Raw genomic sequence first — 57,671 nt, 5'->3', positions numbered from 1 at the left:
AGGCGCTCGGCGCGATGGCGCTGTTCGGCGAGAAGTACGGCGAGACCGTGCGCGTCGTCGACATCGGCGGCCCGTGGTCGCGCGAGCTCTGCGCGGGCACGCACGTGATGTCGAGTGCGGAGATCGGGATGATCAACCTGGTCAGCGAGTCGTCCGTCGGTTCGACGAACCGTCGCGTCGAGTCGCTCGTCGGGCTGGAGGCGTTCCGCGACCTCGCGGTCGAGCGCACGATCGTGTCCCAGCTGTCCGGGTCGCTCAAGACGCCGCGCGAGCAGCTGCCGGAGAAGATCGCCGACCTCCTCGCCAACCTGAAGGCCGCGGAGAAGCGCATCGCGGCGTTCGAGGCGCGCGCCGTGCTCGACAAGGTTCCCGCTCTGCTGGAGTCCGCATCCCGTCACGGGTCCGTCACGGTCGTCGCGAGCGACGCAGGCACGCTGAACTCGGCGGACGACCTGCGACTGCTCGCCACCACCGTGCGCGAGCGCCTGGGCTCCGACCCCGCCGTCGTCGCGCTCGCGGCGCGGGCGGCGGACAAGCCGGTCGTGATCGTCGCCACCAACCAGGGCGCGCGCGACGCCGGCGTCAACGCCGGTGCTCTCGCGAAGACCGCATCCGGGGTGCTCGGCGGCGGGGGAGGCGGCAAGCCCGACCTCGCCCAGGGCGGAGGCACGGACGTCGACGCGATCCCTGCCGCGCTCAGCGCGGTGACCTCGGCGATCGGCGGCTAGGGCGTCGTGCGCTCGGGAGTGCGCCTCGGCATCGACGTCGGGAAGGTCAGGATCGGCGTCAGCCGGTCCGACCTGCACGGGATGCTCGCCACCCCGGTCGAGACGGTGCAACGCTCCAAAGATGCTGCGGATCGCCGCAGGATCTCGGAGATTGTGACGGAACTCGGAGTTTTCGAGATTATCGTCGGGTTGCCTTTGGCGCTCTCGGGCGCGCACACCGCATCCACGGCCGACGCCGTCGGATTCGCTGAAGCGCTCGTCACGGAGGTGGGTGTGCCGGTGCGGCTGGTCGACGAACGATTGACGACCGTTTCGGCCCATTCGGCACTCCGGGCGTCGGGAAAGAACTCGAAAAGCGCGCGTCCGGTGGTGGATCAGGTGGCTGCCACGATAATTTTGCAGCACGCCCTCGACGCGGAGCGCGCTTCAGACCGTCCGCCGGGCACACCCGTTGAACCGAACATTGGACCCTAGTTTGTCGCAGAACCCTCCTACCCCGGGGCACGGCGAAACCAGCCAGCCGGACGGCCAGCCAGCACCCCCGCTGTTCCCGTCGGTCAACCGTCAGCCTCTGACGCGGCGCGAGGCGAAGGCCAGAGAAGCGGCAGCGGCGAAAGCGGCGGCGGGACCCGACGCGGACGCAGCGCGGAGTGGCGCGGCTGACCCGTCGGGCCAGCAGGCTCCTGCACCCGCGGCACCCGCCACGCCCGCGCGCTCGGTCGCTCCGCTCGACTTCGACGCCGTGATCACCGGCCCGATCGCCGCCCAGCGCGACGGCAGCATCCCGGAGCAGGCGGAGGAACGCGAGCGGGAGACCGTCGGCGCCCGTCGCTCCAACTTCATCAGCGCGCGAGGACCGGCCGCGGACGCCGCCCAGGAGCCGGTGACCTCCGACCCGTTCGCCACCTTCGAAGAGCTCGCGGCCCAGCACGACGAGCACGCACCGGATGCGCAGCAGGACTCCCCGCTGGTCTGGCGGCAGCAGCACTACCTCTCGCACACCGAACCGCCCAAGAAGAAGCGCAGCCTCAAGCCGCTCTGGGTGACCCTGATCATCGTCGCGATTTTCGGCGGCCTGATCGGCGGAGCGTACGCGGTGTTCCAGCCCCAGATCGCGAAGCTCGTGCAGGCCATCACGCCGGTCGACAACGACTACACCGGCAACGGCACCGGCCAGGTGCTGTTCACGATCAACTCGGGCGACAGCGGCTCGGACATCGCGAACAACCTGGCGAAGAAAGGCGTGACGAAGAGCTACGAAGCGTTCTACACGCTGCTCCTCCGGCAGAAGCCGGAGCCGAACTTCCAGCCAGGACTGTTCAAGCTGGCCAAGCAGATGAGCGCCCAGGCGGCACTCATCGCGCTGCAGGATCCGGCGTCGAAGATGGAGAACACGGCGGTCATCCCCGAGGGCACGGCCGAGAAGGACATCCTGCCGATCGTGGCAGAGGCGACCAAGCTGCCGGTGGCCGACCTGCAGGCGGCAGCGGCGAATCCCGCGCAGTTCGGGGTCCCCGCCGAGGCGAAGACGCTCGAAGGATTCCTGTTCCCCGCGACGTACACGTTCACCCCGGGGATCACCGCGCACGACGCGATCAAGACGATGGTCGATCGCAGCTTCCAGGCGCTGGATGAGGCGGGCGTCGCTCCCGCCGACCGCTGGAAGACCGTGGTGCTCGCCTCCATCGTGCAGCGCGAGGCCGGGCTGGCCCCCGACTACCCGAAGGTGTCCAGGGTCTTCCTCAACCGGCTGGCGCAGGGCTGGGACCTGCAGTCGGATGCGACGGTCGCGTACGGCACAGGCAACACGCACACGGTGACGACGACCGACGCCGAGCGCGCCGACGCGGGCAACCCGTACAACACCTACGTGCATCCCGGGCTGCCTGTCGGGCCGATCTCGAACCCGGGCGACCTCGCCATCGGAGCGGCGATCCACCCGGCGGACGGACCGTGGATGTTCTTCGTGACCTGGAATCTGAAGACCGGCGAGACCATCTTCTCGACGACCGTGGAAGAGCACGACGCCGCGGTGGCGAAGTGGCAACAGTGGATGAGGGACAACCCCGGCTATGAGTGACGAACGCGGCGTGAACGGCAGCGAAGGAGCAGCGGAGGAAGACGGCGTCTCCGAGGCGGAGGCGGAGGCGACGATCGCCGCCATCGTGGAGGCGGAGCGCGCGGCGGAGGCCGAGGAGGCCGCCGTCGCCGAAGCGGAAGAAGCGGCGGAGCTGGAAGAGCCGGAGGACGAGGCTGAAGTGGAGGCTGAGGCTGAGGCTGAGGCTGAGGCCGCGCCTGTCGCCGCCAAGAAGCCGGCCGCCACGTCCAGCAAGCCGCGCGCTGCCTCGTCGAAGGCGGCCAAGCCCGTCACCCGCAAACTCGCGGTTCTCGGCTCGCCGATCGAGCACTCCAAGTCGCCTGCCCTGCATCGCGCGGCGTACGACGTGCTCGGACTCGACTGGGAGTACGACGCCGTCGATGTCACCGCCGACGACCTCACCGGTTTCATCGACGGCCTCGGACCGGAGTGGCGCGGGCTGTCGCTGACCATGCCGCTGAAGAAGTCGGTCGTCCCGGTGCTCGGTGAGACCGACAGGATCGCCGAGCAGACCGGTGCGGCGAACACCGTCCTCCTCGACGACGGTGTCGTGCGCGGCTTCAACACCGACGTTCCCGGGTTCGTGCGCGCGCTGTCCGCCGCAGGGCTCGAGAGTGCGCACTTCGTGCACATCCTGGGCGGGGGAGCGACGGCGGCGTCCGCGCTCGTCGCCGCCGCGGAGCTCGGGGCGGAGAAGGTCGACATCTACGTGCGGTCGCTGGAGCGGAGCGTGTGGCTCGAACCGCTCGCGCACCAGCTGGGCCTCATGGTGCGCATCCGGCCGCTCAGCCAGGCCGACCGGTCGCTCGACGTGCCCGACCTGGTGATCAGCACCCTGCCGGGCGGCGCGACGACGGATGCGCTCTACACCGACTCCACGCGTCGCAAGGCCGTGCTCTTCGACGTGTCGTACGACCCGTGGCCGAGCGCGCTCGGCCGGTCGTGGAACGCCGTCGGCGGCCACGTCGTCTCCGGACTGGCGCTGCTCGCGCACCAGGCCCTGCTGCAGGTGCGGATCTTCGTCTCCGGCGACCCTCTGCAGCCGCTGGACGGCGAGGAGACGGTGCTGGCGGCGATGCTCGACGCGGTCGGGATCGACGCTGCGGGAGCACTGCTGGAGGACTGAGCCCTCTGTCCGCTGTGCCAGAATCGAATCATGCTTCGTTGGCTCACGGCCGGGGAATCCCACGGTCCCGAACTCATCGCCCTCCTGGAGGGGCTCCCCGCAGGGGTGCCCGTCTCCCTCGACGCCGTCCGCGCCGATCTCGCGCGCCGGAAACTCGGCTATGGGCGTGGTGCGCGCATGAAGTTCGAGCAGGACGCGCTCGACATCTCGGGCGGCGTCCGCCACGGGTACAGCCTCGGCAGCCCCATCGCGCTGCGCATCGGGAACACCGAGTGGCCCAAGTGGGTCGACGTGATGAGCGCCGAGCCGGTCGACGAGCAGAAGCTCGCGAGCGGCCGCGGAGCACCGCTCACCCGCCCGCGCCCCGGTCACGCCGATCTGGTCGGGATGCAGAAGTACGGCTTCGACGAGGCGCGCCCCATCCTGGAACGGGCGAGTGCCCGTGAGACCGCCGCCAGGGTCGCGCTCGGCGCCATCGCCCGGTCGTTCCTGGCCGAGCTGGGCATCACGCTCGTCAGCCACACCCTGTCGATCGGTCCGGTGCGCGTTCCGGAGGGTTCGCCCCTTCCGCTGCCGAGCGACGTCGACGTGCTCGACGCCGATCCGCTGCGCTGCTTCGACCCGGCGACCAGCGCGCTGATGGTCGAGGAGGTGGATGCCGCACACAAGGATGGTGACACCCTCGGCGGCGTCGTCGAGGTGCTCGCATACGGACTTCCGCCCGGACTGGGTTCGCACGTGCACTGGGACCGCAGGCTCGACGCGCAGCTGGCGGCAGCCCTCATGGGCATCCAGGCGATCAAGGGCGTGGAGGTCGGCGACGGCTTCCTGACCACGACGCGCCGCGGCTCAGAGGCCCACGACGAACTGGTGGCGGAAGACGGCGAGATCGTCCGCACCAGCGACAAGGCCGGTGGAACCGAGGGCGGCATGAGCACGGGAACCGTGTTGCGCGTGCGCGCAGGCATGAAGCCGATCGCGACGGTGCCGCACGCCCTCCGCACCATCGACATCGCCACCAGCGAGGCGGCGGCCGCCCACCACCAGCGCTCCGACGTCTGCGCCGTCCCCGCGGCCGGTGTGGTCGCGGAGGCGATGGTCGCGCTGGTGCTCGCCAACGCGGTCGTCGAGAAGTTCGGCGGAGACTCCATCGCGGAGACGGCGAGGAACCTGCGCGGCTACCTCGACGCCATTCCGCAGAACCTCGCGACGGAGCGCCTGTCGGCGCCATACGCCTGAGCACCGCACCCGTGACCATCGTCCTGATCGGTCCGCCGGCGGCGGGCAAGTCGCGCATCGGCAAACGGCTCGCCGCGCGCCTGAAGGTCCCGTTCGTCGACACGGACTCGCTGATCGTCGCCGAGCACGGGCCCATCTCCGCGATCTTCGCCGAGCGCGGGGAGCCGCACTTCCGCGCGCTGGAACGCGCGATCGTGGCCAGGGCGCTCGGAGAGCACGGCGTGGTCTCGCTCGGCGGGGGCGCCGTCATCGACCAGGGCACGCAGGCCGACCTGGCCGACGCCCGAGTCGTGCTCCTCACCGTGAGCCCCGAGGCCATCGCGGCCAGGATCGGCAACGGCAAGCGACCGCTGGTCACCGACGTGGAATCGTGGAAACGACTCGTCGCCGCCCGCACCGACATCTACACAGCACTCGCCGACTACACGGCAGACACATCGACCAGACCGATCGACACCATTGTGGAAGAGATCGCGGCCTGGGTCGAGGAAGGACAGCGATGACCCCCATCGAGAACGACCAGCCCACCGGGAACGACCAGCCGACCGGCAACGACCGGCCGACCGAGATCCTGGTCCCCGGCGCAGACCAGTACCCGGTGGTGGTCGGCCGCGGGCTGCGCACGCAGCTGGCCGACCACCTCGGCGGCGGCGTCGCCAAGGTGCTGATCGTCCACCCGCCGACACTGGGCGCGGCCGCTGCCGAGTTGCGCGAGTCGCTGGTCGGGCAGTTCGAGGTGCTGCTGGCCGAGGTCCCGGATGCGGAGGCGGCCAAGCGGGTCGAGGTCGCCGCGTTCTGCTGGCAGGTGATGGGGCAGGCCGACTTCACCCGCTCCGACGCCGTCATCGGCTTCGGTGGTGGCGCGGTGACCGACCTCGCCGGCTTCGTCGCGGCCACCTGGCTGCGCGGCGTCCGGCTCGTGCAGGTGCCGACGACACTGCTCGGGATGGTCGACGCGGCCGTCGGGGGCAAGACCGGCATCAACACGGCGGAGGGTAAGAACCTCGTCGGCGCCTTCTACGCGCCGGCCGCGGTGATCTGCGACCTGGACACGCTCACCTCGCTCCCGCGCAACGAGATCCTGGCCGGGTTCGGCGAGGTCGTGAAGTACGGCTTCATCGCCGAACCGGAGATCCTCGACATCATCGAGCGCGACGTCGACCGGGCCACCGATCCGTTGTCCGACGAGTTCCGCCGCCTGGTCGAGCTGTCCATCGGCATCAAGGCGCGCGTCGTCGGGGAGGACTTCACCGAGCAGGGACTCCGCGAGATCCTCAACTACGGCCACACGCTCGGGCACGCCATCGAGCACGCCGAGCGCTACCAGTGGCGCCACGGCGCCGCCGTCTCCGTCGGCATGATGTTCGCGGCGGAGCTCGCCCGGCTGAGCGGACGGCTGAGCGACGAGGTCGTGGACCGGCACCGTCGCATCCTGGAGTCCCTGACGCTGCCGGTGAGCTACCCGCTCGGCCGGTGGCAGACGCTGCTCGCGTCGATGCAGCGCGACAAGAAGGCGCGGGGGAGTCTGCTGCGCTTCATCGTGCTCGACGACATCGCCCGGCCGACCGTGCTCGCCGGTCCCGACCAGAGCCTGCTGTTCGCCGCGTACCAGGAGATCGGTTCGTGACGACCGCGACGACCGTGACCGAGCTGGCGGCTGCGCGTCCGCTATCCGCCGCCGCTGCGCCGGTAGGCTGATCCGCTATGAGCAGTGTTCTCGTCCTCAACGGCCCGAACCTCGGGCGTCTCGGCACCCGCGAGCCCGACGTCTACGGTGCGGAGACCCTGGACGACCTCCGGGTCGTCCTGCAGTCCGACGCGCCGGAGACGACCATCGACCTCCGCCAGACGGACGACGAAGGCCAGCTCCTGCGCTGGCTGCACGAGGCGGCGGACAGCGGAGCTCCCGTCATCCTCAACGCGGGCGCGTGGACCCACTACTCCTACGCGCTCCGGGATGCGGTCTCGCTCGTGACCAAGGCCGGCGGCACCGTCATCGAGGTGCACCTGTCCAACCCGCACGCGCGCGAGGAGTTCCGGCACACCAGCGTCATCTCCGCCGTCGCGAGCGGGGTGATCGCCGGATTCGGGTTCGATTCCTACCGCCTGGCGCTCGCCCACATTCGCCGAAACGCCGACTGACAACTAGAATCTCTTGAGGCTGCCGCCGCGTCCTTCGTGCGTGGCCGGCCACCGTGGACCGCTCCGGCGCGCATCCACCCGGATCTTCTCCCACAATCGAACGGAACTCACGCATGGCAACAACCGCTGACATCAAGAACGGCATCGTCCTCAACATGGACGGCCAGCTCTGGACCGTGATCGAGTTCCAGCACGTCAAGCCGGGCAAGGGCGGCGCGTTCGTCCGCACCAAGCTGAAGAACGTCACCAGCGGCAAGACCGTCGACCGCACCTTCAACGCCGGATCGAAGATCGAGACGTCGAACGTCGACCGTCGCGACTACCAGTACCTGTACCAGGACGGCGAGAACTTCGTCTTCATGGACACCAGCGACTACGACCAGATCAGCATCTCCGGCACCGTCGTCGGCGACGCAGCCAACTTCATGCTCGAGAACCAGAACGTCACCGTCGCGCTGCACGAGGGCGAGCCGCTCTACGTCGAGCTCCCCGCCTCCGTCGTGCTGGAGATCACCTACACCGAGCCGGGCCTGCAGGGCGACCGCTCCACCGGCGGCACCAAGCCGGCGACCGTGGAGACCGGCTACCAGATCCAGGTCCCGCTGTTCCTCGAGACCGGCACCAAGGTCAAGGTCGACACCCGCACCGGTGACTACCTCGGTCGCGTCAACGACTAGATGAGCGCCAGGACCAAAGCCCGCAAGCGTGCTCTGGACGTGCTCTACGGAGCGGACGTCCGGCAGGTCGCGCTGAACCAGGCACTCGCGACCGAGGCGGAGCGCGCGGCCAGCGAGCCGCAGCGCGAAGCCTCGTGGCTGTACGCCCGCGAGATCGTCGACGGGATCATCGACAACCAGGACGAGATCGACGAGCAGATCGAGACGTACGCGCAGGGCTGGACCCTCGCGCGCATGCCGATCGTCGACCGCGCCATCCTGCGCATCGGCGTCTGGGAGCTGCTCTTCAACGAGCAGGTGCCGGACGGCGTCGCCATCTCCGAAGCCGTCGAGGCGGCGACCGTGCTGTCCACGGACGACTCGGCCGGCTTCATCAACGGTCTTCTCGCGAAGATCGCGCAGAACAAACCGAAGTAAGACCAGCGCCCGGCCGCCGGGGAGCGCCCGACCAGGGCGCATCCCGGCGGGGGATCGCCAGACCAGCGGAACGAGAGCCATGCGCAGCACCACCTCCCTTCGACGCTCATCCGGACGGCGAGCGGGGGTGCGCGCACTCGGCGCAGCGCTCATCGCCATCGCCCTCGTGGCCGGCACGGCCGCGTGCTCGCTGGTCGGGGGCAACGGCTCGGTCCCTGTCGCCACGGCGAAGGCTCCGACCGGCACGGACGGCGCGGTCAACTTCGACGACGGCTACATCAAGGCGGGCACGGGAACCAAGCACGTCGACATCTGGTTCGACCCGATGTGCCCGGTCTGCGGCGCGTTCGAGAAGGCCAACGGAGACACACTGGCGAAGGCGGTCTCGGACGGCACGATCACGCTCCGCCTGCACCCGCTGACGTTCCTCGACCGGGCATCGAACGGCACCGGATACTCCACCCGCGCTTCCGCGGCGCTCACCTGCGTGGCGGTGAAGGAGCCGAACAGCGCTCTGGACTACTACACGGCGCTGTTCGCCAACCAGCCGGAGGAGAACTCCAACGGGCTGACCAACGAGCAGCTGGCGAAGCTCGCCACGGACGGCGGCATGACCGACATCACCGACTGCCTCGGCCGCAGCGGCCCGTATCAGGCGTGGGCGCAGGCGAACACTGCGCACTCGCAGACCGGTCCCATCACCGTGGACGGCACGAAGGTGCTGGACACCATCCAGGGCACGCCGACCGTGCTCGTGGACGGCAAGCAGTTCACCGGCAAGGTCGATGACAGCGCCGCGTTCACCTCGTTCCTCGCGAAGAACTGAGCATCGCGGGCTCCTGCTATGCTCGTTCGCGGTAGACATCCTTTAACAGCCGTCCTGTGAGGCGGGGAAGGAGGTCGGCATGACAGTGCGAACAGTGCTGCAACACGCTGACATCACCCGGGCGTTGACTCGGATCTCCCACGAGATCCTGGAGTCCAACCGGGGTACGAACGATCTCATCATCCTGGGGATCCCCACACGCGGGGTCGTCCTCGCGCGGAGGATCGCGGAGAACATCCAGCGGATCGAGCCACAGGCGGTCGCATCGCCGGCCGACCTCGTCGGCGCGCTCGACGTGACGATGTACCGCGACGACCTCTCCCGCAACCCCACCCGCACCCCGGCGCCCACCTCGCTGCCGGGCAGCATCGACGGCAAGACCGTCGTGCTGGTCGACGACGTGCTGTACTCGGGGCGCACCATCCGGGCGGCACTGGATGCGCTGAGCGACCTGGGCAGGCCGCGCGCGGTCCGGCTCGCCGTGCTGGTCGACCGCGGCCACCGCGAGCTGCCGATCCGGGCGGACTTCGTCGGCAAGAACCTGCCGTCCGCCGCCTCGGAGCGCATCAACGTGCTGCTCACCGAGATCGACGGGGACGAGGCAGTGACCATCGAGGACGGCCTGACGGACGCCGCGGATGCCGAGGGCAGTGCGGAGGCCGGCGCATGAGGCACCTCCTCTCCACCCGCACCCTCGGGCGCGACGACGCCATCCGCATCCTGGACGTGGCCGAGGACATGGCCGACGTGCAGGAGCGCGAGGTCAAGAAGCTTCCGACGCTGCGCGGCAAGACCGTCGTCAACCTCTTCTTCGAGGACTCGACCCGCACCCGCATCTCGTTCGAGGCTGCGGCCAAGCGGCTCTCCGCCGACGTGATCAACTTCAGCGCGAAGGGCTCCAGCGTCTCCAAGGGCGAGAGCCTGAAGGACACCGCGCAGACGCTCGCCGCGATGGGCGCGGACGCCGTCGTCATCCGGCACAGCGCATCGGGAGCCCCGCAGACGCTCGCCGCCAGCGGCTGGATCGACGCCGGCATCGTCAACGCCGGAGACGGGATGCACGAGCACCCCACCCAGGCGCTGCTCGACGCGTTCACCATGCGGCGCAGGCTGCACGGTGCTGCATCCAGGGGCCGCGACCTCGACGGCGTAACGGTGACCATCGTCGGCGACATCCTGCACTCGCGGGTGGCGCGCTCGAACGTCTGGCTGCTGGAGACCCTCGGCGCCGACGTCACGCTGGTGGCGCCGCCCACCCTGCTGCCGGTGGATGCGTCCGGCTGGCCGGCGAGGATCGGCTACGACCTCGACGCCGCGATCGACGCAGGACCGGACGTGGTGATGATGCTCCGCATCCAGGGCGAGAGGATGAACGCGGCGTTCTTCCCGAACACCAGGGAGTATTCGCGCCGTTGGGGGCTGGACGACGAACGTCTCGCCCGGCTCGGCGACGGTAGCATTGTGATGCACCCCGGTCCGATGAATCGGGGTCTGGAGATTTCGGCGGCGGCGGCGGACTCGCCCCGCTCGACGGTCAGGGAACAAGTGGCCAACGGGGTTTCCGTTCGAATGGCCGCTCTGTACCTCCTGCTGTCCGGTGGAGATCGGGAGGACTTGGCATGAACGAGAAGTATCTGATCGCGGGAGCGACGCTCGCAGGCGGCACGCGTGCCGACCTGCTGGTGAGCGGCGGCAGGATCGCGGAGCTGGGCACCGGGCTGTCCGCTGCCGGCGCGACGGTGGTCGATGCGGACGGGCTGCTCGCGCTCCCCGGCCTGGTCGACCTGCACACGCACCTGCGCGAGCCGGGCTACGAGCAGAGTGAGACGGTCCTGACCGGCACCCGCGCTGCGGCGGCCGGCGGCTTCACCTCGGTGTTCGCGATGGCAAACACCTCCCCGGTGGCCGACACGGCCGGTGTGGTCGAGCAGGTGCTGAGCCTGGGCGACGCCGCAGGCTACGCCACGGTGCGCCCGATCGGCGCCGTCACCGTCGGCCTGGAGGGCGAGCGGCTGGCCGAGCTCGGCGCGATGGCAGACTCCCGTGCACGCGTGCGGGTGTTCTCGGACGACGGCAAGTGCGTCTCCGACCCGCTGCTGATGCGCAGGGCGCTCGAATACGTCAAGGCGTTCGACGGCGTCATCGCCCAGCACGCCCAGGAGCCGCGGCTGACCGTCGGCGCGCAGATGAACGAGGGTGCGCTGTCCGGCGAGCTGGGGCTGGCGGGCTGGCCCGCCGTGGCCGAGGAGTCGATCATCGCGCGGGATGTGCTCCTCGCCGAGCACGTCGGCTCCCGCCTGCACGTCTGCCACGTCTCGACCGCCGGTTCCGTCGACGTGATCCGCTGGGCGAAGGCCCGCGGCATCGACGTGACGGCCGAGGTCACCCCGCACCACCTGATCCTCACCGAAGACCTGGCGAGCGGCTACGACGCCCGATACAAGGTGAACCCGCCGCTGCGCCGGTCGGAGGACGTCGAGGCGCTGCGGGCAGGGCTCGCGGACGGCACCATCGACATCGTCGCCACCGACCACGCCCCGCATCCCGTCGAGTCGAAGGACTGCGAGTGGGATGCCGCCGCGTTCGGCATGGTCGGCCTGGAATCCGCGCTCTCGGTGGTGCACGCCTCCGTGGTGCAGAACGGGATGCTCGGCTGGGCAGACGTCGCCCGCGTGCTCTCGCACACCCCGGCGCGCATCGGCAGGCTGGCCGGTCACGGCCAGGCGATCGAGCAGGGGGCTCCCGCGGAGTTCACCCTCTACGACCCCGCTGCCTCCCGGTCGTTCTCCACCGGAGACCTCGCCGGAAAGGGCATCAACTCTCCCTATCTGTCGATGACGCTCCCCGGCCGCGTCATCGCGACCTTCCACCACGGGTACCCGACCGTCTTCGACGGCGCGGTCTCCGACGCGGAGGAGGTCGCCGCCCGCGCGAGGGCGGTCGCCGGACACTACGAGGAGGCACTGCGTGGATAAGCTCGTCCCCGTCCTGGTCGTCGCGGCCGTCCTGGTCGTCGCTGTCCTGCTGATCGTCTGGGGCTGGCGACGACGCGTGCGACGCGACCGATCGGCGGGCGGCGGATACGCTGCCCCGGCTGCGGCCCCCGCCGCAGCCCAGCCGCTCGCGCGCGTCGCGACCTTCTACGTCGCCACCACCAAGGGCGGGGAGCACCTGGAGCGCCTCGCGCTCCCCGGGCTCTCGTTCCGCGGCAAGGCCGAACTGAGCGTGACGGAGGACGGCGTCAGCGTCGCCATCCCCGGCGAGCAGCCCGTCTACATCCCGTCGTCGGCGATCACCGGCCTCGGGGCGGCGACCACCGCCATCGACCGCGTGGTCGAGAAGGACGGACTTCTCCGTCTCTCCTGGACCACCAGCGGCGGCGTGGCGGCAGACAGTTTCTTCCGGGTCGTCGACCCGGCCGACCGGGCGCCGGTGATCGCCGCGGTCGAATCCATTCTCCCCGCCGGCCATCAGGCGGGAACCAGCACGGAAAGTGAGGTGTGACGTGGCGCAGGCAACCCCCGCCGTCCTCGTCCTCGAAGACGGAACCCGCTATGTCGGACGGGCGTACGGCGCTGTCGGCCGCACGTTCGGCGAAGCGGTGTTCTCCACCGGCATGACCGGATACCAGGAGACGCTGACCGACCCGAGCTACGCGGGCCAGATCGTCCTGATGACGGCTCCGCACATCGGCAACACGGGCACGAACGACGAAGACATGGAGTCCCGCCAGATCTGGGTCGCCGGCTACGTCGTGCGCGAGCCCAGCCGCATCGTGTCCAACTTCCGCGCCCAGCGCAGCCTCGACGACGACCTGGTCGCCCAGGGCGTCGTCGGCATCAGCGGGATCGACACGCGCGCGGTGACCAGGCACATCCGGTCGGCGGGCGCGATGCGTTCCGGCATCTTCTCCGGCGAGGACTTCGACCTCACCGACGGGGAGCAGCTGGAACTCGTGCGGTCCACCTCGACGATGGCGGGAACCAACCTGTCCGCCGAGGTGTCGACGCCCGAGCCGTTCACGGTCCCCGCGGTCGGCGAGAAGGTCGGCTCCGTCGCCGTTCTCGACCTCGGTGTGAAGAAGTCGACGCTCGAGAACCTCGCAGCGCGCGGCCTCGACGTGCACGTGCTCCCGCAGATGGTGTCGGCCAGGGATGTGCTGGAACTGCAGCCGTCCGCCCTGTTCTTCTCGAACGGGCCAGGTGACCCCCAGGCGTCCGGCAAGCACGTCGCGCTGCTGCAGGAGGTGCTGAGGGCCGGCGTCCCGTACTTCGGCATCTGCTTCGGCAACCAGCTGCTCGGCCGCGCGCTCGGCCTCGGCACGTACAAGCTGCCGTTCGGCCACCGCGGCATCAACCAGCCGGTGCTCGACAAGCGCACCGGCCGGGTGGAGATCACCGCGCAGAACCACGGGTTCGCCGTGGATGCGCCGATCGACGGTGTGTTCGACTCCCCGGCGGGCTTCGGCCGCGTCGAGGTCAGCCACTTCAGCCTCAACGACAACGTGGTGGAGGGGCTCAATTGCCTCGACCTCAACGCGTTCAGCGTGCAGTACCACCCCGAGGCGGCCGCAGGGCCCCACGACGCCAACTACCTCTTCGACCGCTTCCTCGACATGATCACTGCTCGGGAGAACGGCGCAACCGCATCGCAGGGAGACTCCGAGTAATGCCGAAGCGTTCCGACATCAATTCCGTCCTGGTCATCGGCTCCGGCCCGATCGTCATCGGGCAGGCCTGTGAGTTCGACTACTCCGGCACCCAGGCGTGCCGCGTGCTCCGCGAGGAGGGCGTGCGCGTCATCCTGGTGAACTCGAACCCGGCGACCATCATGACCGACCCCGACTTCGCCGACGCCACGTACGTGGAGCCGATCACGTGGGAGGTCATCGAGACCATCATCGCCAAGGAGAAGCCGGATGCGATCCTGCCGACCCTGGGCGGCCAGACCGCTCTCAACGCCGCCATCCAGCTGCACGAGCACGGCATCCTGGAGAAGTACAACGTCGAGCTGATCGGCGCCAAGTTCGAGGCCATCCAGAAGGGCGAGGACCGCCAGATCTTCAAGGAGCTGGTGATCGAGGCCGGCGCGGAGGTCGCGCGCTCGCACATCGCGCACACCGTCGAGGAGGCCGTCGAGTTCGCCGAGGACCTCGGCTACCCGCTGGTCGTCCGTCCGTCGTTCACGATGGGCGGCCTCGGGTCCGGCTTCGCGTACACCGAGCAGGAGCTGCGCCGCATCGTCGGCGACGGCATCCACCAGAGCCCGACCAGCGAGGTGCTGCTGGAGGAGTCCATCCTGGGCTGGAAGGAGTACGAGCTCGAGCTGATGCGCGACACCGCGGACAACACGGTGGTCGTCTGCTCGATCGAGAACGTCGACCCCGTCGGCGTGCACACCGGTGACTCGATCACCGTCGCCCCGGCCCTCACGCTGACCGACCGCGAGTACCAGCGGATGCGCGACATCGGCATCGACATCATCCGCGCCGTCGGCGTCGACACCGGCGGCTGCAACATCCAGTTCGCCGTCGACCCGGCGAACGGCCGCATCATCGTCATCGAGATGAACCCGCGCGTCTCCCGCTCGTCGGCGCTCGCGTCGAAGGCGACCGGCTTCCCGATCGCGAAGATCGCCGCGAAGCTCGCCATCGGCTACCGCCTGGACGAGATCCCGAACGACATCACCAAGGTCACCCCGGCGAGCTTCGAGCCGACGCTCGACTACGTGGTCGTGAAGGTGCCGCGGTTCGCGTTCGAGAAGTTCCCCGCCGCCGACCCGACCCTCACCACGACCATGAAGTCGGTCGGAGAGGCGATGGCCATCGGCCGCAGCTTCAGCAGCGCGCTGCAGAAGGCGCTCCGCTCGCTGGAGAAGCGCGGGTCGTCCTTCCACTGGGGTGCGGAGAGCCGCACCGTCGAGGAGCTGCTGACGAGCATCCAGACCCCGACGGACGGCCGGATCGTGGATGTGCAGCAGGCGCTCCGCCTCGGAGCGACGCCCGAGCAGGTGTTCGAGGCCACGAAGATCGACCCGTGGTTCCTCGACCAGATCGTGCTCATCAACGAGGTCGCGGAGCAGATCCGCACCGCGGAGACTCTCGACACCGACACGCTGCGGGATGCGAAGGACCACGGCTTCTCCGACGCGCAGATCGGTCAGCTGCGCGGCTTCGGCGAGGCGGACGTGCGCGAGATCCGCCACATCCTGGGGGTGCGTCCCGTCTACAAGACGGTGGACACCTGCGCGGGCGAGTTCCCGGCCCTCACGCCGTACCACTACTCCAGCTACGACCTGGAGACCGAGGTGGAGCCGAGCGACAGGCGCAAGGTGGTCATCCTGGGCTCCGGCCCGAACCGCATCGGTCAGGGCGTCGAGTTCGACTACTCCTGCGTGCACGCGTCGTTCGCACTGAGCGACGCCGGGTACGAGACGGTCATGATCAACTGCAACCCGGAGACGGTCTCGACCGACTACGACACCAGCGACCGGCTCTACTTCGAGCCGCTCACGCTGGAGGACGTGCTGGAGGTCATCCACGCGGAGAGCCAGAGCGGCGAGCTCGTGGGCGTCGTCGTGCAGCTCGGCGGCCAGACGGCGCTCGGGCTGGCGAAGGGCCTGGAGGCCGCAGGCGTCCCGATCCTCGGCACCACGCCCGAGGCGATCGACCTGGCGGAGGAGCGCGGCCTGTTCGCCGAGATCCTCGAGAACGCCGGACTCCTCGCGCCGCGCAACGGCACCGCGTTCGACTTCCCCGGCGCCGTGCAGGTGGCGGAGCAGATCGGCTACCCGGTGCTCGTGCGCCCGAGCTACGTGCTCGGCGGCCGCGGCATGGAGATCGTCTACGACAGCCCGTCGCTGGCCGACTACTTCGAGCGCGTGGCCGGTCAGGGCATCGTCGGGCCGGCGCATCCACTGCTGGTGGACCGCTTCCTCGACGACGCCATCGAGATCGACGTGGACGCGCTCTACGACGGAGAGACGCTCTACATCGGCGGCGTGATGGAGCACATCGAGGAGGCGGGCATCCACTCGGGTGACTCGAGCTGCACGCTTCCCCCGATCACGCTCGGTCGTCGCGAGATCGACAGGGTGCGCGAGGCGACGCTGAAGATCGCGGAGGGCATCGGCGTGCGCGGCCTGCTGAACGTGCAGTTCGCCATCGGCGCCGGCGTGCTCTACGTGCTCGAAGCGAACCCGCGTGCGTCCCGCACGGTGCCGTTCGTGTCGAAGGCGCTGGGCATCCCGTTGGCGAAGGCCGCATCCAGGATCATGGTCGGCGCGACCGTCGCCGGGCTGATCGAGGAGGGTCTGCTTCCGCAGCAGGACGGCTCGATCATCCCGATGGACTCGCCGGTCGCCGTCAAGGAGGCCGTGCTGCCGTTCAAGCGCTTCCGCACCAAGGAGGGCAACGTCGTCGACTCGGTCCTCGGCCCGGAGATGCGCTCGACCGGTGAGGTCATGGGCATCGACAAGGACTTCCCGCGCGCGTTCGCCAAGAGCCAGTCGGCCGCGTACGGCGGCATGCCGCTCGGCGGCACGGCGTTCGTGTCGGTCTCCGACCGCGACAAGCGCTCGATCGTGCTTCCGGTGCTTCGCCTGCAGGAGCTCGGCTTCTCGATCCTCGCGACAGAGGGAACGGCGGAGGTCCTGAACCGCAACGGTATCGCCGCCAGCGTCGTGCGCAAGTTCAGCGAGACGGAGAACGTGGATGCGCCATCCATCGTCGACCTGATCAACCGCAACGAGGTGGATGTGGTCATCAACACCCCGAGCGGCCGCTCCGCCCGCGCGGACGGCTACGAGATCCGCGCCGCTGCGGTGGCCGGAGACAAGCCGCTGTTCACCACGATCGCCGAGCTGAGCGCTGCGGTGGCATCGGTGGATGCGATCCGCGAGGGCTTCGACGTCAAGTCGCTGCAGCAGTACGCGATCGAGAGGGCCGCACGCGCGTGAGCTTCGGTGACCGGCTCGCCGGAGTCTTCGCGGCCAGCGGGCGCCTCTGCGTCGGCATCGACCCGCACGCGCACCTGCTGGAGAGCTGGGGCCTTGCGGCCTCGGCCTCCGGCGCGCGCGAGTTCGGGCTCGCGGTGGTCGAGGCGACGAAGGGACGGGCGGGCATCGTCAAGCCGCAGGTCGCGTTCTTCGAGCGCTACGGCTCCGCGGGGTACGCGGCGCTCGAAGAGGTGATCGGGGCCGCCCGCTCGGCCGGGCTGCTGGTGATCGCCGACGCGAAGCGCGGGGACATCGGCACCAGCGTCACGGCGTACGCGGAGGCGTGGCTCACCCCCGGCGCCCCGCTGGAAGCGGACGCGATGACCATCGCGGCGTTCCAGGGCGTCGGGTCGATCGAGGAGCCGATGCGGCTGGCGGAGGCGAACGGCAAGGGCCTGTTCGTGCTCGCCGCGACCTCCAATCCGGAGGCGGCGGCCATCCAGCGCGCGGTCGTCCAGGACGGCCGGCGTGCGGGGAGCACCGTCGCTCGTGCGATCATCGAAGACGTGCAATCGTTCAACCAGGCGCAGACCCCCAGCGCATTCGGGTCCGTCGGGCTCGTGCTCGGCGCGACCCTCGACCTCACCGGCTTCGGCATCGACATCGCGGGGGAGCCCGGCGTCAACCGTGCTCCCGTGCTCGCCCCGGGCTTCGGCCACCAGGGCGCGAAGGTGGAGGACGCGTCCCGGCTGTACGGCTCGTTCGCGGGCGGCGTGATCGTGAGCGAGTCGCGCGGGCTGCTCGGCGCCGGTCCGTCCGGCCTGGCCGACGCCATCGCGCGCCGGGCGGAGGAGGTGCGTGCGAGCCATGTCTGACCAGACGACAGCAGAGGGAACGACAGCGGCGGGCACGGCAACATCCCACCGGCCGGCCCCGCCGGAGGTCGACCGTGCCGCCGCATCGCAGGCCGCCGTCGCCGCCCGCCGGGCACGCGCGGCCGTCAAGGCCGCTATCGCGCACCAGGAGATCTCGCCGCTGACCGTCCTGGACAAGGCGACGGCCGACCCGGAGGGCGTCGAGGGGCGGCTGCGGGTCACCGAGTTCCTGCTCAGTGTGCCCGCGATCGGCACCACCAAGATGCAGGATGCCCTGCGCACGCTCGCGATCTCGCCCGCCAAACGGCTGGGCGGCCTGGGCAGGCACCAGCGCCTGCGCCTCCGCGACTACCTGATCGACCGCGAGGCGAAGGCCGGGCGCCTGAAGAACCACCTCGTGGTGCTGGCAGGACCCACCGCCGTCGGCAAGGGGACGGTCTCGACGTACATCCGCGAGAACTATCCGGATGTGCTGCTCTCGGTCTCCGCGACCACCCGCGCCCCGCGGCCCGGCGAGGTCGACGGCGTCAACTACTACTTCGTCGACGACGCGGAGTTCGACAGGATGATCGCGGACGGCGAGCTCCTCGAATACGCCACGGTGCACAACGCGTACCGTTATGGCACGCCGCGCAAGCCGATCGAGCGCGCGCTGGACGAGGGCAAGAGCGTGCTGCTCGAGATCGACCTGCAGGGCGCGCGCAGCGTGCGGAAGGCGATGCCGGAGGCGCGGCTGATCTTCCTGCTGCCTCCGACCTGGGAAGAACTCGTCCGCAGGCTCATCGGCCGCGGCACGGAGGAACCGGCGGAACAGCAGCGCAGACTCGAGACGGCGAAGGTCGAATTGGCCGCTCAGGACGAGTTCGATCACCGCGTCGTGAACACCGACGTGGCCGAGGCGGCGCGCGAGGTCGTAGACTTGATGAAGATCCGCGCGGCGCCGTCGCGCCCGTAGACCGTTTTCGTCGCGTCATTCAGACGCCGTCGCAGCCTGCGACCACCCACGATCCGTTCAACCTGCAAGGAGCAATACACGCATGGCACTCAGCAACAAGGGCATCATCGACCCGCCCATCGACGACGTTCTCGCCAAGGTCGAGTCCAAGTACGCTCTGGTCATCTTCGCCTCCAAGCGCGCACGCCAGATCAACGACTACTACGCCGACCTGCACGAGGGCAGCCTGTTCGACAACGTCGGACCGCTGGTCGACTCGTCGGTCGACGACAAGCCGCTGTCCGTCGCGCTGCACGAGATCAACGAGGACAAGCTCACCATCAAGCCGATCGCCGAATAGCGACGCCCCCGGGCCCTGCGCCCGGTCAGGAGCAGTGCCGTGGGAGAGCCGCGTCGTCAAGGCGATGGCGTCGTTGAAGGGGAGGGCGTCGTGAGCGCACGATTGACCATCGTCGTCGGGGTCACCGGCGGCATCGCCGCGTACAAGGCCGTCGGCGTGATCCGTTCGCTGGTGCTCGAAGGGCACTCGGTGCACGTGGTCGCCACCGAGGCGGCCCTGCGCTTCGTCGGACGCCCGACGCTGGAGGCGATCAGCCGCAACCCGGTGGCGACCGACCTCTACGAGGGCGTCGCCGAGGTGCGGCACGTCGCCATCGGCCAGTCGGCCGACCTGATCGTCATCGCTCCCGCAACGGCCAACACCATCGCCAAGCTCGCGGCGGGTCTCGCCGACGACCTGCTCGGCAACACCGTGCTCGCGAGCACGGCCCCACTCGTCATCGCCCCCGCGATGCACACGGAGATGTGGCGCAACGCCGCCACCGTCGCCAACATCGCCACCCTGCGCTCGCGCGGCGTGACCGTCGTCGGACCGGCGAGCGGTCAGCTCACCGGAGCAGACTCCGGCCCCGGCCGGATGGAGGAGCCCTCCGTGATCGTGCGGGAGGCGCTGGCCGCGGTCGGCGCGCATCCCGAGCGTGCAGCGGCAGGGGATGCAGCGCAGGCAGCAGTGGATGCGTCGGCGCCCGCCACCGAGGCCCCGACAGCCCCCGCTACTCCCGTCGCGGCGTCCGCCTCCGGCGCGGACATCGTCGTGCTCTCCGAGCGCCGCAGGGCCAACGAGGCCGCGCGCCGCCCGCGCGGAGGAGACGACCTCGCCGGAAAGCGCGTCGTCGTCACCGCCGGGGGCACGCGCGAGCCGCTCGACCCCGTGCGCTTCCTCGGCAACCGGTCGAGCGGGCGCCAGGGCGTCGCCGTCGCCAGCGCGGCGCTCGCCCGCGGAGCGGAGGTCGTGCTGATCGCCGCCCACCTCGAGGTCGAGCCGCCGGAGGGCGTGGAGCTGATCGAGGTGCAGACGGCACTCGAACTGCAGGAGGCCGCGACCGAGGCAGCGCGCGCCGCCGACATCGTCGTGATGACCGCCGCCGTCGCCGACTACCGGCCGGCCGAGGTCCGCGACACCAAGATCAAGAAGGCGGTCGCGGGGGAGACCCTCACGCTCGAACTGGTCGCCAACCCGGACATCCTGGCCGGTCTCTCGGCTGCACGGCGCGACGGTCAGGTCATCGTCGGCTTCGCGGCGGAGACGGAGCCCGACCCGTCGGCGCTGATCGAACTCGGCCGCAGCAAGCTCGCGTCGAAGGGCAGCGACTTCCTGGTGATCAATCAGGTGGGCTGGTCGCAGGGCTTCGCAACGGACAGCAATGAAGTCGTGGTCCTCCGCCGGGGCGGGGATATAGTGATGGAGGCCTCGGGGACCAAGTTGTCGGTGGCCGATCGTATTCTCGACGTCATCGCCTGACGAGCATCTCGGGCACCGTCCGAGCAGCCACAATCCGGCTAAGGAGAACAATGGCAGATCTGCGCCTCTTCACGTCCGAATCGGTCACGGAAGGCCACCCGGACAAGATCTGTGACCAGATCTCCGACAGCATCCTGGATGCGCTCCTCACGGTCGACCCGCACAGCCGCGTCGCCGTCGAGACCCTGGTGACCACCGGCCTCGTGCACGTCGCCGGCGAGGTGACCACCAAGGGCTACGTGGAGATCCCCGCCCTGGTGCGCGCCAAGCTCGTGGAGATCGGCTACGACTCCTCCGACGTGAGCTTCGACGGCACCCAGTGCGGCGTGTCCGTGTCGATCGGCGCGCAGTCTCCCGATATCGCCCAGGGTGTCGACGACGCGCTGGAGACGCGCGCGGAGCAGAGCAACGACGACCTCGACCGGCAGGGCGCGGGCGACCAGGGCATCATGTTCGGCTACGCCACCACGGAGACGCCGCAGTACATGCCGCTGCCGATCTGGCTCGCGCACCGCCTCTCCGAGCGTCTCGCGACCGTGCGCAAGGACGGAACGCTCGACTACCTGCGGCCGGACGGCAAGACCCAGGTGACCATCGGCTACGAGGGCATCGTCCCGAAGTCGGTGCAGACCGTCGTGCTCTCCACCCAGCACGCGCCGAGCGTGTCCAACGAGCAGCTGCAGGCCGAGGTGATCGAGGAGATCATCGCCCCCGTGCTGCACGAGGCCGGGCTGGAGTCCGCGCACGTGCGCACCCTCATCAACCCGACCGGCCGGTTCGAGATCGGCGGCCCGAAGGGCGACGCGGGGCTCACCGGCCGCAAGATCATCGTCGACACCTACGGCGGCGCGAGCCGTCACGGCGGAGGCGCGTTCTCCGGCAAGGACCCGTCGAAGGTCGACCGCTCCGCGGCGTACGCCATGCGCTGGGCGGCGAAGAACGCGGTCGCCGCCGGTTTCGCCGACCGGCTCGAACTGCAGATCGCCTACGCGATCGGCAAGGCGGCGCCCGTCGGGCTTTACGTCGAGACGTTCGGCACCGGCCACGTGCCGGAGGACCGCATCATCTCCGCGATCCGCGAGGTGTTCGACCTGCGCCCGGCCGCGATCATCCGCGACCTCGACCTGCTGCGCCCGATCTACGCGAAGACCGCGACGTACGGCCACTTCGGCCGTGAGCTGCCGGACTTCACCTGGGAGCGTCTGGACCGCGTCGACGACCTCCGGTCGGCCGCAGGCCTCTGACGATGGCGGCGGCCGGCCGGGTCGCCCGCATCGTGATCGACTCGGCGCTTCCCCAACTCGATCACCTGTTCGACTACGGCGTGCAGGATGCGCTCGACGCTGACGTGCATCCGGGGGTGCGAGTCAAGGTGCCGCTGCGCACCGGCGCCAGGATGGTGTCCGGGTTCGTGGTGGAGGTGCTGCCGCGCGACCAGATCGACTACGAGGGCGAGCTGACGCCGATCGACCAGGTGGTGTCGACGGCGCGCGTGCTGACACCCGCAGTGTGGGCGCTGGCCAGGAAGCTGGCCGACCGCAGCGCGGGGACGGCGAACGACATCCTGCGCTTCGCGGTGCCCCCGCGGTCGGTGCGCGTGGAGAAGGCGTGGCTGGCTGCCCAGGCGGCGGTGGCCGCGGGCGACCAGCCGGATGCGCCAGGTAGCGCGAGCACTCAGGAGGCGGCGCACCCGCACCCCGCACCCATCGGCGGCTACGGCGACGGCGTGCTGGAGGCGGCCGTCGCTGCGGGGGAGCGGATCGCGCTCCGCACCATCCCCGGCGTCGTCCGCACGCCGGAGGGCGAGTGGGTCGGCCAGTGGGCCGTGACGCTCGCCGGTGCGGCCGTGGCCTGCTGGGCGGCGGGGAAGACCGCGATCATCGCCGTCCCCGACTACCGCGACCTCGACCAGCTCGCCGCGACGCTGCTCGCGCTGGCTCCCGCCGAGGCCGTCGTGCGCGTGGACGGCCGGCAGACAGACTCCGAGCGGTACAAGGCGTTCCTCGGCGCGCTGTCCGGTCCCCGCATCGTGATCGGCAGCCAGTCCGCCGTGTACGCGCCCGCCGACGACCTCGGCCTGCTGATCGTCTGGAACGACGGCGACCCGTTGCACGCGGCCAGGCAGGCTCCGTACATCCACACGCGGGATGCGGCACTCGTGCGGCAGGAGCAGCAGGGCGGCGCGCTCATCCTGGCCGGGCGCATCCGGAGCGTCGAGGCGCAGCGGCTGGTGGAGCTGGGCTGGCTGCGGGCGGTCGACCCGGAGCGCATGGTGTGGCCGAAGGTGATCCTGAGCGCGAACCAGACGGCGGAGGAGCCGGTGGCGCGGGCGGCGCGCATCCCGTCCGTGGCGTGGAAGACCGCGCGCGCGGCGCTCGACGGCGACGAGAAGACGCCGGCGGGGCCGGTGCTGATCCAGGTGGCGAGGCCCGGGTACGCGCCGCAGATCGCCTGCGCGAAGTGTGGGCAGGCCGCGCGCTGCAACCGCTGCACGGGCCCGCTCGGGCAGCGGAGGGCCGGAAGCGTTCCGTCCTGCGGCTGGTGCGGGGCGCTCGCGACCAACTGGCACTGCGACCACTGCGAGCACGACCGGTTCCGGCTGGTCACGCTGGGGTCCGGCCGCACGGCGGAGGAGCTGGGGCGTGCGTTCCCCGGGGTGCGCGTGATCGTGGCGGACGGCGAGCATCCCGTGCAGTCCGTGCCGGATGCGCGCGCCATCGTCGTGGCGACCCGCGGTGCTGAGCCGATCGCCGCGGGCGGGTACCGTGCCGTGCTCCTGCTCGACGGCGAGCGGATGCTGGCGAGGGAGACTCTGGGTGTCGCCGAGGACTGCCTGCGCTGGTGGACGAACGCGGCCGGGCTCGCCGCGCCGGGAGCGCCGACCGTGCTGGTGGGGGTCTCGGGCGGTCTCGCGCGCGACTTCGCCACCGGTCGGGTCGCGGAGTTCGCGCACGCCGAGCTGGTGGACCGCCGCGCCCTGCACTTCCCTCCCGCTGTGCGGCTCGCGTCGATCGCGGGGGCGCCGGACGTGGTGGAGGCGGCGGTCGCCGCCGTCGATCCAGCGCTGCTGATCGACGTGCTCGGCCCGGCGACGGTCGACGACGCCACCGTGCGCGCGATCCTGCGCTTCGAGTACGCGAAAGGGCAGGAGGTCGCGACGGCGGTGCGCGGCGCGATCGTCCGCAACGCGAGCAAGCGGCGCAAGGCTCCGGCGGGCAAGACCGGGTTCCGCCCGGCGCCGACGCTGCGCGTGCAGTTCGACGACCCGGAGATCATCTGACCCCTGTGCCTCCGATCCCTGGCCGTCCGACCCCGGCCGGTAGGATCGACGGTGGCCGCGGAGCTCGCGGCCGACGTTCCCGACCGAAAGAACCCGCTATGCCCCGATTCCCGTCTACGCCGCACCGCACGGAGAACGAGGGATGAGGCTGGTCTTCGCCGGCACCCCGGCGGTCGCCGTCCCCGCGCTGCGGCTCCTGGCCGAGCGGCACGAGGTGGTGGCCGTGCTCACCAGGCGCGACGCGGAGCTGGGGCGCAAGCGCGTGCTCACGCCGTCCCCGGTCGCCGCTGCGGCGGACGAGCTGGGCATCGAGACGATCAAGGCCAACCGGCTCGACGAGACGGTGACGGAGCGCATCCGGAGCCTGGCGCCCGACCTCGGCGTGATCGTGGCGTACGGCGGTCTGGTGCGCGAGCCGCTGCTGTCGACGCCGCGGCTCGGCTGGGTGAACCTGCACTTCTCGCTGCTTCCCGCCTGGCGCGGCGCCGCTCCCGTGCAGCACGCCGTGATCGCCGGAGACGAGGTGACGGGGGCTGCGGTGTTCCAGCTGGTGCCGGAACTGGACGCGGGCGACGTCTTCTCCGAGCTGACCCGCGCGATCGGGGCCGACGAGACGGCGGGCGACGTGCTCGGTGCGCTCTCGCTCTCCGGTGCCGAGCTGCTGGCGGACACGGTGGATGCGCTGGCCGACGGCACGGCAGCCTCCGCGTCGCAGACCGGCGCCGTCACGCTCGCGCCGAAGCTGTCGCTGGCCGACGCGCACCTCGACTTCCACCAGCCGGCGGCCGCGGTCTACGCCAGGCAGCGCGGCGTGACGCCGGAGCCCGGAGCGTTCGCGCTGCTCGGCGACGACCGGTTCAAGGTTCTCGCCGCCCGCCCGGCCCCGGACGCGGACGAATTGGCCCCCGGCGCGGTCGCGCTGCAGGGCAAGCGGGTCGTGGTCGGGACGGGCACGCATCCGCTGGAGCTGGTGACGGTGCAGCCGGCCGGGAAGAAGGCGATGGCTGCCGCCGACTGGTGGCGCGGCCTCTCCGCGGCGAACGGGGTGGTGCTGCGATGAGCGAGCGGAACTGGAACCAGAGCGGCCAGGGCGGTCGCGGCGCGCAGGGTGGCCGCGGAGCGCAGGGTGGCCACGTGCAGCCGGCCCGCAGGGTCGCGTACGACGTGATCGCCGCCGTGCGCGACTCCGACGCGTACGCCAACCTGCTGCTGCCGACGCGCATCGCACGCGCGGGCCTCAACCCGGGCGACGCCGCCCTCGCCACCGAGCTGACGTACGGCACGCTCCGGATGCAGGGATACTACGACCTCGTGATCGCCCGGGCGGCCGGGCGTCCGGTCGACCGCATCGATCCGCCCATCCTGGATGTGCTGCGGCTCGGCGCCCACCAGCTGCTGTCCACGCGGGTGGCGCCGCACGCGGCCGTCAACGAGTCCGTCGCGCTCGCCCGCAGCGTCGGTTCGCGTTCGGCGACCGGGTTCACGAACGGGGTGCTGCGCGAGATCGGCCGGCACAGTCCGGAGGAGTGGCGGCAGCGCATCCTGGCCGACGCGAAAGGCCAGGACCAGGAGCTCTCCGCGCTGACCTCGCATCCGGTGTGGATCGTGCGCGCCTTCCGTCGCGCTCTCGAAGCGGAGGGCAGGGAGACGGAACTCGCCGACCTGCTGAACGCCGACAACGCGGCGCCCAGGGTCAACATGGTCGCGCTTCCCGGGCTCGCAGACCTGCCGGACGACGCGACGGAGGACAGGTTCTCTCCCGTCGGCTTCACCGCGGGCGGCGGGGATCCGCAGGCCAGGGTCGAGGAGGCGGGCGGACGTCTGCGGGTGCAGGACGAGGGATCGCAGCTCGCCGCACTCGCGCTCAGCAGGGCGCGCCCGATCGTGCCGGGTGAGCAGTGGCTCGACCTGTGCGCCGGTCCGGGCGGCAAGGCGGCACTGCTGGCCGCCGAGGCGCGGCTGGGTGGTGCGACGCTCACCGCCAACGAGGTCGTTCCCGCGCGTGCAGAGCTGGTCCGGCGTGCGCTGGCCGCGCTGCCGGAGCCCGTCGAGGTGCTCGAACTGGACGGCACGACCGTCGGAGAGTCCCACCCGGAACAGTTCGACCGCATCCTGCTGGACGCCCCGTGCACCGGGCTCGGTGCGCTGCGCCGCCGGCCGGAGGCGCGGTGGCGCAAGACCCCGCGTGACGTCGCAGAGCTCACCGGGCTCCAGGCGCGGCTGCTCGACGCGGCCATCGCCGCCGCGAAGCCCGGCGGGCTCATCGCCTACGTGACCTGCTCCCCGCACATCGCGGAGACGCGGGGCATCGTCGCGGCGGCGCTGGACGCGCACGACGACGTCGAAGCCGTCGACACGCCGTTCGTGCTGCAGGAGCTCGCGCTGGAGCGCCTCGACCTCGCCGGCGACGGCCTGGCCGCCCAGCTGTGGCCGCACCGCCACGGCACGGACGCGATGTTCATCGCGCTGCTCGCCAAGCGCTGAGCCGGCAGGGGTCGCCGGTTTTGTAGGCTGGAGGCATGCCAGTCCGGATCAACCCCAGCATCCTCGCCGCCGACTTCGTCAACCTGGAGCGTGACCTCGGTCGCATCGCCACTGCCGACCTCGTGCACGTGGATGTGATGGACAACCATTTCGTGCCGAACCTGACGTTCGGTCCGCAGATGGTGGGGCGCATCCAGGATGTGTCCGCGATCCCGCTCGACGTGCACCTGATGATCGACGACCCGGAGCGCTGGGCGCCGGGATACGCGGAGCTCGGCGCGTTCTCCGTCACCTTCCACGCCGAGGCGGCCACCGAGCCGGTCACGCTCGCCAGGCGCCTGCGCGAGATCGGCGCGCGGGCGGGGATCGCGCTCAAGCCGGGAACGCCGGTCGACGACTACCTCGACCTGCTGCCCGAGTTCGACCAGGTGCTGGTGATGACCGTCGAGCCCGGCTTCGGCGGCCAGTCGTTCATGCCGGAGACCATGCCCAAGCTCGCCAGGCTGCGCGCGGCGGTGGATGCGACGGGCGCCGACGTGTGGCTGCAGGTCGACGGCGGGATCACCGAGGAGACCATCGCCGTCGCCGCCGAGAACGGTGCGGACACCTTCGTGGCGGGATCGAGCGTGTTCAAGGCGGAGAACACCGAGCGGCAGATCGCGCTGCTCCGTGAGACGGCCGCGCGCCACAGTCACCCGGTCAGCCGCTGACGACGACCGGCGCCCCCTCCCGTCGGCGGATCACGGCCGGCACGGTCGCGATGCTCGCCACCGAGATCAGCGCGGCGACGGCGAACACGTAGAAGCCGCCCGGATACGCCAGGTCGAGCGTCACGAGCACCCCGGTGATGGCCGGTCCGGCGATGGCGCCGATGCGCCCGATGCCCGCGGCGAAGCCGAGCGCCGTGCCGCGCACCTCCGGAGGGTAGAGCTGGCTGACGAACGCGTAGACGAGCACCTGCGCGGAGAACACGAAGACGCCGGTGACGAAGATCGCCGCGTACAGCAGCACGACCTCGTCCATCCGGATGCTCAGCAGCGCGAGGAACACCGCGGCGAGGAAGAACCAGACCAGGGTGACGCGCTTGGTGCCGTTGCGGTCGGCGAGCGTTCCGGCGAGCACGAGCCCGGCGACGGCGCCCAGGTTGAGGACGAGCAGCAGGCCGAGCGCGTCCCCGGTGTCGTAGCCGGCGACCTTCATGAGCTGCGGAAGCCAGGTGTTGAGGCCGTAGACCAGCAGCAGCCCCATGAACGACGCCGTCCAGATGCCGATGCTGGCGAGCAGGTACGGCCGCCGGACGAGGACACCGACGGTCCCCGCCGGCCGGGCTGCTCCGTCCGCACGACGGGCGAGGACGGCTGCCGACTCCGGCAGCGTGAACCAGAGCAGGGGAAGCACCACGAGCCCGGCGAGGCCGCCGACCAGGAACATCAGCTGCCAGTTCGGCACGATCGCGAGGGCGAGCAGCGCGGTGAGGACGGCGCCCGCGTGGTAGCCGGTCATCGTCAGCGTCGTCGAGCGCCCGGTGCGGGTGGACCCGGCGAACTCGCCCACGTAGGCGAGCACGGTCGGGATGCACGCCCCGAGCCCCAGCCCGGCGAGCAGTCGCAGGGCGCCGAAGACGAACACGTTCGGCGCGGCGACGACCGCGATCGTGAACACCGAGAACAGGGCGACGCAGGTGATCAGCGTCGCGCGCCTGCCGTAGCGGTCGGTGAGCGGGCCCACGGCGAGCGCGCCGATCCCGACCCCGACGAGCCCCGCTGTGGCCACGGCCGTCGCGCCGCCGGGGTCGAACCCGAGCGCGCCCGTACTGATCAGGGTCGGGATGACCGTGCCGAGGACGACGAGGTCGAAGCCGTCGAGCGCCACCACGATCCAGCAGAGGATGACGGGCCAGACGCGGGCGGTGGACGGGGGTGAGCTCGTCATCGGAGCCTCCTTGCTGTGATGCGGGGTGGTACTGGTGGTGCGTGGTGCTGCGGTTCGTGCGTCACGGCGACGCGATGGCCAAACAGATGTTCGCCAGGCGCACGCTCGTGCGCCACCAGAACGCACCGTAGCATGGTGGGACGCGCAGGAAGGAGTCGACGTGGCCAATTCGCCGTCGGGGGAGTCGCTGATCACGCGGCTCGTCCGCATCCTGAGCACGCTCGACTCCGGGCACCCGCCGATGAACGCGACCGCCATCGCCCGGCTCGCCGACCTCCCGGTGGCGACCGTGCACCGGCTGGTCGCCGAGCTGAGCGCGATCGGCTGGCTGGTGAAGGACGAGCAGGGCAGGATCGGCCTGGGCCTCGACCTCTGGGAGCTCGCCCACCGTGCCCGCTCGCCGTACACGCACCTGCTCACGATCGCGCGCCCCGCCATGCAGGAGGTGCAGCGGGTGGTCGGGCAGAACACCCAGCTCGGCGTGCTCACCGCGGACGGCGACGAGGTGCTCTACCTCGAGTGCTACGCGGGCGAGGGGTCGGTGGAGAACGCGGCGACGACGGCGACCCGGCTTCCCGCATACCGGTCGTCGGCCGGGCACGCGATCGTCGCGTTCGCCGACCGCGCGGTGCGGGAGGGCTTCATCGCGGACTGGGAGCAGAGTCTGCCCGGCCTCCGGCACCGGCTGGCCGGGGTGCGCACGAGCGGCCACGCCGTCGTGGAGGGGATGATGCATCCGGACACCGCCGGGGTCTCCGTGCCGGTGCGCGAGCCAGGGCTCGAGGTGGTGGCGGCGCTCAGCGTGGTCGTGCCGCGGGACCTCGCCGTGATCGCCGCGGTGATCGGGCCGCTGACCGAGGGTGCTGAGCGGATCACCGCAGCGCTGCGGGTCGACGCGCTCGCCGTTCTCAATGAACGAGAAGGGCGCTCCGCCGCTCGGCCGTCCTGACAAACTGACCGCACTCGTCAGAACCATCAGGAGGAGTGCAGCTATGGCAGCGCGCAAAGAATCGACCAGGGTCGCGATCGTCGGCGGTGGCCCGGCCGGTCTGATGCTCTCGCACCTCCTCGCGAGAGACGGCATCGACAGCGTCGTCGTCGAGCGGCGCACACGGGCCGAGATTCACGCGACGGTGCGTGCGGGCATCCTGGAACCCGGCAGCGTCCGGATGCTGGTGGAGTCCGGCGCCTCCCGACGCGTGCTGGAGAAGGGCGACAGGCACGACGGCATCGAACTGCGCATCGACGGCGACGGCCACCGGATCGACTTCCAGGACCTCGTCGGCCAGTCGGCGTGGCTCTACCCGCAGACCGACGTGTTCGCCGACCTCGCCGACGCCCGCGAACGCGACGGCGGCGACGTGCGCTACGCGGTGCAGGACGTGACGGTGGTAGGGGTGACGGACGCGCATCCGCTCGTCGTGTTCACCGAGGACGACGGTTCTGCCGTCGAGCTGAGCTGCGACGTGGTGATCGGCGCCGACGGCTCGCGCAGCGCCTGCCGCAAGCTGATCCCGGATGCGCAGCGCCGCAGCTACTTCCGTGAGTACCCATTCGCGTGGTTCGGCATCCTCACTGAGGCGCCGCACAGCGCGGAGGAGCTCATCTACGCCGCATCGGACCGCGGCTTCGCGCTCATCAGCCAGCGCAGCGAGACCGTTCAGCGCATGTACTTCCAGTGCGACCCCGGCGAGGACGCCGACCAGTGGAGTGACGCACGCATCTGGGACGAGCTGCAGAGCCGCGTCGCAGGCAACGGCTTCTCCCTCGCCGAGGGACCGATCACCGACCGCGTCGTACTCCCATTCCGCAGCTTCGTCTGCGAACCACTCAGGCACGGTTCGCTGTTCCTCGCGGGCGACGCCGGACACACCGTGCCTCCGACGGGCGCCAAGGGGCTGAACCTGGCGCTCGCCGACGTGGGAGTGCTGCACGAGGCGCTGGCCGAACTGCTGCTCGGCGGGAGCGCGTCCGGCGTGGACAGCTACAGCGACCGTGCTCTGGCCAGGGTGTGGAAGAGCCAGCACTTCTCGTACTGGATGACGACGCTCCTGCACGAGCAGCCGGGCGCGAGCGATTTCGACAGGCGCAGGCAACGCGGCGAGCTGGAGTCCATCGCCTCCTCCCGCGCAGGCTCGGCGTTCCTCGCGGAAGGCTACACCGGCTGGCAGCATGCCGCCGTCGCGCAGCCCGTCGCCTGACCAGCAACACCCTCCTCCACGAAAGGACGCCGATGTCACCCACGACCCCACCCACGACGCCACCCACCCCACCGAACCCGCTCCGGCCGCAGTCGGAGCTGAGCGCGGAGATCCAGGCCATCCACGCCGCATACGCGGACGGGCGGGCGGCAGGCACGCCCGAGGAGCGCGGCACGCGGCGTGACTTCCCGCCGTACCGCAGCTCCCTGCTGCGCCATCCGACCAAAGACCTCCGGCACACCGACCCGGAGACCATCGAGCTGTGGTCGCCCGCGTTCGGCCACCGGGATGTGCACCCGCTCGAGGCCGACCTCACCATCCAGCACAACGGGGAGCCCCTCGGCGAGCGGATGGTCGTGACCGGCCGGGTGCTCGACGGGGACGGCAGACCGGTGCGCGGCCAGCTGGTGGAGATCTGGCAGGCCAACTCCGCCGGGCGATACATCCACAAGCGCGACCAGCACCCCGCCCCGCTCGACCCCAACTTCACCGGGGTGGGACGCTGCATCACGGGGGCGGACGGCAGCTACCGCTTCACGACGATCAAGCCGGGCCCGTACCCCTGGAAGAACCACCACAACGCGTGGCGTCCGGCCCACATCCACTTCTCCCTGTTCGGCACGGACTTCACCCAGCGGATGATCACGCAGATGTACTTCCCCGGCGATCCGCTGTTCGCCCTCGACCCGATCTACCAGTCGATCGTCGACCAGGGGGCGCGCGACCGGCTCGTCGCCCGGTACGACCACGCCGTCACGACGCACGAGTGGGCGACCGGGTACAGCTGGGACATCGTGCTCAGCGGCTCGGGGCGTACCTGGATGGAACCAGAAGGAGACGACGAATGAGCACAGCGCTCGCCCCCACGCCCGGCCAGACCGTCGGCCCGTTCTACGGCTACGCCCTCCCGTTCGCCGGCGATTCCGAGCTCACCCCGCCGGGGGCGGCAGGCACCATCCGGCTGCACGGCACGGTCACCGACGGAGCGGGCGTGCCCGTGCAGGACGCCATCCTCGAACTCTGGCAGGCCGACGAGCACGGAGCAGTGCCCCGCGCCACCGGCTCCCTCCGCCGGGACGGCCACACCTTCACCGGATGGGGGCGAGCGGCCACCGACGACGACGGCCACTACACCTTCAGCACCCGCACACCCGGACCGACCGAGCAGGGCGCGCCCGCCTTCTTCGCCGTGCTGGTATTCGCCAGAGGACTCCTCGACAAGCTGCACACCCGCGCATACCTCCCCGACGACGAGACGGCGCTCGCCGCAGACGCCTTCCTCGCCGCGCTGCCGGAGGACAGGCGAGGCACGCTGATCGCCGAGCGGGAGCCGGACGGCTCGCTGCTGTTCGACATCCGGTTGCAGGGCGACGACGAGACCGTGTTCATCGACTTCGGCGGCGACCGGCGATGACCGACGGAGACGTCGGCATCCTCGATCCGGCGGTAGCGGCATCCGGTGGCGCGGCGCTCTGCACGGACCTGGCCGTGGTGCAGGCCATGCTGGACACCGAGTTCGCCTGGGCGCAGGTGCTGGTCGAGCACGGCATCGGCGACGCGGCCTGGCTGCCGGTCATCGAGGATGCCTGCGCCGTCGAGCGGTATGACCTGGCCGCCATCGCCGCGGACGCGGCGGGCGGGGGCAACGCGCTCATCCCGCTGCTCGCGCGGCTCAGGGCGACGACGGCCGAGCGGTCGCCGGAGGCCGCGGCGTTCCTGCACCTCGGGGCGACCAGTCAGGACATCGTCGACACGGCGCTGCTGCTGGTCGCCACTCGGACGCTCACTGCGACCGCGTCCGCTCTGGATGCGACGGCCGACGCCCTGGTGACCTTGGTGGGCGAGCACCGGTCGACGCTGATGGTCGCGCGGACGCTCGCGCAGCACTCGCTGCCGTCCACCTTCGCCCTCAAGGCGGCGCACTGGCTGGCCGGGATCACGGCAGCGCGGAGCCGGCTGAGCGCGCTGCTTCCGACGCTCCCGCTGCAGTGGGGTGGCGCGGCGGGCACGCTGGCGTCGCTCGACACCCTGCGCGGCGTGGACACGCTCGCCCTGGTGGATGCTCTGGCCGCACGCCTCGGGCTGGCCGCGCCGGTCGCGCCCTGGCAGACGAACCGGTGGCCGGTGCTGCGCGCCGGAGGAGCGGCGGCCGAGGCGGTGGCGGCGTGCGCGGTGATCGGCGCGGACGTCGCACTCCTCAGCCGTCCGGAGTTCGGAGAACTGTCCGAGCCGCGCGCCGACGGCCGCGGGGTGTCGTCCGCGATGCCGCAGAAACAGAACCCGGTGCTCTCCGTCCTGCTCAAGCGGGAGGGGCTGCGGGTCGGGCTCGACCTCGGCGCGCTGACCGCCGCCGCCGCCGCGACCGTGGACGAACGCTCGGACGGCGGCTGGCACGCCGAGTGGACGCCGCTGCGGTCGCTCGTGCGCTCGGCGGCGGTGTCTGCGGAACTCGCGGCCGAACTGGCCGGCGGACTGGGCGTGCATCCGGAGCGGATGCGGCAGAACCTCGGGCTGGCCGGTCCCGTGCTGTTGAGCGAGCGGGTCGTGGCCGTGCTCGGCCGGGCTCTCGCCGACCGGGGCGACCACGACGGTCCGCGTGACGTGCGGGCGGCGATGACCGCAGCACGGGATGCGGCCACCGGCGACACCGGCGACACCGGCGCCATCGAGCGTTCCCTGCTCGCTACGCTCGGGGCGGACCGGCTCGCCGCCGCGCTCGGCGGCACGACGCTGAGCGACCTGCTCGATCCGGCGGGCTACCTCGGCAGGGCCGACGACTTCTGCGTCAGGATCGTGGCGGAGGCGACCACACGGACACCCCTCGGCAAGGAGCCACGCGCATGAGCGTTCCCACCATCGTCCTCACCGCCCTCGCACAGCGGGCAGGTGACCCCGCCACGCCCGTGCTGGTGCTCGGGCCGTCGCTCGGAACGTCGGTCAGCGCCGTCTGGGCGCCGGCCGTGCCGTACCTGGCCGAACGCTACACCGTGATCGGCTGGGATCTGCCCGGTCACGGGCGCAGTCCCCGGCCGGATGCGCCGTTCACGCTGGCCGAACTCGCCTTCGGTGTGCGGGCGACGCTCGACGCGGCGCGTGCCGCCGGCGACCTCGGTGACGGCGCGCTGTTCGCCGCGGGGGTGTCGCTCGGCGGCATCACGACGCTGCGCCTGGCCCTGGATGCGCCCGCCCTGTTCTCCGGGATCGGACTCGTCTGCTCCGGCGCGAGGATCGGCGAACCGGGCGCGTGGCGGGCGCGGGCGGAGACGGTGCGTGCGCAGGGCACGCCGACCATGCTGGCCGGGTCGGCACAACGCTGGTTCGCGCCCGGCTTCCTGGAACGGGAGCCCGAGGTGTCCAGCCGCCTGCTGCACTCGCTGTCCGATGCGGACAAGGACGGATACGCTGCGTGCTGCGACGCGCTGGCGGAAGCCGACCTGGTGGACGAGCTGCCGCGCATCCCGGTGCCGGTGGTGGCGATCGCGGGGGAGCACGACGGGGTCGTGACCGGTGAGGACGCGTGGATCGTGGCCAGCGGTGTCGCTGCGGGCTCCGCCGAGTGGGTGCCGGGTGCCGGGCATCTCGCGTCGGCCGAGCGGCCCGAGCGCGTGGCCGAGATCCTGATGCGGCACTTCGCGCGGGCTGCCGACAGCGCGGTCAGCGACAGCTACGGGGCCGGGATGCGCGTGCGCCGCCAGGTGCTCGGCGCCGAGCACGTCGACCGGGCCACCGCGCGCAGCGCCGGAGCGGTGGACGAGGACTTCCAGGAGCTGATCACCCGGTACGCCTGGGGTTCGATCTGGACCAGGCCCGGCCTGCCGCGCACGATGCGCAGCGCCATCACCCTCACGGCGCTGATCGCGGGCGGGCACTGGGAGGAGTTCGAGCTGCACCTGCACGCTGCGCTGCGGAACGGGCTGACCGTCGCCGAGATCCGCGAGGTGATCATGCAGAGCGCCGTGTACTGCGGCGTCCCCGCGGCCAATCACGCGTTCTCCATCGCCCGCGGCATCCTGGCGTCCGACAGCGCGCGGTAGGATGTTCACCAGACGCACGCCTGTACGCACAGCGAACATGGCGCGCAGCAACACGCAGTGAAGGAGACCCCGGTGCAGCACGCATACCTCTACGACGCGGTGCGGACGCCGTTCGGCCGGTTCGGCGGCGGGCTCGCCGCGATCAGGCCGGACGACCTGGCCGCGGCGGTGGTCTCCGGGATCGTCGAGCGGAGCCCGGCTCTCGACCCGGAGCGGATCGACGGCGTCGTGTTCGGCAACGCGAACGGCGCCGGCGAGGAGAACCGCAACGTGGCGAGGATGGCGACCCTGCTCGCCGGGCTGCCCACGAGCATCCCCGGCACGACGGTCAACCGGCTCTGCGGCTCGTCGCTCGACGCGGCGATGATGGCGAGCAGGGAGATCGAGGTGGGCGACGTCGACCTGCTCGTCGTCGGCGGCGTCGAGTCGATGACGCGTGCGCCGTGGGTGCTGCCGAAGACCGAGCGCCCGTATCCCGCGGGCGACCTGGGCCTCGCCTCCACCACGCTCGGCTGGCGGCTGGTGAACCCGGCCATGCCGGCGGAGTGGACGGTTTCGCTCGGCGAGGCCACGGAGATCCTGCGCGAGAAGTGCGGTGTGACGCGCGAGCGGCAGGACGCGTTCGCCGCGCGCTCGCACCGGCTTGCGGACGCCGCCTGGCGCGCAGGACGATACGACGACCAGGTGCTCGGGATGGACGGGATCGCGCTGGAACGCGACGAGAGCATCCGGCCGGGGAGCACGGTCGAGGTGCTCGCCGGGCTGAAGACGGTGTTCCGGCCGGCGGGGGACACCGCGGAGGGCGGCACGGTGACGGCGGGCAACGCGTCTCCGCTCACCGACGGAGCAGGCGCACTGCTCGTCGGCTCGGAGGCCGCGGCCGACCGGCTCGGCCGGGCACCGCTCGCGCGCGTCGCCGGGCGAGGAGCGTGGGCGAACGAACCGCAGCTGTTCGGCTTCGCTCCCGTCGAGGCGGCGAACCGTGCGTTGAAGCGCGCGGGCATCACCTGGGCGGAGGTGGGCGCCGTCGAGCTGAACGAGGCGTTCGCCGCGCAGTCGCTCGCCTGCCTGGACGCGTGGCCCATCGAACTCGCCATCGTCAACGCCTGGGGCGGCGCCATCGCCATCGGCCACCCGCTCGGCGCGACGGGCACCCGTCTGCTCGGGACGCTCGCCGCGCGGCTGGTCGCCGAGAACCAGCGCTGGGGCGTCGCGGCCCTGTGCATCGGCGTCGGCCAGGGACTCGCGATCGTGCTCGAGAACGTGAGCGGAACAGCCGTCAGCACCACCGCAGTCAGCACCACCGCCGTCAGCACCACGCCGGGAGACGCAGCATGACCACCATCACCGACAGCGCGCTGGAGGCCGTGTCGTGCATCCAGGACGGCGCGACGGTGCTCATCGGCGGCTTCGGCAAGGCCGGGCAGCCGGTCGAGCTGATCGACGCGCTCCTCGAACACGGTGCGACCGACCTGACGGTCGTCAACAACAACGCGGGTAACGGCGACGAAGGTCTCGCCGCGCTGATCGGGGCGCGCCGGGTGCGGAAGATCATCTGCTCCTTCCCCCGCCAGTCCGACTCGCACCGCTTCGACGAGGAGTACCGCGCGGGCAGGATCGAGCTGGAACTCGTCCCACAGGGCAACCTCGCCGAGCGCATCCGGGCGGCGGGTGCGGGCATCGGCGGCTTCTTCACACCGACCGGCTACGGCACCAGCCTCGCCGACGGCAAGGAGACCAGGATGCTCGGCGGCGTCGGCCAGGTGTTCGAGCTGCCCATCCACGGCGACGTCGCGCTCATCACCGCGCGCACGGCCGATCGGCAGGGCAACCTCGTCTACCGCAAGACGGCCAGGAACTTCGGCCCGATCATGGCGACCGCGGCGGCGACCACGATCGCCCAGGTCGGCGGCGTCGTGCCGACCGGCGCCATCGATCCGGAGACCGTGGTCACCCCGAGCATCTTCGTCAACATCGTGGTCGACCTGAAGGAGTCGCTGTGAACGCACCACTGACCAGGGCTGAGCTGGCCGAGCGCGTGGCCGCCGACATCCCGCCCGGATCGTTCGTGAACCTCGGGATCGGCCAGCCCACGCTCGTCTCTGACTACTTCGCACCAGGCCAGGACGTGATCCTGCACACCGAGAATGGGATGCTCGGCATGGGCCGCCAGGCGGTCGGCGAGGAGATCGACGACGACCTGATCAACGCCGGCAAGATCCCGGTGACCGAGCTGCCCGGCGCGTCGTATTTCCACCACGCGGACTCGTTCGCGATCATGCGCGGCGGCCACCTCGACGTGTGCGTGCTCGGCGCGTTCCAGGTGTCCGCCTCGGGCGACCTGGCCAACTGGCACACCGGGGAGCCGGACGCGATCCCGGCCGTCGGAGGGGCGATGGACCTGGCGACCGGCGCCAAGCAGATCTTCATCATGATGAACCTGTTCGGCAAAGACGGCAGGAGCAAGCTGGTTCCCGTCTGCGACTACCCGGTCACGGGCATCGGATGCGTCAGCCGGGTGTACACCGACGTCGCCGTGTTCGAGCTGGCGGACGGGCGGGTCACGGTGACCGACACCTTCGGCGTGACCGTCACTGAACTACAATCGAGGCTCGATGTCCCGCTCGACGTCGCGCCCGGACTCGCCGGGACCTGAGCAGGGGCGTCGCAGGGCACGGAAGGGGAGCCAGTGGCGCAGGCGGAGAAGTCAGTGGACGATCCGTCCGCGAAGCCGGCGGAGGTCGGCGACGACCACTTCGTGCAGTCGCTCGCGCGCGGGCTCGCGGCCATCCGCGCCTTCGACGCCGACGACCCGGCCATGACGCTCAGCGAGGTGGCCAGGAAGACCGGGATGAGCCGCGCGGCGGCCCGGCGCTTCCTGCTGACCCTGATCGACCTCGGCTACCTGCGCACGGACGGCCGCGAGTTCCAGCTCACGGCCAAGGTCCTGGAACTCGGATACGCGTACCTCTCCGGCCAGTCCCTCCCTCGGCTCGCCACTCCGGTGCTGGAGGAGCTCTCCGCCGAACTGGGGGAGAGCGTCTCGATGGCCGTGCTCGACGGCACGGACATCGTCTACGTCGCCCGGGTGCACACGCGCAGGATCATGTCGGTCTCCATCGCGGTCGGCACCCGGTTCCCCGCGTACGCGACCTCGATGGGACGCGTGCTACTCGCCGGGCTCACCGAGACACAGATCGGCGCCGTGCTCGCCCGCAGCGACCTCCGGAAGCTGACCCCCAGGACCACGACGGATCCGGCGGCGCTCCTGGATGCGATCCTGGCCGTCGCGCGGGACGGCTGGGCGTCCGTCGACCAGGAGCTGGAACCCGGCCTGCGGTCCATCGCGGTGCCGGTGCGCAACCCCGCGGGCGCCGTCGTGGCCGCGATCAACGTGTCGCTCTCAGCCGGGCTGCTGCCCCCGGAGGACGACGTGGAGCGCACCACGCGCATCCGGAGTGCACTGCTGTCCGCGGCCGATCGGCTGCTCGACATCCAGCGGACCGTCGCCGTTCCGCCGCCGATGTCCGGCGGGCCGTTCGCAAGCTAGTAGCCTGTAGTGGTGAAAACCTTCGACGACCTCTTCGCCGAGCTCAGCGAGAAGGCCGCGACCCGCCCGGAGGGTTCCGGCACGGTTCGTGAGCTGGATGCTGGCGTGCACGCCATCGGAAAGAAGATCGTGGAGGAGGCGGCCGAGGTCTGGATGGCCGCCGAATACCAGTCGGACGAAGAGACGGCCGAGGAGATCTCGCAGCTGCTCTACCACCTCCAGGTGCTGCTCATCGCGAAGGGCCTCAGCCCCGCGGACGTGTACCGACATCTGTGACCGGTACACCCGCGTCCTGATCGTCCCCCTGTACACGAAAGACCACCCATGCTGAAGATCGCCGTTCCCAACAAAGGCTCCCTCTCCGAGACCGCGGCGCAGATGCTGCACGAGGCCGGATACGTCGGCCGCCGCGACCCCAAAGAGCTGATCGTCACCGACGCCCGCAACGACGTCGAGTTCTTCTACCTGCGCCCGCGCGACATCGCGACGTACGTCGGCTCCGGCGCGCTCGACGTCGGCATCACCGGCCGTGACCTGCTGCTCGACTCGGGCTCCACGGCCGGCGAGATCGCCTCGCTCGACTTCGCAGCGTCCACCTTCCGGTTCGCGGGCCCCACCGGCTCGTTCTCCGCGCTGGCCGACCTCGACGGCAAGCGCGTCGCCACCAGCTATCCGGGACTCGTCGGGGCGTTCCTCGCCGAGAACGGGATCGCCTCCACCCTCATCAAGCTCGACGGCGCCGTGGAGTCCGCCGTGCGTCTCGGCGTCGCTGACGCGGTGGCCGACGTGGTCGAGACCGGCACGACGCTGCGCAAGCAGGGCCTGGAGATCTTCGGCCCGGTCATCCTCGAGTCGGAGGCCGTGCTGATCTCCTCCGCGTCGCCCGCGGCCGGCGTCGACACGCTGCTGCGCAGGCTGCAGGGCGTCATGGTCGCCCGCCAGTACGTGCTCATCGACTACAACCTGCCCGCCGTGCTGCTCGACAGGGCGGTCGCCCTCACGCCCGGCGTCGAGTCGCCGACCGTGTCCCCGCTCGGGGAGCCGGACTGGCTGGCCGTGCGCGTGATGATCAAGCGCGACCAGGTCAACCACATCATGGATGCGCTCTACGAGCTGGGAGCGCGTGCCATCCTCGTCACGTCGATCCACGCTGCGCGGATCTGATGTCCGTCGCCGTCCGGGTCATCCCGTGCCTCGATGTGGCAGACGGCCGCGTCGTCAAGGGCGTCAACTTCCAGAACCTGCGTGACGCGGGCGATCCTGTCGCGCTCGCGCGCCGGTACTACGAGCAGGGGGCGGACGAGCTGACCTTCCTCGACGTCACGGCGACGGTCGACAACCGTTCGACCACCTACGACGTGGTGCGCGCGACGGCCGAGCAGGTCTTCATCCCGCTCACCGTCGGCGGCGGCGTGCGCAGCCCGGAGGACGTCTCCCGCCTGCTCGCCAGCGGGGCGGACAAGGTGGGCGTGAACTCCGCCGCCATCGCCCGGCCCGAGCTGGTGGCCGAGATCGCCGACCGGTTCGGCGCGCAGGTGCTCGTGCTCTCGCTCGACGTCAAGCGGTCGGCGGCGACCGCATCCGGATTCGTGGTCACCACGCACGGCGGCCGGACGGAGACCGACCTCGACGCCCTGGAGTGGGCCGAGCGCGCGATCGGGCTGGGGGCCGGCGAGCTGCTGGTCAACTCGATCGACGCCGACGGCACCAAGGAGGGCTTCGACACCGAACTCATCCGGTTGATGCGCGGCATCAGCAGTGTTCCCGTCATCGCCTCCGGCGGTGCTGGGAAGGTCGCAGACTTCGTTCCAGCCATCGAGGCGGGGGCGGATGCGGTACTCGCCGCGAGCGTGTTCCACTCCGGTGAGATGACGATCGGCGATGTGAAGGACGAACTCGTCCGCGCCGGGTTGGAGATCAGGGCATGACCGCAGCAGACCCCGCCATCATCGAGCGCGTCGCCTTCAACGGTGACGGCCTGGTCCCGGCGATCATCCAGCAGTGGGACACCAAAGAGGTCCTGATGATGGGCTGGATGGACGCGGAGGCGCTCAGCCGCACGCTCACCGAGGGGCGCGTCACCTTCTGGTCGCGCTCCCGCCAGGAGTACTGGCGCAAGGGGGACACGTCCGGGCACGCACAGTACGTCAAGGGCGCTGCGCTCGACTGCGACGGAGACACCCTGCTGGTGACTGTCGAGCAGATCGGCGCCGCCTGCCACACTGGAACCCGCACCTGCTTCGACGCCGACCAGCTCACACCCGTGGTCGGCCACGTCGAGGCGAGCCCCACGGAGGATTCGTGATCGACACCGTCACCAGCTCCACCACCCGCGACGCGTTCGCGCGGCTGCTCGACGACCACAGGGTCGTCCCGGTCGTGCGCGAGCTGTTCGCGGACGGAGAGACCCCTGTCGGCATCTACCGCAAGCTCGCGGACGGACGCCCTGGCACCTTTCTGCTCGAATCGGCGGAGCAGGGCGGCATCTGGTCGCGGTTCTCGTTCGTCGGCGTCTCCTCGTTCGGCGTGCTCACCCAGCAGGGGGATGCGGTCCGCTGGCTCGACTACGGCATCCCGGCGGAGCGGGCCATCGGCTCCACCGCCGACCTGCCGCCGCTGGAAGCCCTCGCCGCGCTGTACGCGCGGTGGCAGACGCCGCGCATCCCCGGCCTGCCCCCGCTGACCGGGGGACTGGTCGGCTTCATCGGCTGGGAGGCGATCCGCCAGATCGAGCGGCTGCCGCACCAGCCGCCCGCGGACTACGACATGCCCGGTCAGGCCCTCGCGTTCTGCTCCGACCTGGTCGTGATCGACCACCGGTACGGCACCGTGCAGCTGATCGCCACCGTGCTCAACGACGGCGTCGACGACGCGGACACGATGTGGGAGGCCGCCCAGCAGCGGCTCGACGCGATGCAGGCCGGTCTCGCCCGGCCGTCGGAGGCGTGGCTCGCCCAGGTCGACCTGGGCACGCCCGCGCATCCGGTGTCGCGCACGGCGAAGGACGACTTCCTGGCCGCCGTGGTGACCGCGAAAGAGCGGATCGTCGACGGCGACATCTTCCAGGTGGTCATCTCCCAGCGCTTCGAGCTGGACTGCGAGGCCGCGCCGCTCGACGTGTACCGCGTGCTGCGCTCGCTCAACCCGAGCCCGTACATGTACCTCCTGGCGCTCGAACGGCCGGACGGCGGGGAGTACTCCATCGTCGGGTCGTCCCCGGAGGCGCTGGTCAAGGTGCAGGATGGGCGCGCGTTCACGCATCCCATCGCCGGGTCCCGACCGCGCGGAGCCTCGCCGGAGGAGGACCTCGACCTGGAGACCTCGCTGCTCGCCGACGACAAGGAGCGCGCCGAGCACCTGATGCTGGTCGACCTGGCCCGCAACGACTTGCTCAAGGTCTGTGCGGCCGGTTCCGTCGAGGTGACGGAGTTCATGCGCGTCGAGCGGTTCAGCCACATCATGCACATCGTGTCGAGCGTCGAGGGCGACGTGCTGCCGGACAAGACGGCGGTGGATGTGTTCCGCGCCACCTTCCCGGCCGGCACCCTCTCCGGCGCCCCGAAGCCGAGGGCGCTGGAGATCATCGACGAGCTGGAACCGGCGCAGCGCGGTGTGTACGGCGGCGTGATCGGCTACTTCGGGTTCTCCGGGGACGCCGATCTCGCCATCGCCATCCGCACGGCGACCATCATGGACGGCGTCGCCCGCGTGCAGGCCGGAGGCGGCCTGGTGGCGGACTCCGTGCCGCAGAGCGAGTTCGAGGAGTCGCAGAACAAGGCGGCTGCCCCGCTGCGCGCGGTCGCCGTGGCGAACGCGATGAGGCGGGTGACCGGTGAGCGAGCAGTCTGAGCCCGTCGTCGAGCGTCCCGTCTCCCGCAGGGCCAAGTACCTGACGCTGCTGGCGCTGCTGGTCGGCAGCGGCCTCGCCCTGCTCGCATCCACGCAGACCTGGTTCACGGTGCACCTCACCGACGTCGCGGAGCACACCACGACGCTCGCGGTGCCCGGGTCAGCGGCTGCGCCGGCGCTCACCGCGCTCTCGCTGGCCGGGCTGGCCCTCGCGGCCGCGCTGGCCATCGCCGGTCCGGCGTTCCGCATCGTCCTCGCGCTGCTCGGGCTGCTGCTCGGCGCCTCCGTGCTCATCTCCTCGATCAGCGCGCTGGCGGACGCCCTCCGCGCCTCGACGGCGACGATCACCACGGCCACAGGCGTCGCGGGGTCCGCGTCGATCGCACGCCTGGTCGACACGGTCGCCGCCGAGTTCTGGCCGGGCGTCGCCGTGGCGGGCGGGGTGGTGCTTGTACTCGCCAGCGCGGCCGTCGTCGTCACGAACCGGCTCTGGCCGGGCTCGTCGCGCAAGTACCAGACGCGCTTCGAGGACGAGGACGGCACGACGCTCCTCCTCGACCACGACGCGGAGGCCGAGGGCGCCGAAGACGGCGCGACCGTCTCCGAAGACGCGGAGGCGCGTGCCGCCGCGGACGGAGAGACCCCATCCGGTGCAGCGGCCATCGACAAGGACACCGCCATCGACAGCTGGGACGACCTCAGCCGTGGCGAAGACCCCACCCGCTGACCCACCGCTAGACTTGAACAGCACCACCCCGATCCATCGTGCGCGACGTTGAGCGCCGCGCACCTCACGAAGCAGGAGTCCCATGAGCACCGAGTCAGTCGAGCCAGGCCACGGTCACTCGCCGGCGGCGTGGACGGCCGTCATCATCATGCTGGTGGCCTTCGCCATCGGCGCCGTCGCGTTCTTCTTCGAGGCGCCGATCGTCGTCTGGTCGGCCGCTGGACTCGCGATCGTCGGTCTCATCGTCGGCTGGGCCATGAAGAAGGCCGGATACGGCGTCGACGGCACGAAGTACCAGCCGAAGGGCCACTGACGCGTGCTGGACGACCTCGTCGCCGGCGCCCGTGAAGACGCCGAGCGGCGCCGGGCAGAGCGCCCGCTGTCCGTTGTCGAGGCCGAGGCGGCCGACCGTGCTCCCGCTCTGGATGCGCTGAGCCACCTCGCCCCCGCCGACCGCGTCAAGATCATCGCCGAGGTGAAGCGCGCGAGCCCGTCCCGCGGCTCGCTCGCCGACATCCCGGATCCAGCGGCCCTCGCCGTCTCGTACGAGACGGGGGGAGCGAGTGCGATCAGCGTCCTCACCGAGGAGCGCAGGTTCAAGGGATCGCTCGCCGATCTGGAGGCCGTGCGCGACGCCGTCTCCATCCCCGTGCTGCGCAAGGAGTTCGTCTCCGACCCGTACCAGGTGTTCGAGGCGCGCGCGGCGGGAGCCGACCTCGTGCTGCTCATCGTCGCTGCGCTCGACCAGCGGAAGCTCGTCGAGCTGCACGAGCTGATCACCTCGCTCGGCATGACCTCGCTCGTCGAGGCGCACACGGCGGACGAGCTCAGCCGTGCGCTCGACACGGGCGCAGGTCTCGTGGGCGTCAACGCCCGCAACCTCTCCACGTTCGAACTGGACAAGGACCTGTTCGGCCGGCTGGCCGACCGCATCCCGTCCGGTGTCATCCGCGTCGCGGAGTCCGCCGTGAAGTCGGCGGACGACGTCGCGCACTATCGGGCGGCCGGCGCAGACGTCGTCCTCGTCGGCGAGGCTCTCGTCACGAGCGACCCCGTCGCGACGCTCGAAGAATTCCTGGTGGCCTGATGTCCCTGCGTTCCGAAACCGGCCCGTACTTCGGCGACTTCGGAGGGCGTTTCGTCCCCGAATCCCTCGTCGCAGCCCTCGACGAGCTGTCGGCGGCCTGGGAGGCCGCGAAGGCCGACCCGGCGTTCCACGCCGAGCTCGACGAGCTGAACCGCTCGTACACCGGGCGTCCGTCGATCATCACCGAGGTGCCGCGGTTCGCGGAGCACGCCGGTGGGGCACGCATCATCCTGAAGCGCGAAGACCTCAACCACACGGGCTCGCACAAGATCAACAACGTGCTCGGCCAGGCGATCCTCACGAAGCGCATCGGCAAGACGCGCGTGATCGCGGAGACCGGCGCCGGGCAGCACGGCGTCGCCACCGCGACGGCTGCAGCGCTGTTCGGGCTCGAATGCACCATCTACATGGGCGAGGTCGACACCGAGCGCCAGGCGCTCAACGTGGCCAGGATGCGCCTGCTCGGCGCGGAGGTCGTCGCCGTCAAGACGGGATCGCGCACCCTCAAGGACGCGATCAACGACGCCATGCGCGACTGGGTCACCAACGTCGAGAATACCAACTACATCTTCGGCACCGTCGCGGGCCCCCACCCGTTCCCGGCGATGGTCCGCGACCTGCAGAAGATCATCGGCGAAGAGGCGCGCCAGCAGGTCATCGACCTCACCGGATCCCTCCCGGATGCCGTTGTCGCCTGCGTCGGTGGCGGATCGAATGCGATGGGCATCTTCCACGCCTTCCTCGACGACGAAGACGTGCGCCTGATCGGCTACGAGGCCGGGGGAGAAGGCGCGGAGACCCCGCGCCACGCCGCCACCATCACCAAGGGACGCCCCGGCGTCCTGCACGGCGCGCGCAGCATGCTGCTGCAGGACGAGGACGGCCAGACCATCGAGTCGCACTCGATCTCCGCCGGGCTCGACTACCCGGGCGTCGGACCGGAGCACGCGTGGCTCGCCTCCATCGGCCGGGCGCAGTACCTGCCGATCTCGGATGCCGAGGCGATGGATGCGCTGCGCCTGCTCAGCCGCACGGAGGGCATCATCCCCGCCATCGAATCCTCACACGCTCTCGCCGGGGCACTGAAGCTCGGCCAGGAGCTCGGGAAGGACGCCGTCATCCTGGTGAACCTCAGTGGCCGCGGAGACAAGGACATGGAGACCGCAGGACGGTACTTCGACCTGATCGACACCGACGCGGTGCAGTCGTGACCGGCGCGCAGCACGGCGTCGAGAGCGTCATCGCCCGGCGCAACGCCGACGCATCCGGTGCTCTGATCGGCTACCTGCCCGCCGGGTTCCCCGACCTGAAGACCAGCATCGACGCGGCCGTCGCGCTCGCGCAGAACGGCGTCGACGCGATCGAACTCGGCCTGCCGTACTCCGACCCCGTCATGGACGGCACGGTCATCCAGGCCGCCACCCAGCAGGCGCTCTCCAACGGGTTCCGGCTGCGGGACGGCTTCACCGCCGTGCGCGAGATCACCGCCCAGGTGGATGTGCCGGTCCTGGTCATGACCTACTGGAACCCGGTGCTGCAGTACGGCGTCGACCGGTTCGCCGACGACCTGCTCTCCGCGGGCGGAGCCGGGCTCATCACGCCCGACCTCATCCCGGACGAGGGAGCAGCCTGGCTCGCGGCCTCCGACCGCACAGGGCTCGACCGCGTGTTCCTCGCCGCCCCGTCGTCCACCGACGCGCGGCTGCGCCAGACCGTTGAGGCGAGCCGCGGCTTCGTCTACGCCGTCTCGACGATGGGCATCACCGGAGCGCGCGCCGACGTCGACTCCGCCGCCCGCGCCCTGGTGGCGCGCCTGCGCGACGCCGGTGCGACGAGCACCTGCGTGGGCGTCGGCATCTCGACGGCCGCCCAGGTGGCCGAGGTGCTCCAGTACGCCGACGGCGCGATCGTGGGCTCTGCGCTCGTGAAGGCGCTGGCCGACGACGGCGTCGCGGGCGTCTCCCGCCTCGCTGCGGCCCTCGCAGAGGGCACCGCCGCCTAGGCGCGGCGGCTCTTCCAAACAGAATTAGACTATGGTGGCCGCGCGTGGTCTTCGCGCGGTCTGATCAACACGAAAGGTGAGTCATCGGGTGTTTGCGACGATGAGCAGCTGGTACGCGAGCATCCCCAGCCCCGGGCCGGAGTGGCAGCAGATCCCGATCGACATCTTCGGGCTGCACTGGCGCATCCAGACGTACGCGATCTGCATCCTGATCGGCATCGTCGTCGCCGCCATGTGGACGTCGCGGCGGCTGTCGAAGCGCGGGGGAGAGCCGGGCGTCGTGCTCGACATCATCCTCTGGGCCGTGCCGCTCGGCATCATCGGGGCGCGCTTCTACCACGTGATCACCCACCCGGCCGACTACTTCTTCCCCGGCGCCGACCTGCTCAAGACGCTGTACATCTGGGAGGGCGGGAACGCCATCTTCGGTGCGCTGATCGGCGGAGCCGTCGGCGCGTACATCGGCTGCCGCTGGTCCGGCATCCGGTTCTGGTCGTTCGCGGACGCCCTCGCGCCGGCCATGCTGCTCGCGCAGGCGCTCGGCCGTCTCGGCAACTACTTCAACCAGGAGCTGTTCGGCCTGCCGACCAACCTGCCGTGGGGCCTGCAGATCGACGCGGGCAACAAGGCCATCCCGGTCGGCCTGCCGGACAACACGCTATTCCAGCCGCTGTTCCTCTACGAGATCATCTGGAACGTCATCGGCATCGCCGTCATCATCCTGCTGGAGCGCAAGTTCCAGCTGCGCTGGGGCAAGGCATTCGCCGTCTACCTCATCTGGTACGGCCTCGGTCGCTCCTACCTGGAGTCGATCCGCATCGACCCGAGCGAGTTCAGCTTCCTGGGCATCCCGACCAACGTGTGGGCCGCGTTCGCCGCCGTCGTGCTCGGCATCGTGCTCTTCATCGTGCAGAGCCGCCGCCACCCCGGACTCGAGCCGAGCGTGTACCGGCCCGGTCGTGAATGGGTTCGGCCCGATGCTGAGGTAGACTCGGACGACACCTACTCGGATGACGAGGTTTCCGGCGCCGACGCCGCGGAGCCCACCGAAAAGGACGCAGCCAAGGCCACAAGCCCACTCGGCTCGTAATCACTCGTCGAGGCCATCCCCGAGCCTCATCACCCTCACCGTCTCCCAAGGCTGCACCGAGCCTGTCGCGAGCGGCGGAACCCCCTCCCTCAGTCCAGGGCCGATGGCGTCCCCCCGCACCACCGAACAAGTGAGGACGGTCGTTGATGGCGCTTCAGCCCACCCACACCCGATTCAGCACCACCCCCGTGAAGCAGGGTCTGTACGACCCGGCCCACGAGAAGGACGCCTGCGGGCTCGCGATGGTCGCGACGCTCCGCGGAACGGCCGGTCACGACATCATCGACGCCGCCCTGGATGCCCTGCGCAACCTGGAGCACCGCGGCGCCGTCGGCTCCGACGCAGGAACGGGTGACGGAGCGGGCATCATCACGCAGGTGCCGGACGCCTTCCTGCGCGCCGTCGCCGGCTTCGAGCTTCCCTCCGCCGGCCGCTACGCCGTCGGCAACGTGTTCCTGCCCGTCGACGAGGCGGAGCGTGCAGAGGCGAAGGCGGCCATCGAGGCCATCGCCGCCGAGCAGGACCTCACCGTCCTCGGCTGGCGCGAGGTCCCCGTCGCCGCCGGCGAGATCGGAACCCTCGCCCGCAACGCGATGCCGTTCATCGAGCAGCTCTACGTGTCGAGCACCCGCACGGGCGACGACGGCGAGCAGGTCGGCGGTATCCTGCTCGACCGGCAGACGTTCTTCCTGCGCAAGCGGGCGGAGCGCGAGCTCGACATCTACTTCTCGTCGCTGTCGAGCCGCACCCTGGTCTACAAGGGCATGGTCACGACGCTGCAGCTCGAGCCGTTCTACCCGGACCTCTCCGATCAGCGCTTCGCCTCCAAGCTGGCGCTCGTGCACTCGCGCTACTCCACGAACACCTTCCCGTCCTGGCCGCTGGCGCAGCCGTTCCGGATGATCGCGCACAACGGCGAGATCAACACCGTGCAGGGCAACCGCAACTGGATGCGCGCCCGCCAGTCCCAGCTGGAGAGCGAGCTCCTCGGCGACCTGTCTCCCGTGCTCCCGATCGTCACGCCGGGCGCCAGCGACTCCGCCTCGTTCGACGAGGTCGTGGAGCTGCTGTCGCTGTCCGGCCGGTCGCTCCCGCACGCCGTCATGATGATGGTGCCGGAGGCGTGGGAGAACCAGACCGAGATCGAGAAGTCGCGCCGCGACTTCTACGAGTACAACTCGATGCTGATGGAGCCGTGGGACGGCCCGGCGGCGATCGTCTTCACCGACGGCTCGCTGGTCGGCGCGACCCTCGACCGCAACGGCCTGCGCCCGGGCAGGTACGTCGTGACCAACGACGGCCTCGTGGTGCTCGCCAGCGAGATCGGCGTGCTCGACATCGAGCCGAGCCGCGTCGTCCGCAAGGGCCGCCTGCGTCCGGGGAAGATGTTCCTCGTCGACACCGTCCAGGGCCGCCTGATCGAGGACGACGAGATCAAGGCCGACCTGGCAGCCGGCGCGCCGTACGGCGAGTGGCTGGATGCCGGACGCATCAACCTGAAAGACCTCCCGGAGCGCGAGCACATCGTGCACACCCCCGCGTCGATCACGCGCCGCCAGCGCACGTTCGGCTACACGGAGGAGGAGGTGCGCATCCTGTTGAAGCCGATGGCGACGACGGGTGCCGAGCCGCTCGGCGCGATGGGGTCCGACACCCCGGTCGCCGTGCTCTCCGACCGCCCGCGCCTGCTTTTCGACTACTTCACGCAGCAGTTCGCGCAGGTCACGAACCCGCCGCTCGACTCCATCCGCGAGGAGGTCGTCACCTCGCTGAAGCTGGGCCTCGGTCCAGAGCGCAACCTGCTCGTCGCCGGTCCTGAGCACGCCAAGCAGGTCGTGCTCGACTTCCCGGTGATCGACAACGACGAGCTGGCGAAGATCCAGCACATCGACCCGCGTCCGGGCAGCCGCCTGACCACCACGGTCAAGGGCCTCTACCGGTTCGACGCCGGCCCCGACGCGCTCGAGCTCCGGCTGAAGGAGATGTGCGACGAGGTCGACGAGGCTATCGCGGCGGGGGCGCAGTTCATCGTGCTCAGCGACCGCGACTCCACGAAAGACCTGGCGCCCATCCCGTCGCTGCTGATGCTCGCGGCCGTGCACCACCACCTGATCCGTGCGGAGAACCGCATGAAGGTGGGCCTGATCGTCGAGGCCGGTGACGTGCGCGAGGTGCACCACATCGCGCTCCTGATCGGCTACGGCGCGTCCGCGATCAACCCTTACCTGGCGATGGAGACCTGCGAGGAACTGGTCCGCAGTGGAGCCATCACCGGCGTGACGCCCGAGAAGGCCGTCAAGAACGTGATCAAGGCGCTCGGCAAGGGCGTGCTGAAGATCATGTCGAAGATGGGCATCTCGACCGTCTCGTCCTACGCGGGCGCCCAGGCGTTCGAGGCCGTCGGCCTCAGCCAGGAGTTCGTCGACCTGTACTTCACCGGCACGACGAGCAAGCTCGGCGGCGTGGGCATCGAGGTCATCGCGGCCGAGAACCTGTCCAGGCACGAGAGCGCGTACCCGGCGGAGAGCGCCATCGTCGCGCACGAGCGGCTGGCGACGGGCGGCGAGTACCAGTGGCGCCGCGACGGCGCCCCGCACCTGTTCAACCCGGAGACGGTGTTCCGCCTGCAGCACTCCACCCGCACCCGGCGCTACGACGTCTTCCGCGAGTACACGAAGCTGGTCGACGACCAGGCGGAGAGCCTGATGACGCTGCGCGGCATGTTCACGCTGCGCACCGGCGTGCGGCCCGCCGTTCCGCTCGACGAGGTGGAGTCGGTCGAGTCGATCGTCAAGCGGTTCTCGACCGGCGCGATGAGCTACGGCTCGATCTCGCGCGAGGCCCACGAGACGCTCGCCATCGCGATGAACCGTCTCGGTGGCAAGTCGAACACCGGTGAGGGAGGAGAGGACCTCGACCGTCTCCTCGACCCCGAGCGCCGCAGTGCGATCAAGCAGGTGGCGTCCGGCCGGTTCGGCGTGACGAGCATGTACCTGACGCACGCCGACGACATCCAGATCAAGCTCGCCCAGGGCGCCAAGCCGGGCGAGGGCGGTCAGCTGCCCCCGACCAAGGTCTACCCGTGGGTGGCGCGCACCAGGCACGCGACGGCCGGCGTCGGACTCATCTCGCCGCCCCCGCACCACGACATCTACTCGATCGAAGACCTCAAGCAGCTGATCTTCGATCTGAAGCGTGCCAACCCGGATGCGCGTGTCCACGTCAAGCTCGTCAGCGAGTCCGGCATCGGCGCTGTCGCGGCGGGTGTCGCGAAGGCCCTGGCCGACGTCGTGCTGGTCTCCGGCCACGACGGCGGAACGGGAGCATCCCCGGTCAACTCGCTCAAGCACGCGGGCACCCCGTGGGAGCTCGGCCTGGCGGAGACGCAGCAGACGCTGATGCTCAACGGGATGCGCGACCGGGTGGTCGTGCAGGTCGACGGGCAGCTGAAGACGGGACGCGACGTGATCGTCGGCGCCCTGCTCGGCGCGGAGGAGTTCGGCTTCGCCACGGCGCCGCTGGTCGTCTCCGGCTGCATCATGATGCGCGTCTGCCACCTCGACACCTGCCCGGTCGGCGTCGCCACCCAGAACCCGGAGCTGCGCTCCCGGTTCTCCGGCAAGCCGGAGTTCGTGGTGAACTTCTTCGAGTTCATCGCGCAGGAGGTGCGCGAGTACCTCGCAGAGCTCGGCTTCCGCACGCTCGACGAGGCCATCGGCCACAACGAGCTGCTCGGCGTCGACGGAGCGATCGACCACTGGAAGGCATCGGGACTCGACCTCGCGCCGATCCTCACCGGCCCGGAGTTCTCCGCCGACGTCCCGCGCAAAAACGCGAGGACGCAGGATCACGAGCTGGACAAGCACTTCGACAACCACCTCATCCAGGAGAGCGCGGACGTGCTCGCCCGGGGCGGTCACATCGAGCTGAACCTGCCCATCCGGAACACCGAGCGCGCTGTCGGCACCATGCTCGGCCACGAGGTGACCGTGCGGCACGGCGAGAACGGCCTGCCGACGGGGTCCATCGAGATCACCCTCACGGGGTCGGCAGGGCAGTCGCTCGGCGCGTTCCTGCCGAGCGGTATCACGCTGCGGCTCGAAGGCGACTCGAACGACTACGTCGGCAAGGGTCTCTCCGGCGGCCAGATCGTCGTCCGCCCGCCGAAGGGCAGCGTGTTCCCCGCGGAGGAGAACGTGATCGCCGGCAACGTGATCGGCTACGGCGCGACCCAGGGCAGCATGTTCATCCGCGGCATCGTCGGTGAGCGCTTCCTGGTCCGCAACTCCGGGGCGACAGCGGTCGTCGAGGGCGTCGGCGACCACGCGCTCGAGTACATGACCGGTGGACTCGCCGTGATCCTCGGCTCGACCGGGCGCAACCTCGGTGCCGGCATGTCCGGAGGCACCGCGTATGTCTACGACCTGCAGAGGGACCTCGTCAACCGCGATTCGCTCGCCAGCGGGGAACTGGAACTGCTGCCGCTCGGGAGCGCGGACGTGGAGATCGTGCGCGACCTGCTCGAACGGCACGTGGCCGAGACGGAGTCGGACCTGGCCGCGAGGCTGCTGGCGGACTTCGACGAGACCGTCGCCCGGTTCGTCAAGGTGCTGCCGCGCGACTACGCGGCCGTGCTGCAGATGCGTCAGGACGCCGTCGACGAGGGACTCGACCCCGACGGCGACATCGTGTGGAACAGAATCTTGGAGGTGACCGGTGGCTGACCCCAAAGGCTTTTTGAAGGTTACGGAGCGCGAGCTTCCCAAGCGCCGGCCCGTGTCGGTGCGACTGATGGACTGGAAAGAGGTCTACGAGGCCGGCGACCCCGCCCAGCTCCGCAGGCAGGCCGGTCGCTGCATGGACTGCGGCGTGCCGTTCTGCCACCAGGGCTGCCCGCTCGGGAACCTCATCCCGGAGTGGAACGACCTGATGTACCGCGGTGAGGGGCGTCAGGCCATCGACCGGCTGCACGCCACCAACAACTTCCCGGAGTTCACCGGGCGGCTGTGCCCGGCTCCGTGCGAGTCGTCGTGCGTCCTCGGCATCAACCAGCCGGCGGTGACGATCAAGCAGGTCGAGGTGTCGATCATCGACCAGGCCTGGCAGAACGGCTGGGTGCAGCCGCACCCGCCGGAGCGCCTCACCGGCAAGACGGTCGCCGTCGTCGGTTCCGGCCCCGCCGGTCTCGCCGCCGCCCAGCAGCTCACCCGCGCCGGTCACACCGTCGCCGTGTACGAGCGCGACGACCGCATCGGCGGCCTGCTGCGCTACGGCATCCCGGACTTCAAGATGGAGAAGAAGCACCTCGAGGCGCGTCTCAACCAGATGATGGCGGAGGGCACCCGCTTCCGCGCCGGCGTCAACATCGGCGTCGACATCACCTGGGACGACCTGCGCGCCCGCTACGACTCCGTCGTGGTCGCCACCGGTGCGATGGTCCCTCGCGACCTCCCCATCCCGGGCCGCGACCTCAGCGGCGTGCACTTCGCGATGGAGTACCTCGTCCAGCAGAACAAGGCGGGCGCCGGCGACCAGGTCGCCGACCAGATCTCCGCGGAGGGCAAGCACGTCGTGGTCCTCGGCGGTGGGGACACCGGAGCGGACTGCATCGGAACGGCGCACCGCCAGGGCGCTGCCAGCGTCACCAACCTCGCCATCGGCAAGCAGCCGCCGTCGGAGCGCCCCGGCCACCAGCCGTGGCCGATGACGCCGACGCTGTTCGAGGTCTCCTCCGCACACGAGGAGGGCGGCAAGCGCGAGTACCTCGCCTCCACCGTCGAGTTCCTCTCCAACGAATTCGGAGAGGTGCGCGCCATCCGCGTCGCGGAGACCGAGTACCTCGACGGACGCCGCGTGCCGAAGGCCGGCACCGAGCGCGAGATCCCCGCAGACCTCGTCCTCCTCGCCCTCGGCTTCACCGGCCCTGAGCAGGACGACCTGAATGCGCAGCTCGCCCTCCCGTTCGACGAGCGCGGCAACGTGACCCGCGACGCCGACTACCAGACCAGCCAGCCCGGCGTGTTCGTCGCCGGCGATGCTGGGCGCGGACAGTCGCTCATCGTGTGGGCGATCGCAGAAGGTCGTGCAGCGGCCGCCGCCGTTGACCGGTATCTTGAAGGGGAGACGCATCTGCCGTCCCCCGTCCGCCCCACCGACAGGGGAATCCTCGTCTGACTGAACGGACTCCCCGGCACCCCGCGGGCGTCATCACCGAATCGAGCGCCGTCAGGGGCGCAGAATCACGGAGCAAGCAAAAAGTATGAGAAGGGCGAAAATCGTCGCGACCCTCGGGCCAGCGACCTCGAGCTATGACAACATCCGCGCGATCATCGACGCGGGTGTTGACGTGGCCAGGATGAACCTGAGTCACGGAAGCTACGACGTCCACGAGGGCGTTTACGCCAACGTGCGCAAGGCCGCCGACGACGCAGGCAAGCCGGTCGCCGTCCTGGTCGACCTCCAGGGCCCGAAGATCCGCCTCGGCAAGTTCGAGGCCGGTCCATACGACCTCGCCGAAGGCGACATCTTCAAGATCACCACCGAAGACATCATCGGCACCAAGGAGATATCCTCCACCACGTTCAAGGGGCTGCCCCAGGACGTCAAGCCGGGCGACTTCCTCCTCATCGACGACGGCAAGGTGCGCGTGCAGGTCGTGGAGACCGACGGCACGGTCGTCACCACCAAGGTGATCGTCGCCGGTCCCGTCTCCAACAACAAGGGCATCAACCTGCCCGGCGTCGCGGTCAACGTGCCTGCGCTGTCCGAGAAGGACGAGGCGGACCTCCGCTGGGGCCTCAAGCTCGGCGCGGACCTCATCGCGCTGTCGTTCGTGCGGAACGCCGCCGACATCGAGCGCGTGCACGAGATCATGGCGGAGGAGGGCCGCAAGCTCCCCGTCGTCGCCAAGATCGAGAAGCCGCAGGCCGTCGACAACCTCGAGGGCATCATCGAGGCGTTCGACGCGATCATGGTCGCCCGTGGCGACCTGGGCGTCGAGCTGCCGCTCGAAGCCGTCCCGATCGTGCAGAAGCGCGCCGTCGAGCTCGCCCGCCGTGCGGCCAAGCCGGTCATCGTCGCCACGCAGATGCTCGAGTCGATGATCTCCAGCCCCGTCCCCACCCGCGCGGAGACCTCCGACGTCGCCAACGCCGTCCTCGACGGTGCTGACGCGGTCATGCTCTCCGGCGAGACCAGCGTTGGCGAGTACCCGGTCATCACGGTGCAGACCATGGCGCGCATCGTGGAGTCGACGGAGGAGCACGGTCTCGACCGCATCCAGCCGCTCGGCACCAAGCCCCGCACCCAGAGCGGAGCGATCACCCTCGCCGCCGTCGAGGTGGCCGAGTTCGTCGAGGCGAAGTACCTCTGCGTGTTCACCGAGTCCGGCGAGTCCGCCCGCCGCATGTCGCGCATCCGGAACAAGATCCCGATCCTGGCGTTCACGCCGGAGGAGTCGGTGCGTCGTCGCATGGCGCTGAACTGGGGCGTCGAGTCGTTCGTCGTCTCGCGCGTCACCCACACCGACCAGATGGTCGCGCAGGTGGACGAGGCTCTGAAGTCGACCGGCCGCGCCGTGAACGGCGACAAGGTCATCATCATCTCGGGTTCCCCTCCCGGAATCCCCGGAACCACCAACGACATCCGCGTCCACAGGGTGGGCGACGTCCTCTAAGACGTCAGGATGTGCGAACGGCCCCCGCGATGTGCGGGGGCCGTTCGGCGTTTCCCACGGAGTTCGCAGCATCCCCGAGGGTTCGCCGACCCGCCACAGGCGTAGTCTCGACTCCATGAAACGCCGCTGGGTCCGTTGGCTTCCCGCCGCTGTCGTGCCTGCCGCGATCGCGGCCGGTGTCATCATCGCGCCGCTCACCGCCGGGGCCGCCGATCTTCCGTCGAAGACGCCGGACGAGGTGCTCCGGCTGGTCGCGGCGAGTGACGTGAAGGCGTTCTCCGGCACGATCGAGCAGAGCTCGGAGCTCGGGCTGCCGTCGATCCCGTCGACCGGGCCAGGGTCGGGTTCCGGCTCGGCGTCGGGTTCTGCGTCCGGTGATGCCGCGAGCATCCTGGAGCTGCTGACCGGCGACCACACGGCGAAGGTGTACGTGGACGGCCCGGCGAAGCAGCGCCTCCAGGTGCTCGACCAGCTGGCCGAACGGGATGTGATCCGCAACGGCTCCGACGTCTGGCTCTACACGTCGACCGGCAAGAAGGTCACGCACGTGACGCTGCCCGATCGCTCCACCGTGAAGTCGCCGGACAACAGGCGACCGGACCCGGATGCAACGACGGGCGCGGCCACGACCCCGTCGCAGCTGGCGCAGACCTTCCTCGCGGCCGTCGATCCCAGCACGTCGGTCACCCTTGGCGACCCGGTGAAGGTCGCCGGACGCGACGCGTACGACCTCGTGCTCACCCCGAAGACCGACGCGACGCTCGTCGGCTCCGTCTCCATCGCGGTCGACGGCACCACGGGCATCCCGCTGCGGGTGCAGGTGGATGCACGCGGCCAGAGCACGCCGGCCTTCGAGGCCGGGTTCAGCGAGTTCAGCACGGCGACGCCGTCCGCGAGCGTGTTCGCGTTCACGCCGCCGAGCGGCGCGACGGTGACGGAGCAGGCGCTTCCCGCCCCGGGCGAGAAGAAGGCGGAGGCAGGCTCGCACGCCAAGCCGACCGTCACCGGCACCGGCTGGGACGCGGTCGTCAGCGCACCGGCTGGCTCCGTTCCCTCCGACCTCACCTCGTCCCCGCTGTTCGCTCAGCTGACCACCCCGGTGGACGGCGGACGCGCCTTCAGCACCTCTCTCGTGTCTGTGCTCGTCACCGACGACGGACGGGTGTTCGCCGGCGCGGTGCCCGTGTCCGCCCTGCAGGCCGCCGCTCGGTGACCGACGCAGCCGCCGCCATCACGACGAGCGGCCTCAGCAAGCGGTTCGGCTCGCGCACCGTGGTCGACGGTATGGACCTGCACGTCCCGCGCGGCTCGGTGTTCGGGTTCCTCGGGCCGAACGGGTCGGGCAAGACCACGACCATCCGGATGCTGCTCGGGCTGGTCTCCGCGTCAGCCGGGGAGATCCGGCTGTTCGAGCAGCTGATGCCCGCCAGCGGGGCGACCGTCCTCCCGCGGGTCGGGGCGCTGGTCGAAGGGCCGGCGTTCGCGCCGTACCTGTCCGGGACGGCCAACCTGCTGCGCCGCGACTCCGCCGACCGCTACGCCCCGTCCGCAACGCGTCGCGCGCGTGTCGCCGCCGCTCTCGACCGAGTCGGGCTCACCCACGCGGCGGGAAGGAACGTGCGCGCGTACTCGCTCGGCATGAAGCAGCGCCTCGGCATCGCCGGCGCCCTGCTCACCGACCGCGATCTGCTCATCCTGGACGAGCCGACCAACGGCCTCGACCCGCAGGGCACCAGGGAGGTGCGCTCGCTCGTGCGTTCCCTCGCCGACGAGGGACGCACGGTGTTCGTGTCCAGCCACCTGCTCGCCGAGATCGAGCAGATCTGCACGCACGCCGCGATCATGCGCACCGGACGGCTGGTCGCGCAGGGCTCGCTCGACGAGCTGCGCGGCGCCACGGGACCGCGCGTGCGCGTCGAGACCCCGGATGCGCGGGCGGCGGCGACCATCCTCACCGGGCTCGGGATCGCCCCGGCCACCGCCACGGCGGCCAACTCCGGCTCTGGCACGACCACCGAGTCCGGCAGCGTCCTGGATGCGCCGCTCCCCGTCCCCGCGCCCGCCGCGGAGGACATCGTGGCGGCCCTCGTCGCCGGCGGCGTGCGGGTGCGCGGCTTCGGCGTGCACGGGTCGACGCTGGAGGAACGTTTCGTGGAGCTCACCGGGGAGGGCTTCGATGTCGAGCAGTGAGACGGCGACCGGCGGGGGAGCAGGGGCGGAAGCCGCGCCCCCGCATCCGGTGCCGACGGCGAATCGGGCGCGTCCGGCGGCCGGGTGGTCGCTGCTCTGGTCGGAGCTGTCCGTGCTGTTCCGGCGCTGGCGCACCTGGGCGATGCTCGCGGCCCTCGCCGCCATCCCCATCCTGATCGCCATTGCTGTGCGGCTGACCGGCGGGGCGCGCGCCGGGCGTGGTCCGGCCTTCCTCGACCAGATCACCGCGAACGGCCTGTTCGTCGGCTTCACGGCGCTGGTGGTGTGCGTTCCGCTGTTCCTGCCGCTCACCGTCGGGGTGGTCGCCGGAGACACCATCGCGGGGGAGGCGAGCCACGGCACGCTGCGCTACCTGGTGATCGCCCCGGCCGGGCGGCTGCGGCTGCTCGCCGTGAAGTACGCGGGAGCTGCGGCATTCTGCATCGCGGGGACCCTGGTGGTGATCGTCGCCGGGTCGGCGATCGGCGCCATCCTGTTCCCGATCGGGCCGGTCACCCTGCTGTCCGGCACGCAGGTCGGGCCGTTGGATGCGTTCGGGCGCCTGCTCATGATCGGCGCGTACGTGGTCGTGTCCCTGCTCGGGCTGTGCGCCATCGGACTGTTCTTCTCCACCCTGACCGACGTGCCGGTCGGTGCGATGGCGGCGACCATCGTGCTCTCGGTGGTGTCGCAGGTGCTCGACCAGCTGCCGCAGCTGGAGGCGCTGCATCCCTGGCTGTTCAGTCACTAC

The 57,671-nt window shown here is 70.6% G+C and carries 54 protein-coding genes (2 of these 54 only partly in view); 53 read left to right on the top strand and 1 reads right to left on the bottom strand.

The window, feature by feature from the left end; translation table 11 throughout:
• From alaS to rpe, 26 genes are all read left to right on the top strand, one after another.
• A protein-coding gene (gene alaS / locus HF024_RS10850) for an alanine--tRNA ligase (RefSeq protein ID WP_085367755.1) crosses the window boundary here: on the top strand, positions 1-728 show its end. The gene continues 1,930 nt to the left of window position 1, outside the view; 728 of the gene's 2,658 nt are visible here — the last part of the coding sequence; the start codon falls outside the window, past its left edge; its stop codon occupies positions 726-728.
• 6 nt (positions 729-734) lie between these two features.
• Complete coding sequence (gene ruvX / locus HF024_RS10845) at positions 735-1,202, top strand: Holliday junction resolvase RuvX (protein WP_179150701.1); 468 nt, start codon at positions 735-737, stop codon at positions 1,200-1,202.
• Between the two features lies 1 nt (position 1,203).
• Positions 1,204-2,808, top strand: coding sequence for an endolytic transglycosylase MltG (gene mltG / locus HF024_RS10840; RefSeq protein WP_247597076.1), 1,605 nt, complete (start codon positions 1,204-1,206; stop codon positions 2,806-2,808).
• Positions 2,801-3,952, top strand: coding sequence for a shikimate dehydrogenase (locus HF024_RS10835; RefSeq protein WP_168689562.1), 1,152 nt, complete (start codon positions 2,801-2,803; stop codon positions 3,950-3,952). The genes mltG and HF024_RS10835 overlap by 8 nt, the downstream gene beginning before the upstream one ends.
• Positions 3,953-3,982: 30 nt before the next feature.
• Positions 3,983-5,191, top strand: a complete 1,209-nt coding sequence (gene aroC / locus HF024_RS10830; RefSeq protein WP_168689561.1) for a chorismate synthase — start codon at positions 3,983-3,985, stop codon at positions 5,189-5,191.
• Between the two features lie 11 nt (positions 5,192-5,202).
• Positions 5,203-5,694, top strand: a complete 492-nt coding sequence (locus tag HF024_RS10825) for a shikimate kinase (RefSeq protein WP_168689560.1) — start codon at positions 5,203-5,205, stop codon at positions 5,692-5,694.
• Positions 5,691-6,818 carry a 3-dehydroquinate synthase gene (aroB, locus tag HF024_RS10820; protein WP_168689559.1) on the top strand — a complete coding sequence of 376 codons (1,128 nt, stop codon included), beginning with the start codon at positions 5,691-5,693 and terminating at the stop codon, positions 6,816-6,818. The genes HF024_RS10825 and aroB overlap by 4 nt, the downstream gene beginning before the upstream one ends.
• 77 nt (positions 6,819-6,895) lie before the next feature.
• Complete coding sequence (locus HF024_RS10815; RefSeq protein WP_085367748.1) at positions 6,896-7,333, top strand: type II 3-dehydroquinate dehydratase; 438 nt, start codon at positions 6,896-6,898, stop codon at positions 7,331-7,333.
• Between the two features lie 113 nt (positions 7,334-7,446).
• Positions 7,447-8,010 (top strand): elongation factor P, encoded by a 564-nt coding sequence (efp, locus tag HF024_RS10810; RefSeq protein ID WP_085367747.1) that lies wholly within the window; start codon positions 7,447-7,449, stop codon positions 8,008-8,010.
• Positions 8,011-8,427 (top strand): transcription antitermination factor NusB, encoded by a 417-nt coding sequence (nusB, locus tag HF024_RS10805; protein WP_168689558.1) that lies wholly within the window; start codon positions 8,011-8,013, stop codon positions 8,425-8,427.
• Positions 8,428-8,506: 79 nt separating this feature from the next.
• On the top strand, positions 8,507-9,253 hold the full coding sequence (locus tag HF024_RS10800) for a thioredoxin domain-containing protein (RefSeq protein WP_168689557.1): 747 nt from the start codon (positions 8,507-8,509) through the stop codon (positions 9,251-9,253).
• Between the two features lie 79 nt (positions 9,254-9,332).
• Positions 9,333-9,923: a bifunctional pyr operon transcriptional regulator/uracil phosphoribosyltransferase PyrR gene (gene pyrR, locus HF024_RS10795; protein ID WP_085367744.1), complete on the top strand. Its 591-nt coding sequence runs from the start codon at positions 9,333-9,335 to the stop codon at positions 9,921-9,923.
• Entirely contained in the window at positions 9,920-10,876 is a 957-nt protein-coding gene (locus HF024_RS10790; RefSeq protein WP_168689556.1) for an aspartate carbamoyltransferase catalytic subunit, read from the top strand. Before pyrR ends, HF024_RS10790 begins: the two co-directional genes overlap by 4 nt.
• A complete protein-coding gene (locus HF024_RS10785) occupies positions 10,873-12,228 on the top strand; it encodes a dihydroorotase (RefSeq protein ID WP_168689555.1) in 1,356 nt (451 codons plus the stop codon). Before HF024_RS10790 ends, HF024_RS10785 begins: the two co-directional genes overlap by 4 nt.
• A complete protein-coding gene (locus HF024_RS10780) occupies positions 12,221-12,757 on the top strand; it encodes a hypothetical protein (protein WP_168689554.1) in 537 nt (178 codons plus the stop codon). The genes HF024_RS10785 and HF024_RS10780 overlap by 8 nt, the downstream gene beginning before the upstream one ends.
• A 1-nt stretch (position 12,758) precedes the next feature.
• Entirely contained in the window at positions 12,759-13,922 is a 1,164-nt protein-coding gene (gene carA, locus HF024_RS10775) for a glutamine-hydrolyzing carbamoyl-phosphate synthase small subunit (RefSeq protein WP_247597075.1), read from the top strand.
• Positions 13,922-17,209, top strand: a complete 3,288-nt coding sequence (gene carB, locus HF024_RS10770) for a carbamoyl-phosphate synthase large subunit (protein WP_085367739.1) — start codon at positions 13,922-13,924, stop codon at positions 17,207-17,209. Before carA ends, carB begins: the two co-directional genes overlap by 1 nt.
• Positions 17,206-18,063 carry an orotidine-5'-phosphate decarboxylase gene (gene pyrF / locus HF024_RS10765; RefSeq protein ID WP_168689553.1) on the top strand — a complete coding sequence of 286 codons (858 nt, stop codon included), beginning with the start codon at positions 17,206-17,208 and terminating at the stop codon, positions 18,061-18,063. Before carB ends, pyrF begins: the two co-directional genes overlap by 4 nt.
• Complete coding sequence (gene gmk / locus HF024_RS10760) at positions 18,056-19,018, top strand: guanylate kinase (protein ID WP_085367737.1); 963 nt, start codon at positions 18,056-18,058, stop codon at positions 19,016-19,018. Before pyrF ends, gmk begins: the two co-directional genes overlap by 8 nt.
• An 82-nt stretch (positions 19,019-19,100) precedes the next feature.
• The gene (rpoZ, locus tag HF024_RS10755) at positions 19,101-19,358 is read left to right on the top strand and encodes a DNA-directed RNA polymerase subunit omega (RefSeq protein WP_085367736.1); all 258 of its coding nucleotides are present in this window, start codon (positions 19,101-19,103) and stop codon (positions 19,356-19,358) included.
• Positions 19,359-19,460: 102 nt separating this feature from the next.
• Positions 19,461-20,819 (top strand): bifunctional phosphopantothenoylcysteine decarboxylase/phosphopantothenate synthase, encoded by a 1,359-nt coding sequence (locus HF024_RS10750; RefSeq protein WP_168690869.1) that lies wholly within the window; start codon positions 19,461-19,463, stop codon positions 20,817-20,819.
• 50 nt (positions 20,820-20,869) lie between these two features.
• Complete coding sequence (gene metK, locus HF024_RS10745; RefSeq protein ID WP_168689552.1) at positions 20,870-22,063, top strand: methionine adenosyltransferase; 1,194 nt, start codon at positions 20,870-20,872, stop codon at positions 22,061-22,063.
• 2 nt (positions 22,064-22,065) lie between these two features.
• Positions 22,066-24,099 carry a primosomal protein N' gene (locus HF024_RS10740; RefSeq protein ID WP_168689551.1) on the top strand — a complete coding sequence of 678 codons (2,034 nt, stop codon included), beginning with the start codon at positions 22,066-22,068 and terminating at the stop codon, positions 24,097-24,099.
• Positions 24,100-24,241: 142 nt separating this feature from the next.
• A complete protein-coding gene (locus HF024_RS10735) occupies positions 24,242-25,159 on the top strand; it encodes a methionyl-tRNA formyltransferase (RefSeq protein WP_168689550.1) in 918 nt (305 codons plus the stop codon).
• The gene (locus HF024_RS10730; RefSeq protein WP_168689549.1) at positions 25,156-26,583 is read left to right on the top strand and encodes a transcription antitermination factor NusB; all 1,428 of its coding nucleotides are present in this window, start codon (positions 25,156-25,158) and stop codon (positions 26,581-26,583) included. The genes HF024_RS10735 and HF024_RS10730 overlap by 4 nt, the downstream gene beginning before the upstream one ends.
• Positions 26,584-26,618: 35 nt before the next feature.
• On the top strand, positions 26,619-27,293 hold the full coding sequence (gene rpe / locus HF024_RS10725; protein ID WP_085367730.1) for a ribulose-phosphate 3-epimerase: 675 nt from the start codon (positions 26,619-26,621) through the stop codon (positions 27,291-27,293).
• On the opposite strand, the gene HF024_RS10720 is transcribed toward rpe, so the two are convergent.
• Positions 27,283-28,515 (bottom strand): aromatic acid/H+ symport family MFS transporter, encoded by a 1,233-nt coding sequence (locus HF024_RS10720; RefSeq protein ID WP_168689548.1) that lies wholly within the window; start codon positions 28,513-28,515, stop codon positions 27,283-27,285. The genes rpe and HF024_RS10720 overlap by 11 nt on opposite strands.
• 160 nt (positions 28,516-28,675) lie before the next feature.
• Here HF024_RS10720 and HF024_RS10715 point away from each other — a divergent pair, with 160 nt between their 5' ends.
• The 27 genes from HF024_RS10715 to HF024_RS10585 all read left to right on the top strand — a co-directional run.
• The gene (locus tag HF024_RS10715) at positions 28,676-29,464 is read left to right on the top strand and encodes an IclR family transcriptional regulator (protein ID WP_168689547.1); all 789 of its coding nucleotides are present in this window, start codon (positions 28,676-28,678) and stop codon (positions 29,462-29,464) included.
• A gap of 43 nt (positions 29,465-29,507) precedes the next feature.
• Complete coding sequence (locus HF024_RS10710) at positions 29,508-30,716, top strand: 4-hydroxybenzoate 3-monooxygenase (protein ID WP_168689546.1); 1,209 nt, start codon at positions 29,508-29,510, stop codon at positions 30,714-30,716.
• Positions 30,717-30,748: 32 nt separating this feature from the next.
• Positions 30,749-31,564 carry a protocatechuate 3,4-dioxygenase subunit beta gene (gene pcaH, locus HF024_RS10705; protein WP_168689545.1) on the top strand — a complete coding sequence of 272 codons (816 nt, stop codon included), beginning with the start codon at positions 30,749-30,751 and terminating at the stop codon, positions 31,562-31,564.
• Positions 31,561-32,130 carry a protocatechuate 3,4-dioxygenase subunit alpha gene (gene pcaG / locus HF024_RS10700; protein WP_168689544.1) on the top strand — a complete coding sequence of 190 codons (570 nt, stop codon included), beginning with the start codon at positions 31,561-31,563 and terminating at the stop codon, positions 32,128-32,130. Before pcaH ends, pcaG begins: the two co-directional genes overlap by 4 nt.
• Positions 32,127-33,560: a lyase family protein gene (locus HF024_RS10695; RefSeq protein ID WP_168689543.1), complete on the top strand. Its 1,434-nt coding sequence runs from the start codon at positions 32,127-32,129 to the stop codon at positions 33,558-33,560. Before pcaG ends, HF024_RS10695 begins: the two co-directional genes overlap by 4 nt.
• Complete coding sequence (locus HF024_RS20030) at positions 33,557-34,750, top strand: alpha/beta fold hydrolase (protein ID WP_085367723.1); 1,194 nt, start codon at positions 33,557-33,559, stop codon at positions 34,748-34,750. Before HF024_RS10695 ends, HF024_RS20030 begins: the two co-directional genes overlap by 4 nt.
• 72 nt (positions 34,751-34,822) lie before the next feature.
• Positions 34,823-36,088 carry a thiolase family protein gene (locus HF024_RS10685; protein WP_085367722.1) on the top strand — a complete coding sequence of 422 codons (1,266 nt, stop codon included), beginning with the start codon at positions 34,823-34,825 and terminating at the stop codon, positions 36,086-36,088.
• On the top strand, positions 36,085-36,753 hold the full coding sequence (locus tag HF024_RS10680) for a 3-oxoacid CoA-transferase subunit A (RefSeq protein ID WP_085367721.1): 669 nt from the start codon (positions 36,085-36,087) through the stop codon (positions 36,751-36,753). Before HF024_RS10685 ends, HF024_RS10680 begins: the two co-directional genes overlap by 4 nt.
• On the top strand, positions 36,750-37,406 hold the full coding sequence (locus HF024_RS10675) for a 3-oxoacid CoA-transferase subunit B (RefSeq protein WP_168689542.1): 657 nt from the start codon (positions 36,750-36,752) through the stop codon (positions 37,404-37,406). Before HF024_RS10680 ends, HF024_RS10675 begins: the two co-directional genes overlap by 4 nt.
• Positions 37,407-37,460: 54 nt before the next feature.
• Positions 37,461-38,300 (top strand): IclR family transcriptional regulator C-terminal domain-containing protein, encoded by an 840-nt coding sequence (locus HF024_RS10670; protein WP_168689541.1) that lies wholly within the window; start codon positions 37,461-37,463, stop codon positions 38,298-38,300.
• A 12-nt stretch (positions 38,301-38,312) separates the two neighbouring features.
• Positions 38,313-38,576, top strand: a complete 264-nt coding sequence (locus HF024_RS10665; RefSeq protein WP_055894116.1) for a phosphoribosyl-ATP diphosphatase — start codon at positions 38,313-38,315, stop codon at positions 38,574-38,576.
• A gap of 48 nt (positions 38,577-38,624) precedes the next feature.
• The gene (gene hisG / locus HF024_RS10660; RefSeq protein ID WP_085367719.1) at positions 38,625-39,464 is read left to right on the top strand and encodes an ATP phosphoribosyltransferase; all 840 of its coding nucleotides are present in this window, start codon (positions 38,625-38,627) and stop codon (positions 39,462-39,464) included.
• Complete coding sequence (gene hisF / locus HF024_RS10655) at positions 39,464-40,228, top strand: imidazole glycerol phosphate synthase subunit HisF (protein WP_085367718.1); 765 nt, start codon at positions 39,464-39,466, stop codon at positions 40,226-40,228. The genes hisG and hisF overlap by 1 nt, the downstream gene beginning before the upstream one ends.
• The gene (gene hisI, locus HF024_RS10650; RefSeq protein ID WP_085367717.1) at positions 40,225-40,605 is read left to right on the top strand and encodes a phosphoribosyl-AMP cyclohydrolase; all 381 of its coding nucleotides are present in this window, start codon (positions 40,225-40,227) and stop codon (positions 40,603-40,605) included. Before hisF ends, hisI begins: the two co-directional genes overlap by 4 nt.
• The gene (locus tag HF024_RS10645) at positions 40,602-42,149 is read left to right on the top strand and encodes an anthranilate synthase component I (RefSeq protein ID WP_168689540.1); all 1,548 of its coding nucleotides are present in this window, start codon (positions 40,602-40,604) and stop codon (positions 42,147-42,149) included. Before hisI ends, HF024_RS10645 begins: the two co-directional genes overlap by 4 nt.
• Entirely contained in the window at positions 42,133-42,876 is a 744-nt protein-coding gene (locus tag HF024_RS10640; RefSeq protein ID WP_168689539.1) for a Trp biosynthesis-associated membrane protein, read from the top strand. The genes HF024_RS10645 and HF024_RS10640 overlap by 17 nt, the downstream gene beginning before the upstream one ends.
• 82 nt (positions 42,877-42,958) lie before the next feature.
• Positions 42,959-43,189 carry a DUF6704 family protein gene (locus HF024_RS10635; protein WP_085367714.1) on the top strand — a complete coding sequence of 77 codons (231 nt, stop codon included), beginning with the start codon at positions 42,959-42,961 and terminating at the stop codon, positions 43,187-43,189.
• A gap of 3 nt (positions 43,190-43,192) precedes the next feature.
• Positions 43,193-43,963, top strand: a complete 771-nt coding sequence (gene trpC / locus HF024_RS10630; protein WP_085367713.1) for an indole-3-glycerol phosphate synthase TrpC — start codon at positions 43,193-43,195, stop codon at positions 43,961-43,963.
• The gene (gene trpB / locus HF024_RS10625) at positions 43,963-45,174 is read left to right on the top strand and encodes a tryptophan synthase subunit beta (protein WP_168689538.1); all 1,212 of its coding nucleotides are present in this window, start codon (positions 43,963-43,965) and stop codon (positions 45,172-45,174) included. The genes trpC and trpB overlap by 1 nt, the downstream gene beginning before the upstream one ends.
• Positions 45,171-45,965, top strand: coding sequence for a tryptophan synthase subunit alpha (trpA, locus tag HF024_RS10620; protein ID WP_085367711.1), 795 nt, complete (start codon positions 45,171-45,173; stop codon positions 45,963-45,965). The genes trpB and trpA overlap by 4 nt, the downstream gene beginning before the upstream one ends.
• 100 nt (positions 45,966-46,065) lie before the next feature.
• Positions 46,066-47,055 carry a prolipoprotein diacylglyceryl transferase gene (lgt, locus tag HF024_RS10615; RefSeq protein ID WP_085367710.1) on the top strand — a complete coding sequence of 330 codons (990 nt, stop codon included), beginning with the start codon at positions 46,066-46,068 and terminating at the stop codon, positions 47,053-47,055.
• Positions 47,056-47,201: 146 nt separating this feature from the next.
• The gene (gltB, locus tag HF024_RS10610) at positions 47,202-51,779 is read left to right on the top strand and encodes a glutamate synthase large subunit (protein ID WP_168689537.1); all 4,578 of its coding nucleotides are present in this window, start codon (positions 47,202-47,204) and stop codon (positions 51,777-51,779) included.
• Positions 51,772-53,229, top strand: a complete 1,458-nt coding sequence (locus HF024_RS10605) for a glutamate synthase subunit beta (protein ID WP_168689536.1) — start codon at positions 51,772-51,774, stop codon at positions 53,227-53,229. Before gltB ends, HF024_RS10605 begins: the two co-directional genes overlap by 8 nt.
• A gap of 85 nt (positions 53,230-53,314) precedes the next feature.
• A complete protein-coding gene (pyk, locus tag HF024_RS10600; protein WP_085367707.1) occupies positions 53,315-54,730 on the top strand; it encodes a pyruvate kinase in 1,416 nt (471 codons plus the stop codon).
• Between the two features lie 115 nt (positions 54,731-54,845).
• Complete coding sequence (locus tag HF024_RS10595) at positions 54,846-55,943, top strand: DUF2092 domain-containing protein (RefSeq protein ID WP_168689535.1); 1,098 nt, start codon at positions 54,846-54,848, stop codon at positions 55,941-55,943.
• On the top strand, positions 55,940-56,920 hold the full coding sequence (locus HF024_RS10590) for an ATP-binding cassette domain-containing protein (protein ID WP_168689534.1): 981 nt from the start codon (positions 55,940-55,942) through the stop codon (positions 56,918-56,920). Before HF024_RS10595 ends, HF024_RS10590 begins: the two co-directional genes overlap by 4 nt.
• Positions 56,907-57,671 carry the 5' portion of an ABC transporter permease gene (locus HF024_RS10585; RefSeq protein WP_168689533.1) on the top strand. The gene runs 141 nt beyond the window's last position, so 765 of the gene's 906 nt are visible here — the first part of the coding sequence; its start codon is at positions 56,907-56,909; the stop codon falls past the right edge of the window. The genes HF024_RS10590 and HF024_RS10585 overlap by 14 nt, the downstream gene beginning before the upstream one ends.

The organism is Leifsonia sp. PS1209 (genome assembly GCF_012317045.1).
Lineage (GTDB): Bacteria > Actinomycetota > Actinomycetes > Actinomycetales > Microbacteriaceae > Leifsonia.
Note: the sequence above shows the minus strand (reverse complement) of the source record. Positions and strands in the feature narration are given on the sequence as shown.

Bases quoted from the DNA above. Each gene is read 5' to 3' on its own strand.
- HF024_RS10835 (WP_168689562.1), top strand. From the start codon at position 2,801: ATGAGTGACGAACGCGGCGTGAACGGCAGCGAAGGAGCAGCGGAGGAA.
- aroC (WP_168689561.1), top strand. From the start codon at position 3,983: ATGCTTCGTTGGCTCACGGCCGGGGAATCCCACGGTCCCGAACTCATC.
- aroB (WP_168689559.1), top strand. From the start codon at position 5,691: ATGACCCCCATCGAGAACGACCAGCCCACCGGGAACGACCAGCCGACC.
- HF024_RS10815 (WP_085367748.1), top strand. From the start codon at position 6,896: ATGAGCAGTGTTCTCGTCCTCAACGGCCCGAACCTCGGGCGTCTCGGC.
- efp (WP_085367747.1), top strand. From the start codon at position 7,447: ATGGCAACAACCGCTGACATCAAGAACGGCATCGTCCTCAACATGGAC.
- nusB (WP_168689558.1), top strand. From the start codon at position 8,011: ATGAGCGCCAGGACCAAAGCCCGCAAGCGTGCTCTGGACGTGCTCTAC.
- HF024_RS10800 (WP_168689557.1), top strand. From the start codon at position 8,507: ATGCGCAGCACCACCTCCCTTCGACGCTCATCCGGACGGCGAGCGGGG.
- pyrR (WP_085367744.1), top strand. From the start codon at position 9,333: ATGACAGTGCGAACAGTGCTGCAACACGCTGACATCACCCGGGCGTTG.
- HF024_RS10790 (WP_168689556.1), top strand. From the start codon at position 9,920: ATGAGGCACCTCCTCTCCACCCGCACCCTCGGGCGCGACGACGCCATC.
- HF024_RS10785 (WP_168689555.1), top strand. From the start codon at position 10,873: ATGAACGAGAAGTATCTGATCGCGGGAGCGACGCTCGCAGGCGGCACG.
- carB (WP_085367739.1), top strand. From the start codon at position 13,922: ATGCCGAAGCGTTCCGACATCAATTCCGTCCTGGTCATCGGCTCCGGC.
- gmk (WP_085367737.1), top strand. From the start codon at position 18,056: ATGTCTGACCAGACGACAGCAGAGGGAACGACAGCGGCGGGCACGGCA.
- rpoZ (WP_085367736.1), top strand. From the start codon at position 19,101: ATGGCACTCAGCAACAAGGGCATCATCGACCCGCCCATCGACGACGTT.
- metK (WP_168689552.1), top strand. From the start codon at position 20,870: ATGGCAGATCTGCGCCTCTTCACGTCCGAATCGGTCACGGAAGGCCAC.
- HF024_RS10740 (WP_168689551.1), top strand. From the start codon at position 22,066: ATGGCGGCGGCCGGCCGGGTCGCCCGCATCGTGATCGACTCGGCGCTT.
- HF024_RS10735 (WP_168689550.1), top strand. From the start codon at position 24,242: ATGAGGCTGGTCTTCGCCGGCACCCCGGCGGTCGCCGTCCCCGCGCTG.
- HF024_RS10730 (WP_168689549.1), top strand. From the start codon at position 25,156: ATGAGCGAGCGGAACTGGAACCAGAGCGGCCAGGGCGGTCGCGGCGCG.
- rpe (WP_085367730.1), top strand. From the start codon at position 26,619: ATGCCAGTCCGGATCAACCCCAGCATCCTCGCCGCCGACTTCGTCAAC.
- HF024_RS10720 (WP_168689548.1), bottom strand. From the start codon at position 28,515: ATGACGAGCTCACCCCCGTCCACCGCCCGCGTCTGGCCCGTCATCCTC.
- HF024_RS10710 (WP_168689546.1), top strand. From the start codon at position 29,508: ATGGCAGCGCGCAAAGAATCGACCAGGGTCGCGATCGTCGGCGGTGGC.
- pcaH (WP_168689545.1), top strand. From the start codon at position 30,749: ATGTCACCCACGACCCCACCCACGACGCCACCCACCCCACCGAACCCG.
- pcaG (WP_168689544.1), top strand. From the start codon at position 31,561: ATGAGCACAGCGCTCGCCCCCACGCCCGGCCAGACCGTCGGCCCGTTC.
- HF024_RS10695 (WP_168689543.1), top strand. From the start codon at position 32,127: ATGACCGACGGAGACGTCGGCATCCTCGATCCGGCGGTAGCGGCATCC.
- HF024_RS20030 (WP_085367723.1), top strand. From the start codon at position 33,557: ATGAGCGTTCCCACCATCGTCCTCACCGCCCTCGCACAGCGGGCAGGT.
- HF024_RS10680 (WP_085367721.1), top strand. From the start codon at position 36,085: ATGACCACCATCACCGACAGCGCGCTGGAGGCCGTGTCGTGCATCCAG.
- hisG (WP_085367719.1), top strand. From the start codon at position 38,625: ATGCTGAAGATCGCCGTTCCCAACAAAGGCTCCCTCTCCGAGACCGCG.
- hisF (WP_085367718.1), top strand. From the start codon at position 39,464: ATGTCCGTCGCCGTCCGGGTCATCCCGTGCCTCGATGTGGCAGACGGC.
- hisI (WP_085367717.1), top strand. From the start codon at position 40,225: ATGACCGCAGCAGACCCCGCCATCATCGAGCGCGTCGCCTTCAACGGT.
- HF024_RS10635 (WP_085367714.1), top strand. From the start codon at position 42,959: ATGAGCACCGAGTCAGTCGAGCCAGGCCACGGTCACTCGCCGGCGGCG.
- trpB (WP_168689538.1), top strand. From the start codon at position 43,963: ATGTCCCTGCGTTCCGAAACCGGCCCGTACTTCGGCGACTTCGGAGGG.
- lgt (WP_085367710.1), top strand. From the start codon at position 46,066: ATGAGCAGCTGGTACGCGAGCATCCCCAGCCCCGGGCCGGAGTGGCAG.
- gltB (WP_168689537.1), top strand. From the start codon at position 47,202: ATGGCGCTTCAGCCCACCCACACCCGATTCAGCACCACCCCCGTGAAG.
- pyk (WP_085367707.1), top strand. From the start codon at position 53,315: ATGAGAAGGGCGAAAATCGTCGCGACCCTCGGGCCAGCGACCTCGAGC.
- HF024_RS10595 (WP_168689535.1), top strand. From the start codon at position 54,846: ATGAAACGCCGCTGGGTCCGTTGGCTTCCCGCCGCTGTCGTGCCTGCC.